The sequence below is a fragment of the Desulfatiglans sp. genome, assembly GCA_012513605.1.
In the GTDB taxonomy this organism is placed as follows: Bacteria; Desulfobacterota; DSM-4660; order Desulfatiglandales; family HGW-15; genus JAAZBV01.
The window spans coordinates 1-41,315 of sequence record JAAZBV010000058.1 but is presented as its reverse complement, the minus strand read 5'-3'; the positions used below and the strand labels follow the sequence as shown (position 1 = coordinate 41,315).

The window sequence follows — 41,315 nt, the reverse complement described above, 5'->3', positions numbered from 1 at the left end:
CTCTTTGTATCGTGCCATCTATCGCTCCGCTGGAAAGATCGTTGAAGGATGACTGCACTTTATCATATCCAGCGGTTCATTCAATAATTTTTCAATACCTTTAGTACTTTTTCGACAGCTTCAACGGTGGCGGCCTCTCAGTACCCGGAGGAACAGTTAATCTCATCCAATCAGATATGTATCTGAATCAGGCTACTGCGGCTGAAGGCAAGGGAGGAGCTATTCATGTCTACAATAATGGCAATATAACATTGACCGGCAATGTTTTTATTTATTATCTCAATCAGGCATATGACGGTGCGGGGATATATGCGGACAGTTCGACCATCACCAATGATGGATATTCTGTGACTTTTAGACAAAACATTGCCAGTAACAACGGAGGTGCTATTTATCTGACTAACAACAGTGTCCTCTCGCTGAATAATGCGAATGTGGGGCAAGTCGGTCCGACTCTAAAAAATCAGGCGGTTAACGGCGCTGGAATTTATGTAGCTAGCAGCACGGTGAATCTTACAAATACTACAATCCTCAATAATGAGGCATCATATGGCGGCGCAATCTTTTTGGCTTCCGGGGATATCAATTTTTTAGATAACACTATAATAATACAAAATTCTGCTGGTGTTGATGGCGGAGCCATCTATCAGGCAGGTGGGACTATTGATTTTACAGGATCATGGGGCATTGAAAATAACAGTGCAAGCGGTAATGGCGGTGCGCTTGCAATAACCGGCACAGGTATTACAAGCTTCAGTGCAGAAGGTGATACAAATTTGATTGCCAATAATGATGCCGATATTCACGGCGGTGCAGTATATCTGAATAATAACAGCACCTTGAAATTGCATGCAACAAAAGGTAATGACTTAAATGTTTTTGATAATCATGCCGGAGGAAATGGAGGCGCATTCTTTGCCAATAATGGCGGATATTTTGATAGTTATGGGCAGCTTTTCATAGATGGCAATAATGCAAATGGGAATGGCGGGGCTTATTATCTTTCAAATGGTTCACGCGTATGGTTTGATGATTATTATAATACCCTTCCAAAGGTTCTTTCAAATTGGGCTGCTAATGGCGGTGCAATATACGCAACGGATAGTCCGAGGGTTGAATGTGATGGCGCAGAATTTGGAGATACTCCTCTTGGTAACTATGCTACAAATGGGTCAGGCGGCGCAATATACCTGAACAACAGCACCCTGAATGCGGACAACTGTAATTTTTATAACAACAAGGCTACCCTAAATGGCGGGGCTATTGCAGCATCAGGCGCTTCTACTGTAAAGATATATGCAAACCTTTCATCATATTTTTCTGAAACAATAATAGCCACCAGTTTACATAAATCCAATGCCCATGTCCTTTCTTTTAATCCGCCTATTATTCCCATGTCTACCCATGTTAACCCGCACAACGGAGAGGCAAGCAGCCTCTATAGCAATATAGCTGACAGCGATAATAATAATTCTGGTTATGGCGGCGCAATATATAATGACAGCAGCACACTTGAAGTAAAACAGACATATCTGCACCATAACAGCGCATACATTGGCGGGGCCATCTATCAGACAGGATCGGGCGCATCGGCAGATGTTTCAAATTGTCTGATTCATCACAATATAGTAGCTTGGGAACTTGGGGCCGGCATTCGAAGATCCAATGGGGCCTTTACAATAACCCATACAACAATGACCGATAATGTTGGCGGGTCAGGATTTTCCGGGGAGGCCACTCTGGCAACAAATAATATTGCCTGGGGCAATAATGGGATGCCAGGTTTCACAATCGCGCCTGCGAGTTACAGCTGCAATATTGATGATGGTGGAAATGCCGGTGTTAATTCGAACCCTCTTTTTGTATCTCCCGGTGATGATGGGAATTACCATCTTCAGGCAGGCTCTCCAGCCATCAATGCATGTGACACCGGTGCAGAAATAGACCTGAAAAACAGGCCGCGCCCTAATAGTACAAAGTATGATATGGGTGCTTATGAATATTATCTGGAGTATAATGTAGGTACAGTCGCCAACCCTGTACAAGGCGGCACAGTCTCTGGCGCCGGTACCTACGCTTATAATTCGCCTGTTACAGTAGAGGCAACCGCCTCCACAGGATATATCTTTGTACACTGGACTAATGGAAGCACGGTTGTCTCCAACAGTCCTTCCTATTCATTTTCAGCTACAGCCGATGTCAATCTACAGGCTAACTTCAGTCAGGAGCAGAGCCAGTATTTTATTGCCGCCTCCGCTCGTAACACAAATCATGGGACCATTACAGGAGAAGGGACTTACAGTCATAATGAAAGTGTAACCCTTACTGCTACTCCAGAATCCGGGTTCACCTTTTCTCACTGGATAGAAACCTGGGATGGATTTCAGGGCAGCTTTATTGTTTCCACAGAAGAAACCTATACCTTCACAGCAAACAGGGTGCGAAAACTTACAGCGGTCTTCAAGCCTAAAGTATTACCCGGGGTTCTGATGCTTCTTCTGGAAGACGATTAGTATGATGATAATTACTAAGAGACAGTATTAGGGAATGATTATTTATTTTGCCAGGGGTGGATCTAAATAATCATTTCCCTTTTCATACATCAACTAAATAGATATTGGGTTGTGCCAACCCTAATGGGTCTTTTTATCAGCCAGACGCTCTCCCTGATAATCATTAGTTATCTGACAGGTATCCTTAAGATGTAAATTTCCATACGGAGGAGATAATGACTTCAACAAGTGTAATGTTAGGAGCATCCCATATTTTTATAGCACTGGTAATAGCCATGATCAGTATCCCGCTGATCAGAGGTGAAATGCCTATGAACAGGTGGTATGGCATCAGGTTTAAAAAATCATTCGAGTCGGATGAAAACTGGTACAGGATAAACAAATACGGCGGCAAGCAGCTTATAATATGGTCAGCAGTTCTTGCTTTGCTGGGGATTGTCACCATCTTTCTACCCATTGACCAAAAAAGTATTTTATTTTTCCCAGGACTACTTGCGCCATTAATAATTCTTGTACCGGCAGTCACGTCTTACATGTATGCGCGTAAACTTTAATATAAAAACTTTTTACAGGGAGATGAAAATGACAAAGAGATCATAGCTTTTAACAGTTTTATCGGCGGTTCATAGTCCCGGCTAAATAATTCCTGTGTCTTTTGACCCCGCTCTTTGGGCGGGGTCAGAGACATTAGTCTCTGCCTGGGAATTGATTTATTTTCAATGCCGGAATTTCTTGATTTGTATCTCTTTCATTATAGAATAATGCCTGTCATTGGCAGTTAAGATCGGTTGGGATGTACTCTTACCTTCCTTTTCTAAGTTCCCTTACATAATCATTCACATTACCGATAGTCTCATTATCTTTTTATATCTTTTTAGTCCAAATTTGGTGTGTCACACCTGTGCTAACAGGACATGTTTCCATTTCAACCAACTCTGTAGTTGAAAGCAAAAGAAAGAATTAATATCTATTAGCAGAACTATAAAAGTAATGCTGGCTGACCGGAATTACTTTTATGTGAATTAGCGATGATTATTTTTTCAGATACTGTATCAGGGATTGACATATTGAGCTGTAATATATTATTAATTCAATACTTTTTGGATAAAAATTAACCTTAATAAAGGGTCTGAAATGATAATAAAATGTCGTGAATGCAACCATGAGATAGAGGGCATTGTTTGCCCCGGATGCGGTGAATCAACGCCGGAGGAAGGCATCTACTGTATCAACTGCGGGTATAAACTCAAGGATGAGGCTGCCGGGATATCAGATGAGGATGATGACAACCTGGATTTGGATGACAGGATACTCTGCCCTGACGGCGCATGTACCGGGATCATAATAGACGGAAAGTGCTGTGAATGCGGCAAACCCGCAGAACCCTAGGCATAAAGACCCTGTGCCTTGAGCCCTGTGCCTGATCATAAATCTGTCAGGCGTGGTATTAGTATGTAACAAAAATATAGAGGTTTACCCATGTATGAACTTAAGATAATTACCCAATTCGGTGCGGCCCACCAGTTGAGGAACTATAATGGCAAATGCGAATTCCTTCACGGGCACAACTGGAAGATAGAGGTGTTTGTGAAGGGTGAAAAGCTTGATGACTGCGGCATGCTTGTCGATTTCAAGATACTGAAAGAGCATACAAATGAAATCATTGAGATGCTTGACCATAAATTTTTAAATGAGATCGAGTGTTTTACAGAGATAAACCCCTCATCAGAGAATATTGCAAAATATATCTATGATGAACTGTCAGAAAAAATAAACGATAATCGGATCAGGATAAGCAGGGTAACTGCCTGGGAATCTGACAATGCATGTGCGACCTATTCCGCACAATAAAAAAATATATTGGAAGATTATACTTTTTAGAAATTTAACAGCTAGAGGCCAGTGAAAACTGGCTCAAGGCACAGGGCGCCGGGAAAGACAAAGATCCTATACCCTGCGCCCTGCGTCTTGAGCCCTGCACCTTATTTTTTCATTTTTTTGGATTTTTATGTCTATAATAGCCTTTATACCATCACGGTACAGTTCAAGCAGGTTTCCCGGTAAACCCCTGGCCATGATTGCCGGCAAACCCATGATCCAGCATGCATGCGGCTGTGCCCTTAAATGCCCTGATATCTCTGATGTTTATGTGGTGACAGACGATGAAAGAATAATGGATTGCGTAAAGGGGTTTGGTGGTAAGGCGGTCATGACAGGAAAAGAGCATCCATCCGGCACTGACAGGATCGCCGAGGCTGTGGAGATTCTGGGGCTCAAGGATGATGATATTGTTGTAAACATCCAGGGAGACCAGCCCCTGTTCAGCTCTTCCATAATCTCACAGATGGTAAAACCCCTTGTTGATGATAAAACAATACCAATGGGCACGGTGATGTACAGGATAACCGACCCTAACGAGATCGATAACAGCAATATTGTAAAGGTTGTTACCGATAACAATGGTTTTGCCATATATTTTTCACGCTGTGCAATCCCCTTTTACCGTGAAAAAAGCGCTAATCAGGATTATTACAAACACCTGGGCTTTTATGCCTACAGAAAAGGTTTTATCCTTGAGTTCAAAAGGCTTCCGGTAGCACGGTTTGAAAACGCTGAAAAACTTGAACCTCTCAGGGCCATTGAAAACGGTTTCAGGATAAAGATGGTTGAAACGGGTTATGACTCCATTGAGGTTGATACACCTGACGATATCAAAAAGGTGGAAAAACTTCTTGAAAGTTTAAAAGATTAACATGACAGAAAAGATATGGAGATTACTGCCATCTTCTGAAAACAGCCAGAAACTATCCTGTGAAACAGGCATCTCAGCAGTAAAGGCCAGGCTTTTAATAAACCGCGGTATAATCAACGCCAAGGAAATCGACTCATTTCTCTCCCCTAAATTATCTGGGCTTATTGACCCGATGCTTTTAAAGGATATGGAAGAGGGCACAGCCCTCATCATCTCTGCAATAGAAAGGCAGGTTAAAATCGCCATATTCGGGGACTATGATGCTGACGGCCTTACTGCCACCGCGGTGCTGGTAAATTTTTTCACTGAGCTTGGCATCCCAGTGCTCTACTATATCCCTGACCGTATTGAGGAGGGTTACAGCCTTAACGCAAAGGCCATAGAGATGCTTCATGGTGAAAATGTCAGGCTTATTATTACAGTGGATTGCGGTGTATCCAATAAAAAGGAGATAGAATATGCAAAATCACTGGGAATGGATGTAGTGGTAACAGACCACCATCAGATACCTGATGATTTTGAACCTTTGTGCCCAGTGATCAACCCTAACCGGGCCGATTCAACCTTTTCATTCAGGTCACTTGCCGGTGTAGGGGTTGCCTTTTTTCTGGCAGTCGGCATAAGGCAAAGCATAAGGAAAAAGGGGTGGTTCAGGCAGGCATCAGAGCCTGATCTGAGGCACTACCTTGACCTTGTTGCACTTGGGACAATAGCCGATATGGTGCCCCTTACCGGGCAGAACAGGATAATAGTTACAGCAGGGATAGAGGCCATCAGGTCATCAAGATGGCTCGGCATAGAGGCGATGAAAAAGATATGCGGTCTTGAAAACCAGCAAATGTCAGCAGCGGATATGGCATTCAAACTTGCCCCAAGGTTTAACGCGCCCGGACGCATAGGAGATAACAAAGCCGCCATCCTCTCCCTAGTTACAGACAACTACTCTATCGCACTGAATACCGCAAGGGAACTGAACAGCATGAACAGTGAACGTCAGAAGATAGAAGGCGCTATAGTAGAGGACATAGAGACAAACATTATCCCTTCCATGGATATAGACGGAAAAAGGACTCTCCTCTTTTCAAAGCAGGGGTGGCACAAGGGGGTGCTTGGAATCGTGGCATCAAAGATACTTGAAAAGTACCACAAGCCAACGATCGTTTTGACTGTAAAAAATGGCATAGCCTCCGGCTCAGGCAGAAGCATAGACGGCTTCAACCTACATGAGTCTTTGACCACTCTAAAGCATCTTCTTAAAAAATTCGGGGGACACTACCATGCTGCCGGCTGCACCCTTGAGAGCCATAATATTGAAACCTTTGCACAGGAACTTGAAGAGCTTGCTGTAAAAACCATCAAAGATGAAGACCTTGTCCCGGCTATTATTGTTGATGACCGCCTCATGCTAAATCAACTGACAATAGATAGTGTAAATGATATACGCACCCTTGAACCGTTCGGTTCGGGTAACCCTGAACCGGTATTCTATTCGGGTAATATTGAGGTTATTGATTCAAGGGTTGTTGGCGAGAATCACCTCAAGCTCAGGGTAAGACAGGGAGATATAATTCATGAGGTTATAGGCTTCAACCTTGCAGTCGCCCATGTAAATATTCAGGGGAGCTTGGTCAACATGGTCTATACCCCTGAGATAAACAGATGGAACGGTTCTGAAAGGGTACAGCTCAGGCTGCTGGATATTGAACCGGCAAACAAATCAACCAGATTAAGAACAGATATATTAAAAAACTAATTTTTTGGAGCATATAATGGGTAACAGACAGAAGACAGCAATAACGCCTACCAGGGAGGAAAACTATCCCGAATGGTATCAGCAGGTAATCAAGGCAGCAGACATGGCGCAGAATTCCCCTGTGCGTGGGTGTATGGTAATAAAGCCCTGGGGGTGGACCATATGGGAGAATATTCAGAAGCACCTTGACAGGATGTTCAAAGAGACAGGCCATGTCAACGCCTATTTCCCGCTCTTTATCCCATTAAGCTATCTCCAAAAGGAGGCAGACCATGTTGAGGGTTTTGCAAAGGAGTGCGCGGTTGTTACCCACCACAGGCTTGAGGCAGGGCCTGACGGTAGACTCAGACCTGCTGGAGAGCTTGAAGAGCCGCTTATCATAAGACCTACATCAGAAACCATAATAGGTGAGATGTATGCAAAATGGGTGCAGTCATACCGTGACCTTCCCATACTCATAAACCAGTGGGCAAACGTGGTAAGGTGGGAGATGAGGCCCAGGATATTTTTGCGAACAGCTGAATTCTTATGGCAGGAGGGGCACACAGCCCATGCAACAGCAGAAGAGGCCAGGATAGAGACCATGAAGATGCTTGATGTGTATGAAGACTTTGCCCATAACTACATGGCCATTCCTGCCTTAAAAGGAGAAAAGAGCGAGGCTGAGAGGTTTCCCGGGGCGGTTGCCACCTACAGCATAGAGGCAATGATGCAGGATAGGAAGGCACTCCAGGCTGGCACTTCCCATTTTCTGGGCCAGAACTTTGCAAAGTCATCCCAGATTAAATTTTTATCCGAACAGGGCAAAGAAGAGTATGCATGGACAACCTCATGGGGCGTATCGACAAGGCTCATAGGCGGGCTTATCATGACCCATAGCGATGATAACGGCCTGATTGTCCCCCCGAGGCTTGCACCTCTTCACGTGGTTATATTGCCTGTCCTGCACAAGGATGAAAACAGGGGGAAGGTAATGGAGTATTGCGAAGCCCTGTTAAAGGCCATTAAGGCAAAATATTATGATGGTGAACCGATCCGTGCAGAGCTGGATAAAAGGGATATGCAGGGAGGCGAAAAGGCATGGTCATGGGTAAAAAAGGGTGTGCCGGTTACAGTTGAAATAGGCCCCAAAGAGGTGGAAAGCGGCAGCGTGTATACAGGTAGAAGGGATCAGGATAGAAAAGAGAGAAAGGGTATGGACAGGGAAGAATTCCTGAACAGGATAGCGGAGACCCTTGTGGATATTCAGAAAAGCATGCTTGATAAGGCGGTGTCTTACCGTGATGAAAACAGTGTAAAGATAGACAGTAAAGACGATTTTATATCCTTTTTTACGCCTAAAAACACTGATCAGCCTGAGATCCACGGCGGATTTGCTTATGCCCACTGGTGCGGCGAAAAGGCCCTTGAGGAGGAGATCGCAAAGGAGTATGGCGTTTCCATAAGGAATATACCCTTTGATGTTTCGGGTGAAGAGGGAACATGTATTTTTACCGGTAAAAAGAGCACGCAGAGGGTATTGTTTGCGAAATCCTATTAGGTGTCAAAACGATTGTAGGGGCACGGCGCACCGTGCCCTTTAGTCGTACCTGGCGCAATGCCACCACGGGCACGCTGCGGCGTGCCCCTTCTATGGGACCACTTGTCAAGCCAATTTAGTATTAAAAATAATTTTAACCATACCTCTAGCCTTAGGCCATGTGAACGGTATCTCTTAAATTTTCAAACACTGACTTTATTACTTCGTTGGCCCGGTTCTTTTAATGTATAAATCTCTTATGAGATTATAACAACCTTCTATCTGTGTCGATAAATCGATCACCCAATACTACATACGCCCTCTGGCTTTGTTAAACCGGTGATGAAGGAGCCCCATCTACGAAAACGGTATTTATTTATACCAAGGGGCACGTCGGGCTCCTCCACCAACTACCAGCTTAAATCAGTTGTTCCATTTTATTGTTTATTATTGAGCCTCCCTTAAGCTACAACAGCTCCCTCAGGTATTACTCCATGTTCAATATATCTCCATATATCAATTAGAAGCTTCCTCGCTAACGCCACTATCCCGATTCGCTTCATTCGTTTTCCTCCACTTGCAAATCTCTCATTAAACCATCTAGTCAGCTTGCTTTCCTTTTGGTATCTTAACCACCCCATGAGATCTCAACAATTATTGCCCTGACTCGCCGGTTTCCAGCTTTACTGATTCCTTGTTTCCTTTTACTATCTCCACTGAAATATGGGGTAGGACTAATGCCTGAAAAATAGCATCATGGAGGAGGCAGTTTATGCCATCTAGGTGTTGGAAGTTCACGATTCAGGACATCCTTGAAGCCATTGATGCTGTTAATGACTATACAGAAGGTATGTCCTTTTACTGACTTTGCTAATGACAGGCGGACCATTGATGCGGTAGTTCGTAGATTCACAATAATAGGTGAAGCGGCAAACATGGTACCGGAAGAAATATCTCATTGTCATCCCCAGATTCCGTGGGCTGATATGCGGGCCATGTGAAATTTCGTCGTTCATGAGTATTTTGGTGTAAGTGAAGAAATCCTCTGGGATACGATTCAAAATGATCTGCCCGGTATTGTGCAACCCCTGAATCAACTCCTGGTAATAGAACGTGATTAGATTGCCTCAGTGAACAGCATTTGGAAACAGATACAAGGCGCATGGCGCAAGGCACAAGGAGAGACCCTGAACCCTGCGCCCTGAGCCCTGCACCTTTTTTTTATTCTATCACCCCACCACCAAGCACAACATCATCAACATAAAACACAGCAGACTGGCCCGGTGTTATGGCAAGCTGGGGCTCATCAAAGACTACTATCGCCTTACCATCGCCAATACCTGAAACCACAGCAGGGGCTGCCCTGTGCTGCACCCTGATCTTTACATCTGTCTTTACAGGGTCATCAAGTGTATCTACTGAGATCAGGTTAATATCCTTTACTGTCATCTCCTTTGACATGATATCAGACTGATCACTTACAATGATGCGGTTATTTTTTACATCAATATAAGATACATAAAGGGGGTTAGGCGCAGCTATGCCTAATCCCTTTCGCTGCCCAATGGTATAGTAGATGATACCCCTGTGCCTTCCCAGCACCTTCCCTTCTTTATCTACAATATCACCGCCTCTTATATCCTCTTTATTGAAAAATGGGGTGTAGTCACCACCTGAGATAAAGTCCTGGCTTTCAGGCCTCTCAGATGTATGGAGATCTAAAGACCTTGCGATCTCGCGCACCTCATTTTTTGTGTATTCACCAAGCGGGAACAGGGTTCGGCTCAACTGGTGTTGGGACAGGGAGTATAGAAAATAGGTCTGATCCTTTGATGTATCTACAGGTTTTTTAAGGAGGTATCGCCCGTTTTTTTCAACTATCCTTGCATAGTGCCCTGTCGCAAACCTGTCAAACCCGATGCCAGATTCCAATGCCTTATCTAGCAGAAATCCAAATTTAAGCTTACGGTTACACACTATGCATGGGTTTGGGGTCCTGCCCGCAAGATACTCATACCTGAAATATTCTATAACATTTTCAGTAAACTCCTGCCTCAGATCAATAACATGAAACGGGATTTGAAGGGTGTCGCAGATTGCCCTGGCTGAGGCCAGGTCATTCTCTTTGTTAGGGCCATAACAGGCATTTTTTCCTGCTGTATCTATCTTTATACCCTCATCATATATCTGCATGGAAAGGCCGCATAATTCAAAACCTTCCCTTTTAAGAAGCGCGGCTGTTACGGAGGAATCCACACCACCGCTTACGCCGATTGCCACTTTTGTTTTATTATTACCCATCTAACATATAATCCTTTATATATATTCTCCGTTCATTCCTATAATCTATTCAGGATAGGTTTTCCATAGATTATTTTAAAAATATCGAGATATTATGCATGTATAAGAGAAAAGCTAATATTAAAAAATAAAAAGATTCTTGACATTTAAACAGTCGTTTGAAATAACTGTATGAAATTTTAATTAGCGAAAATTACCATATGCATAATATATGGCAGTTAAATTTTATTTTTATGAGGAGGAGATGTAGATGTCGGATCAATTCAGACTAGATGGAAGGGTCGCACTGATCAACGGTGGGGCAGGCGGTATCGGCGGCGGTTTGTGCCTGGGGTTGAGCAAGGCAGGCGCAAAAATTGTTATTGCTGATATGCTAGATGAGAAGATACTGCAGGAAAAGGCTGCTGAATTGAAAGCAGAGACAGGCAATGATGCAATCGGACATTATGTCAATGTCACTGACGAAGAAAGCGTGGCAAAGATGATCAATGCGGTTGTGGAAAAGTTTGGCACCATTGACATATGCGTAAATTCAATGGGCATTAATCTCAAAAGGCCGGCACTTGAATTCCCTATGGAAGACTGGGACAAGATGTTTAATGTAAATGTAAAAGGAACCATGATCTGCTGTAAACATGTGGGCAGCCTTATGAAGGAGAATAAAAAGGGAAGCATCATCAATCTCTCCTCTGTACGAGGCATCCGCGGTTACACAGGCGGTAATTCTGCCTATTGCGGCACAAAGGGCGCTGTTGAGCTGATTACAAAAACCCTTGCTATTGAACTGGCCCCATTTAATGTTCGAGTTAATGCCATTGGCCCTTCTTTGGTTATTACACCGGGCACCATTCATATACAGAAGGATCCTGAGCTTGCAGAGAAATACAAGGCGCTCATTCCCCTTGGAAGGCTTGCACAGGTGGAAGACATGGTAGGGCCGGTGGTCTTTCTTGCTTCAGATGCGGCAGGGTTTGTCACAGGGCAGACAATTTTTATAGATGGTGGCGCGACAGCCTCTTAACAGGTGGTCGCTCAGAATTAACTTTATTTTAAGAGAGGTAAATATGTCTTTTGTTACTGACCCCTATTCAGGGTTCCAATTGTATGAATTGAGTCATGTATGGGGACACGGCGTGCCTTCATATCCAGGGCAGGAAGATGTCAAGATGGTGCGCGCTGTCAAACATGCCCAGCATGGCGTACTTGCATGGAGAATAAATACTGTAATGCATACCGGCACTCACATGAACGCCCCTATCCATATGATACAGCGCGGCGCGGATCTTTCAGAGGTCCCGGAAGATAGGCTTTTCGGAAACGGTGTTGTCTTAAGCATACCCAAAGGCAGTTATGAGACAATAACCGCAGAGGATCTTAAGGCTGCAAAGCCTGAGGTTAAAAAGGATGATATAGTCGTTATTGTAACCGGGTGGCACCATAGATATTCAGACGCACTGGAATATTATGGAGAATCCCCGGGCCTGACCAAGGATGCAGCCCTTTTTCTTGTTGATAAGGGAGTAAAGATGGTTATGGTTGATACCCAGCAGATAGATCACCCCCTTGCCACATCACTTGGGCCGCATCGAGGAGGACCTGCCATGAGACGGCTTGCTGGTGAATATCAGAAGGCAACAGGTAAGGACCCCAAAAAAGAACATGGCGAATGGAATGTGGCACACAAAATACTTCTTGGCGCCAATATCCCTACTGTTGAGCAGATCGGCGGAGATGTGGATGAGTTACTTGGCAAAAGGGTAACACTCACTGCAATGCCCTGGAAATTCAAATACGGTGACGCATGCCCTGTAAGGGTCGTAGCCATGACTGATCCAAGCGGCAGTTTCCAGATTCCATCTGGTAAAGAATAATCTTAAAGGAAAGGAAGGATATTATGAGCCTTGAAATATATAATTTGAGTCATCCGTTCCATCAATTCATGCCTGAATGGCCATCGACACCGAGTGTCAATGTGTCGGTAAATAAATTCCACGCCAAGGACGGGCTGTATGAAGTGAGATGGGAAGGTATAATGCATCGCTGCACCCATATGGATGCGCCTATTCATGTTACTGAAAACACACCAAGCATTAATGATTACCCCCTGTGGCGGCTCTGTGGCACCGGTGTTGCAGTCTCTATACCCAAAGGCAAGTGGGGTGTTATCACACCGGAAGATCTTGAGAATGCACGCCCGAAGATACAGGAGGGTGATATTGTAATGATCAATACCGGCTTCCATCACAAATGGGCTGATACTGACGAATACTTTGCATATGGCTGCGGTATCTATCGCGAAGGAGCCCAGTGGCTTGTTGATAAAAAGATAAAACTTGTCGGATACGGCCACCAGGCAAACGACCATCCAATTGCCACAAAGCTTGTGGATCACGGCCTTGGCCCAACACAGCCCCATCTTATAGAAGAATGGAAAAAGGAATATGGCAGGGATCCCAAGGTTGATTTTCCTGACTGGGAGGCCGGCCACAAGACACTGATGGTCAAGGGCGGTATTCCGGGCATAGAAAATATTGGGGGCGACCTTGACAAGGTAACAGGCAAGAGATGCTTCTTTATGGCATTCCCCTGGCGCTGGCCCGGCGGTGATGGCTCTATTGTAAGAGTGCTCGCTATTGTTGACCCGGATCAGAAGTTCCGCTTTGAGACAGGTAAATAGATTTAAATAAATAAAAAAGTGGGGCTGCTTTTAAAAAAGCAGCCCCACTTTTTTTATCTCAATATGAATCTAATACTACTTTATATAAACGGGTTTTGACTCATAATGGGTGTGCAGCAGATGGTGCGCCTTTTTACTGCCTGGTTCACCAATAAACTCCTGATACAGCTTCTTTATCATGGGGTTATCATGTGAACATCTTATCTGCTGATTTGCATCATCCTTATAAATACCCGCTGCCCTCTCGGTCCTCAAATAGTCTGTAACTCCATAAGGCTGGCCACCACCGCCCACGCATCCTCCGGGGCAGGCCATGACCTCTATAAAATGATACGGGGGCTCTTCGCCTTTTTGTTTTGCCTCTTTTACCTTATTAAGCACATATTCCACATTTCCGAGGCCATGGGCAACCGCCACCTTTACCTTCGTGCCCTTGATATCAATAACGCCCTCTTTTACCCCCTTGAGACCCCGGACAGCCTCAACATTGACATCCTTGAGGTTCTCTCCTGTAACATAATAGTATGCGGTTCGTATGGCCGCCTCCATAACGCCGCCGGTAGCCGCAAATATTGTGCCTGCACCTGAATAGTCTCCCATTATATGATCCGGATCATCACCCGGCAGATTCTTGAAATCTATACCTGACTGTTTAATCATCCTGGACAGCTCCCTGGTGGTGAGTACTATGTCAGTATCCTGGATGCCTGATGCTGACATGTCCACAGTCCTTGTAATCTCATATTTTTTTGCAGTGCAGGGCATTATTGAGACCATGAAAATCTTTTTGGGGTCAATGCCCTCTTTTTCTGCAAAGTATGTCTTGGTGAGTGCCCCCATCATCTGCTGGGGTGATTTGCAGGTTGAAAAATTATCGATCATGTCAGACTGATATTTTTCCATAAAGTCTACCCATGCCGGGCAGCATGATGTGATAAGTGGCAGAGTGCCTCCTTTTGTAAACCTGCTTACAAATTCGGTGGCCTCTTCTATTATTGTTACGTCTGCGCTGAAATTTGTATCAAATACCGCTTTAAAGCCCAGCTTTTTCAACACAGCATAAAGCTTTTTGGTAAGCAATTCGCCAGGCTCATATCCGAATGCCTCACCTATTGCCACCCTTACGGCCGGGGCGATCTGCACAATACAGTATTTTTCCCTGTCATGCAGGGCATGCCATACATCATATGTATTGTCATACTCAACTATCGCGCCTGTGGGGCAGTGTGCAGAACACTGACCGCATCTCACGCATGGAGAATCTGCAAGTAATATATCACCAGCCGGGGCTATCCTGGTGGAGATGCCTCGCCCGACAAAGTTAAGAGCCCAGACATTCTGTATATTCTGGCATACGTCCACACATCTGCCGCACAGGATACATTTGTTGGGAACAAGGACAATATTACCTGTTGAAAAATCCTTTGGAAGTGAATTTGTATAGCTATGAAATGGTATGCCCCTGATTACAAAGTGAGCGGCAAGTTTTTGCAGTTCACAATTTGTATTTCTCCCGCAATGGAGGCAGTCATCCGGATGGTTCGAGAGGATCAGTTCAAGCACAGTCTTCCTGATCTGAATTATCTCCGAATCATGGGTGGTAACCTCCATCCCTTCACTTATATCAGTACAGCATGACCTTAATAGCTTGTTACTGCCCTTTACCTTGACTATGCATATCCCGCAGCCGGCAGTAGCGTGAAGGTCGGGATGCTTGCACAGGGTGGGTATATTTACGTGAATCTTCCGTGCAGCATCAAGGATTGTTGTCCCTGCGGGCACCTCTATCGGTATATCATTTATTTTAGCCTTGATCATTTTTGTGTCGGTCATAGCTTATCCCCTGTCTATTGCATCAAATTTACATCTGTTGTAACATTCACCGCACTTGATACAGACGGCGTTGTCAATTGCAAACCCTGATTCCCTGTCACCGCTGATTGCCGATACAGGACAGGCCCTTTTACACAAACTGCATCTGGAGCATTTTTCAGGATTAATGGTATAGGTTAATAGCTCAAGGCATTTACCCGCCCTGCATTTTTTGTTTATAATATGTTCTTCATACTCATCATAAAAATATCTTAATGCGGACTGTATGGGGTTGCTTGTAGTCTGTCCAAGGCCGCACAGTGATGCCTTCTGCATGGCATTGCCTATGCGTTTCATCTTGTCTATATCGTCAAGAGTGCCATTTCCCTTTGCTATGTCCTGTAAGTAGGTGAGGAGCTGCCTTCCTCCAAGCCTGCACGGGGCGCATTTCCCGCATGATTCATCAACTGAAAACTGGAGATAGAACTTGTTTACATCCACCATACAGTCATCTTCATCCATGACGATCATACCGCCAGACCCCATCATGGAGCCAAGGGATATCAGGTTTTCATAATCTATTGGTGTATCAAGGAATTTTTCAGGGATAACCCCACCGGACGGCCCTCCGGTCTGCACCGCCTTGAATTTTCTGTTATTTCCTATGCCGCCGCTTACGGTGAAGATGATATCCCTTAAGGTTGTGCCCATAGGCACTTCAACCAGTCCTGAATTCTTAACCTTGCCGGTTACAGCAAAGACCTTCGTGCCCTTGGATTTATCAGTGCCTATACTGTTAAACCAGGCGCTTCCCTTGATAATAATAACCGGAATATTCGCCAGGGTTTCAACATTGTTAATTACTGTCGGCTTCCCCCATAGGCCCTTTACTGCCGGGAAAGGCGGCCTTGGCTTTGGCATGCCCCTCTCTCCCTGAAGGGAAGCAAGAAGGGCGGTCTCTTCTCCGCACACAAATGCGCCTGCCCCGTAGCGGATCTCTATTTCAAAACTAAAATTGCTTCCCATGATATTTTTACCCATGAGACCCATTTCAGTAGCCTGGCTGATGGCTATCTCAAGCCTTTTTATAGCTAGAGGGTATTCGGCGCGTATATAAATATAACCTTTGCTGGCCCCAACCGCATAGCCTGCGATCGCCATTGCCTCGATTATGGAATGGGGGTCACCCTCAAGTGTGCTCCTGTCCATGTAAGCCCCTGGGTCACCCTCATCAGCATTGCAGACAACATACTTGACATCCCCGTCCGCCTGCTGGGTAAAGGCCCATTTATTGCCAGTCGGGAACCCTGCCCCGCCGCGGCCCCTGAGACCCGATTTCTTTATCTCAGTTATTACTTCAACAGGCGTCATATCAAATAAGACCTTTTCAAGGGCAGAATAACCTTCTCTCGCAATATACTCATTTATATTTTCCGGGTCTATAACCCCGCAATTTCTCAGTACTATCCTGCACTGAATATTCTTTGCTGCTGCCTCAAGATTTTTGACCGGTTTATTATTGATTATGAAATCTTCAACTATTTTTTTTGCATCATCGGTCCCTTTGCATTTAAAATAGATGTTATCAGGTATGATCTTTACAAGGGTGCTGTCAGGATCAGCCTTGCCGTTCATTACCGCGTCAACCACCTGAACGGAGTTGGAGGGATCCTTTTCACCCAGCTCCTTCATAAAGGCATCAAACAGCATTTCATTCTTGTCCACGCCTGCATCTGACTCCCGGTATATTAGAATATATCTATTGAATGACATTTATCCCTATTCTCCTTCCTTTAAAATATCCTTAAAGGTCTTGTCCTGTATACAGTTACTGACAAGTATCTGCCTCATTACATGTTTCTGCACGATATCACGGGCTACTTCAGGGGTAACCCATCCATAAATGATATCTGCCATACCCGGGACCTTTATCTCTACTGTAGGTTCTGATGCGCAAAGCCCCATGCACCCGGTCCTGCGAATAACCACCCCTGTAAGGCTTTTTGCCTTTATCTCCTTCTGAAAGGCATCAAAAGTTTTGGCGGCACCGGCAGCTATGCCGCATGACCCCAGGCCGACTATGATTTCGGTTTGCTGTTCATTTACTGCCTTCAGCTTTTCTCTCAGGCTTTTGAATTGTTCTCTGTTGAGTTTTGACATGATTCCCTCCGGGAGAGTTATTTTTTATATTGTGCAATGATCTTTGCCAGGTCTTCTTTTTTGAGTTTGCCGAATATCTCGCCGTTTATGTTCATGACAGGCGAAAGACCGCAGCAGCCTATGCAGCGTACTGCCTCTATTGAAAAGAGTTCATCGGGCGTTGTCTGATTCACTCCTATGCCCAGGATATGTTCAAGCTCCTGCAGGATATCCTCCCCTCCATTCAGGTAACATGCAGTACCGATGCAAACCTGTATCAGGTATTTCCCTGGTTTTTTGAGCTTGAACAGGTGATAAAAGGTAAGTACCCCGTATATCTTTGCGAGCGGTATATCAAGGAGCTCTGTGAGCTGTAATGCTGCGCTTCTGGGGACATATCCATACTCCTCTTGTACCTTGTGAAGCGTCATAATTAGATTGCCCGGTTTATCCTTCCATTTATCGATATATTCCAGCACTGCCGGTGATAGGGTAAAGGATGTATTAGATTGTTCTTTCATTGATGCCCTCCGTCTATATCTTGTTGATTCTAATAGAATTTTTTATGCCCGGACATTATCGAAGTTCGGAATCTGTAAATCTTAATTGAGAGGCGCATATACTGTCAATTTAATTGTGTGAAAAAGATATAACATATTGATATTGTTGAACAATCAGGGTTGAGCTAATTTTTCAAGCATGGCATTGAAAAGATGAAGTTCTTCTATTGTTAAATTTTTATATTGGGATAGATGGAATTCAAACAGGGGTTTTTGTATTGTAGCAACCATCTCTGCCCCTTTTGGGGTAAGCTGAACCATTACAATCCTGCGATCTGCACCGCTTTTACGCATCACCAGCCCTGCGCCTTCAAGCTCGGCAACCATCCTTGTTATATTGGGCTGAAGGCATATGGTTTTTTCAGTCAGCTCCTGGACAGACAGCGCCTGGTCTTTAGAGAGAAGTATGGTCTCCATGAGGTCAAACTGCGCCACGGTTATCCCGGTATTTTTAAAGAGCCTGTTTGTACCCACATGCATGATGTTATATGCGCGCTTGAGATTTTTAGATGTTACATTTTCTATCGGTATATCCATTTTTTGAGCTTCACTCATTTAAGCCTCTGAAAAATAACCGGTAAATCATTACTTTGTCCATATCTGGTATGTATAATCAATATTGGACCTGAAATCCTGCGAGAATACCATCCTGAATCCTTTTGGAATATCAGGGAAGAATACATTCCCCTTTACCTCACAGTGGATAACAGATAGATGTATAACATCCACCCTTGATATCATCTCAGCATAGATCTGGCCACCACCTGAGACTACTACAAGGTCTGTAACAGTTGAGAGGTATTTCAGTGCGTTATCTATGGTTTTAAAGAAACATAAATCCTCACCTGTCTTCTCTTCATACGAGCCGGAAATAACCGCATATTTCCTGTTGGGGAGCCTGCCCATCGCCTCATAAGTCTTTCTCCCCACAAGTATCCAGTGGTTGTATGTCATGGCTTTAAAGAGGAGCTGCTCTCCCTCTGCCTTCCAGGGGATTTCAGCGTTGTTACCTATTACATTATTTGCTGACCTTGCTGCCATAAGTGAAATTATCATATTACCACCCCGTTTTCATGCCTGTAAAATGGTTGGTTGGGCCGTGGCCATTACCGATTCTGAAACTGTCCCTGATAGCCGCTGTTATAAATGCCTTTGCCTGCTCTATGGCCTTGATTACAGGATAGCCCTTTGCAAGTCCGGCAGCAATAGCGGCGGAGAAGGTGCAGCCTGTGCCGTGACAGTTTTTAGTGTCAAAACGTTTCTCTGATAAGAGGGAATATTCTTTACCGTTAAAGACCACATCAGTTGCCATATGATCTTTACTACCCAAATGTCCGCCCTTGATAACAACAAACCCGCACCCCATGTCTTTTATCATTGCGCCTGCCTTTTTCATGTCATCAATGTTCTCAATCCTTATGTTCAGCATGGCCTCTGCCTCATGGATATTTGGGGTAACCACAGAAGCTATGGGGATCAACTCTTTTATGACCGTATTGCAGGCCTCCTTTGAGAGCAGGGCATCACCGCTTTTTGCAATCATAACAGGATCAACCACGATATTCTTTGTTTTATATTCCCTTAATGTGTCCGCTACAGCCTTTACTATCTCAGGGCTTGCAAGCATGCCCGTCTTTACAGCATCAGCTCCAATATCATCCAGCACACTTTTTATCTGTTGTTTTACAAACTCAGGGTCAACCTCTGAGATGCCCTGAACGCCCATGGTATTCTGTGCGGTGAGTGCGGTTATGGCTGATGTGCCGAACACACCAAAGGCAGTAAAGGTCTTGATATCTGCCTGTATGCCTGCCCCTCCGCCACTGTCAGAACCGGCGATTGTAAGGGCCTTTTTCATTCTGCACCCAGAAAGTGTTTCATAAGGGTGTAGCCAGGAGTCATGAGCAGGTTACCATTAATGGCATTCTTTTCAGTAAAGCCCTTAACATGCTTTACAGCATCAAGCTCCTTTCTGGTAGCCCAGGCAAATGGGGCTGGTTCTGATGTATGGGTCTTTTTTATGATCGGGGTGTAATGGTCACTCACAACCATGATCCTGTAATCGTTAAATTTTTTAAGGCCATCAATGGCAACGCCCACCACATCCTTATCAAAGCGTTCGATAGCCTCTATCTTTTCCATGTAATTACCATTGTGACCTGCCTCATCAGGTGCCTCCACATGGACAAAGACAAAATCCATATTGTTCAGACCATCTAATGCACCTTGTGCCTTACCCCTGTAGTTGGTGTTCAGGTAACCTGTTGCACCCTCAACATGAATGGGTGCAAACCCTGCGTATCGCCCTATGCCTTTGATAAGGTCTACTGCGGAAATGACCCCACCATTTAGGCCATATAGTTCTTTAAAGGTTGGGATAACCGGCGCCTTTCCCTGCCCCCATAGCCAGATAGAGTTTGCCTCTTTTAACCCCGCCTTTTTTCTGCCAATGTTTACTGGGTGCGATTCAAGTGATGTCCATGAACTCCTTATAAGTTTAACAACAGGGTCATTGCTTTTAAGATATTCTGCCATGTTCTGGTCAAGCACATCATGGGGTGGTATTGTGTGTGCCTTTTCAGGGCCATTATTCCATACAAGCAGGTGCCTGTATGCAACCCCGGGATAGATGCTTATCTCTTTTGACTCTATAATATGTTTAAGGTCATTCACTATTTCAGTGGATTCCGCTGTGGTGATATCACCTGAGCTATGACTCACCATGATTATCTCATCATCTGACCTCTTATCGAGGGTGACAAGATTCATCCTGAATGCCACATCATCTTTACCGAGTGTAACACCCATGCTCGCCGCCTCAAGGGGAGACCTCCCTGTATGATATAAAGAGGGGTCATAACCCATGAGTGAAAGGTTTGCCACATCGCTTCCCGGTTCCATGCCATCAGGGATTGTCCTTACGCAACCTATGCGGCATGAGGCAATGAGGTCCATGTTTGGGGTATGGGCCACCTCAAGGGGGGTCTTGCCGCCCAGCGCATCAATAGGGTAGTCGGCCATACCGTCGCCAACTAAAACAAGGTACTTGGTTTTGTTATCAATCATTTTGCTTTCTATTGCTTTCATTCATTTTTAATAAATTATGAGATAGGTTTTCGGTTTGCGGTCTTCGGTGTTCGGCTGAAAAGCTTAAAATCCTTTACCGAAAACCTCAGGCCGTACACCGTAAACCGTATTTTCACCCCATCACCCTGATCATCATTGTCCTGCCTTTAAGTATGTCCAGTTTGTCAAGCATTGAAAGCGCCTCTGTTGCATCCTGTTCATATGCCTCATGGGTAAGCATGACGATCGGGACAGCGCCATCAGCATCTCTTCCCTTCTGGATAACAGATGATATGCTTATGTTCCTTTCGCCTAAGATGCCTGATATCTTAGAGAGCACACCGGGTTTATCAACAGCCATGAACCTGAGATAATATGCGGTTTTAAGGTTCTTTATGGACTGTATCTTTATTGCCTGGCCAGTCGAGTCTGCAAAGCCTAAGGGTGAAGATGTTTTATCAGCTCCGCTCTTTATCTTTCTGGCTATGGCCATTACATCTGATACAACCGCGCTTCCGGTTGGCCTCCTGCCAGCACCCTGTCCATAATAGAGGGTGGGGCCTACATAGTCTCCCTCAATAAAGACCGCATTAAATGCCTCATTCACGTTGGCAAGCATATGGTTCTTGGGCAGCATTGCAGGGTGAACCCTTGCCTCAATCTCATTACCAAGGTTCTGTGCAATGGTGAGAAGCTTTATACAGTAACCGAACTGATCCGCAAACAGTATATCCTCAGGGGTGAGTTTATCTATGCCCTCTTTGTATATGTTATTAAAGGGCGCGGGCACACCATAGGCAAGGGAGATGAGTATGACAAGCTTGTGGGCCGCATCAGTACCGTTTACATCAAGTGTTGGCGGGTCTTCTGCGTATCCGAGTTTTATGGCGCCGTTTACCGCATCCTCATAGGGTAAACCATCTTTTGACATGCGGGTAAGGATATAATTGCTTGTGCCGTTCAATATGCCGATTATCTTAAGTGTGTTGTTTGCAGCAAGCCCGTCCCTTAATGCACCTATAACCGGCATGCCTCCGCCTACTGCCGCCTCATAGGCAAGGGTTACACCCTTATTTGCGGCTATTTCATACAGTTCACTCCCGTGTTCAGCCAGAAGCGCCTTGTTGGCTGTAACAACATGCTTGCCGTTTTTTAGGGCAGTGGATATAAAGCTCTTTGCGGTTGTCATGCCACCTATCAATTCAACTACAATATCTATCTCAGGGTCATTCAGTAACCCGTTTGAGTCATTTGAGAGCACTCCATCAGGCAGGGTAATGCCTCGGTCTGATGTGAGATCAAGGTCTGCAACCCTCTTTAATACTATATCAAGCCCGACCCTCTTTCTGATGATCTCCCTGTTTTTAAGGAGGATCTCTGCGGTCCCGGCGCCTACAGTCCCGAACCCTATAATGCCAACATTCACCTGTTTCATTTTATGTCTCCATATAAATTATAAGCAGAGGTTATAAAACCTGTTTTATACCCCTGATAGCCTGTTTTGTCCTCAGTTAATATTTGAGCAAATAAACTACCCTATCATCAAAAAAAAATCAAAAACATATTGATTCAATATCAATAAAAACCGGGAGTTATAGATGCGTTATTCTGTATTTAATGCAATTTTAAAATAACACAAACAACCCAAGGCAAATTTCCAACAAACCGCGAACCACACGAAACACACGAAATTTTTTTATATATCTTTTTTTATATTTGGTATGTTTTGCCTGCCCTGCCATAGCACAAATAGCGAAGATGGACTTGAAAGAGCGTTTTGTACCGCTGGTAATATTTTAGATATGCAATCCTTATCTACCTATGAAATGGTTTTCTAAACCAGTTATTGGTTTATAACAACAAGTGCCTGTCTCGATATTTTCCTGTAAATTACTCAACCCATTGTATTTGATAACATATTTGTTCTGGCACAGATAATGCTCATACAGGCGGTATAGTTCAACTGGTAAGTTCATGTTTTATTTTATTGATGAATATAGTTTTGACTGATGGTTAAAATAATAAACAACATATTAAATGAGGTCTCCAATGAAAAATTCTCTATTCTCCATGCTCGTCACAATTATGATGTTATTTACGTGTGCAAATTCTTCTTTCTCCCAGGAGGGTAATCCAAATAGCGGAAAGGTTGATCTTAAACAACCTGCTGCTTCTACAGAAACCAAAACAGAAAACCCCAACCCTGCCAGTATAGCGATCCTTGGTGTTTTTCATTTTGCAGGTTCCTCGGGTGATGCTGCATCCATGAAGGTTGATGGGATGTTAGGTGAAAGGAGGCAAAAGGAGATAGAAGAGGTGCTGGTTCGTCTTGAAAAATACAAACCCGATAAGATACTGGTAGAATATCCTTACACTGAAAATGAGCAGCTAAACGAAGCTTATCAGAGATACCTGAATGGTGATCTGAAGCTGACCGCAGATGAGACGCATCAACTCGGATTCAAACTTGCAGAACGTCTGGGGCATAAAAAGATATATGGGGTTGATCATGAACTTACCCTTCCTTCGGATAAATTGCAGGCATTTGCTGAGACTCATGGACAAAAAGAAAAACTGGAAAAGTTTATCGCGGATGTTCAGGCGTTTGCAGCAACGGAAAGTAAAAGCCTGGAAACCCTGACCATACTTGATTGTCTGACTAAAATGAACACTGATAAAAGTGATAGGTGGAATAGAGGCATGTACCTGGGAACCATACTTGAAATGGGGGATGAAGAATCAAACCCCGGCGTGGAATTTACAGAAACATGGTATAAAAGAAATCTCTATATCCTGGCTAATATAATGAAAACCGTTGAACCATGTGAACGTGTGCTTTTAGTAATGGGTAGCGGTCATAGGGCTATGCTTATACCGTTTATTAAAGATAAAAATGATTTAAGGTATGAGGAGATTCATGATTATCTGAAGGGAAGTAGATAATCTGATTATCCTTTTCAATTACATCTATTACTTTTATATAGTTCTTGCTCTGCTTTTTTAAAACAGAGCAAGAACTTCGAGACATGTCCAGTATCAACGACCCCTGTACTCACATTAGGGATATGTCATTTTCCAAATCCTGAGACAGGCAGACTGTATTCAAAAAATATAAACAGGATATTCAACAGGGCCACTTAAAAAAGCCGGGATTGGAATAAAACTGAATGAATGGGGAAGAAAGTCATTTGCAATGCAGGCTTTACAATCGATTGAAAAAGGAATGGTAAGCCATTTATTGAGGCATCAAGATCTGCGAATGATTGACCATTATGCAGAATATCAAACAGAATCTTTAAAAAGTGCGTTACATAAATTAAGGAACATAAATAATAATATGGGTTTAAAGAAATAAATAATTTAGTAAAAAGTTATTTTTCTGAAGATTAGGATTTTCTCTTTGAACATTCTTCTGAACAATTTTCACAAAAATAAATAGAAAATTTATCTTCTAAAGTAGTAAGTATACCTTTCTCAAAACCGTTTGATATTTTAAAATATTCAGAAGAATTGTACCAAATAGTATATGTCCCTATTAGAATACCTATAAAAGATAATGAGTAAAGAATGACCATTATATCTAATGAAAAACCATATTTAAGATAAATAGGAATATAAAAAATAATGGCGAAAAAGATACCAAAGATTTTAATAGTTCTTTGCAATATCCATTGCCATTCATTAGACTTCATAGTTTGATGATAAATTATTAAATACAAAGATATCTCAGATCTTTTTGTAGGATTCGTTGCTAAATTAAGATATCTCTCAAACCATTTTTCTGAATATTCCTTAAGCTCTGCTAATTCCCTAATTTTAGATTTCATATATTTTCTAATTTTAAATATAACTGCAAACAGAAGACTTATTAAACTAATTATTGATGCAATATCTCCAATTATACTTAAAGTCATATGAACACCTAATTAAATGTTATATTCGAAATATATGCGGGACTGTTAGCTTTGGAAAAATTTGCCACAAATATGACGCAAAATCAAGCATAAGTTATTGAAATAATGGCGGAGAGGGTGGGGAACCCACGTGTCCTGCTATTCACAAGACAAATCGATGCCGAGTCGACCCCGTTACGGCCACTTCGGTACCTCTCCGTTAGTTCTCCTCCTGACTTCTCCTTGACTTGAAGATATCGATTAGTAAATCACCGCACTCTTTTCCCCTTACCCCGGAGATTATTTTAATACGATGATTAAAGAGGATATCAATGGATGTTTTTTTAATTGCTCCACCAAAAAAATTCACTCTTTTTAAGAGGAAAGGTTTTTGAGAACGCTTGATAGCATTGCAACACTCTGTTCCATAAAAACATATGGCCGCATTCTTCACATACCACCTCAACTTGAAGTCACAGATTGTGACTTTAAGTCATCAAATCCCCTCATGGTTTTCTCGATATTTTGAAGAGGTATACCCGATTTTTATTTTCCTTTTTATATGATCCTCTTCAACCCGGGTATGAGGCGCAGCAGATAAGAGACAAGAAATGTTCCCGGTACAGAAAGTAGAGACACTATTACAAAAAGTGAAAGGGCATCAACTATCACAGGGGCAAAAGCATATTGCAGCGCGACCACAACCGGGATATGAAAAATATACATTTCATATACATTATCCGATAATATTTTCATTATCTTTCCTGTGCTATTGAAATATTTCCTGAAAAGGGCAAGCAGACCGATACATACGCCCACACATATTAATGCTTCGCTGAATTCAGCATAACCGAATGCCTTTTTTGGGCCAACAGTGAATAAAAGAATTATTACCATCAAATATATCCCTACCCCCGGTATCAGCCAGTAGATATAACCGGGCCTGGTTATGGAATCTAGAAAAGACCATCTGCAGGCAAGAACACCAATAATGAAGAGGGATAAATACTGGGGCATATGCGCAGGTTCCATCTGCATAAACCCGAGAAAACCTATCCATTTATCCATCGGGAATCCTCCTGCTGTCCGTATAATATTGGTTGTCAGACCGAGTAAAAGTACATAGGCAATAGTTGTATCGATCCTGATAACCCTTTTACCTGGGTTTGCCAGAGAAGGGGAAACCCTGGTAAGTAACCATCTTGTAGATACATACAGGATTGAATATATAAGAAGATGCTCTATAAACCACAGGTGGGCCAGGTTAATTTTATATTGAGGGGCGGCTGTACCGCCCGGAGATTGAAACCATATATTCGAATAAAATTCTTTAAAGTCGATTGAACTGACATAATGATTGTACTGAATATATACAAGCAGAGGTAACATTATTAATGGCCCGAAGAGTAATGGGATCCCAAAGCGGACCAGCTTATTAATCAGGAATTTTCGTGCACCATGATGGTCAAAGGATGGCGGAAATAGGTATCCTGAAATAAAAAAGAAAAGCCCCATGAAAAAAGATGCATTAAACCAGAAGAACAGGCCCATTATCTGCACCCTTTCTCCAGGGTATGAATAAAACCACGTGCCTCCTGTGGACCCGTATGCCTGCCCCACATGATGTAAAATAACCAGGATTATTAGAAATACTTTAAGATTATCCAGAAAATATAATCGATCTTGATTCGTCATTGGTTCGCTCCCTTATTTTTCATTACAGATATTCATTATTCTAATATTTCCAACAAACGAACCGGATTGTCATCAGCGGGCCTGTAAGTGCCATGAAAGGGAAAAGAGAGAAAATTCTTCTTTTATCACTCCCTTCCATGGCCTAAATAATCCCGTTCAGGAAGAAATTATTTGAATTCAAATCTTAAAGGTTATATCTGAAAACACGGGACGGAAAATTAAATGAGTAATGATATATTTAAATCAAAGTATAAAACTGCACTTATACTTTTCATTATTGCGAATATAGGCGGTGCACTAAATACGCTAGTCTATCTGACAACAATGCTGGCAGAAGGCGGAAGGCCGGATATTATCCCCATTATAGTATGGGAATTTACCGGGGCTTATTCTGCCATGCTCCTGTTCCCGGTGGTGCTTTATTTAATGCACCGACATCCTGTAACAAAAAAGAACTATTACATAATATTACCTGTGTATATTTTAACCGCTCTGATTCTTGGCGCTATGCACACCTGGATAATGTATGCATCGAGATCAATTATCCATGATCTGGCAGGATGGGGAAAATATTTTTATGGCTATCTGCCTTACAGATACATCATGGAGACCCTTAAGGTCTCGGTCGGATATGTTGGCCTGTGCATTCTTATCAGCTTTTATAAATCATACCTGGAAAAGCAGGAGCAAAAAATAAAGGCAGTAAAACTTGAAGAACAGCTTTCAAGGATAAGGCTGCAACTTTTAAAAAATCAGATCCACCCGCACTTTCTCTTTAATACACTTAACATGATATCATCTGTAATGTTCGAAGATGTACAGAAGGCTGATAAGATGATAGCAAATTTGAGTGATCTCTTACGCGCGACACTCCATACAAAAGGAGACGGTATTCATAGACTGAAGGAAGAAATCAAGATACTTGATTATTATCTGGAGATTATGAAGGAAAGATATAAAGACAAGCTTGATGTTGCTTATCAAATAAAAGATGAATGTCTGGAGTTCCCGGTACCCTCCTTTATCCTTCAACCTTTGATAGAAAATTCCATAAAACATGGAATGGAGAAATTATCATTATCGTATTTGAATATTATTATAGGCGCAGGGATCGTTAGTGAGAAATTAAAACTTTTCATAAAGGATAACGGACCCGGTATTCAAATCAAACCGGAAGATGTTTTTAAAAAAGGGATCGGTCTATCAAATACACAGGAGCGACTCGAAGGCCTGTATGGGAACAGATTTGAATTTAACTGGAAAAACCTTGAGAATGAAGGTTTTGTTGTAACGATTATGATTCCCGAAAAGATATGAACATGAGCAATATAAAAATTCTGATCATTGATGATGAACAACCGGCAAGGAAAAAACTGAGCTCTTTTATTAAGAACTCAGGCTGCAGGTGTGAAATACACGAGGCGACAAACGGAGTTGAAGCAGTGGAAAAAATAAATGGATTGAATCCACAGCTGGTATTTCTTGATATCCAAATGCCGGGGATGACAGGCTTTGAGGTGATTGAAAATATTGGATTGGAGCAGATGCCGTTTGTCGTTTTTGTTACTGCATATGATCATTATGCACTTGATGCCTTTGAGGTAAACGCTATTGATTATCTTTTAAAACCATTTGACATGGAACGGTTCCAGAAGGCCTTTGATAAGGCACTTGACAGAATTGAATCAAACAAACCGGTCGAGGTTGATTTCACAAAACTCCTTACTGAAATAAACCTCCCAAAGAGATTTAAGGAAAGATTCCTTGTAAATCAATCATCAAGGTATTTTTTCATCCAGACTGAGGATATCAGGTATATATCTTCCGAAGAAAAATATGTTTCTTTGCACACGGATTCGAGTACATTCCTGTTACGCGAAACAATGAACAATATGGAAGAAAGGCTTGACCCTGATAAATTTGTGCGGGTACACAGATCATACCTTGTTAACATATCATATATAAAAGAAATACAGCCCTGGAGCACGGTGACTATGTTATCGTAATGAAGAACAATGAAAAGATAAATTTAAGCAGGCGATATAAAAGCAGGCTAATGCCTTAGATTGCCAAATTGTTTTCTATTTTTTATTTCTTTGGGGGAGGCGTTTGAGGTATTTTACTGCCCTGTGCCCTGTAATGAACTATTACTTTAAGCATTATATTGATTCCAGATCAACATATGCTTCTTTATTTCCGCTTTCTCTATCCTTTTGTGCCTCGCGCAATTATTGAATGAATTCATCATCAAGATCCAAGCCAAGCAATTCTTCAGTTAATCAGTATGCAAAGCATCAAGTACAGCTTTTGGATTTTTTGAAGCTACCTGAAGCAATGCCTTTGCAGGGCCATCAGGTTCTCTCCTCCCCTGTTCCCAGTTTTGTAATGTCCGGACACTAACTCCGATCATCATCGCAAATTCATTTTGTGAGACATTAAGCTTTTTTCTTATATTTTTTACTGCTGGAGGGGTAACCTCAAATACGCGGCTTGGTTTCTTTTTCCCTGATTTTATTTCTCCAGCTTCGTGGATACTGGAGACCAGTTTTTCAAAATCTTCTTTTTTCATTCCAAATATCCTTCCACTAATTCTCGGAGAATCTTGATTTGCTCCCGTGTCAAGTCTTCCTGTTCATTCTTTTTATATGGGAAAAGCAGATAAATAGTATCAGGATAATCCCAATAATAAATAATTCTAAGAGCTCCTCTTTTCCCTTTTCCTTGTAGATTCCACCGAATTTTTCTTAGACCACCACTACCTTTTATCAAATCTCCTGAATCTGGTCTAAGTACCAACACTGCCTGAAGTTGCCTGTAACTATCGTCAGTGATCAGCTTAAGAATTTCTTTTGTAAAAATTGTCGTTTCTATAAATAACATTGAATGTTATACTCCATTGACGTATTTTGTCAATTCCGAATATAGATTGTACACTAAAACATTTCAATTCTTCTAAATTAATAATGTTAATTCTTGCAACTTTTGAGGGGACATAACTGATACTGCTTCTTTTATCTTCTTCTTAAGAATGTTCGGTATTTATGAAAACTAAACTGTGGTTTGAGTCCATCCACAAATAAATCCCGGATGGACTCAAATTGCTCTATTTCAGCTTTTGGTTAGTTGTACTCTATTTCACCTTGATCTGGGCAGCGTCTGTTACTGTGATTGAGGCGCCATCTGACGGGTTCTTGTGGATTTCGCCTGTAACGCAGATCTCTTTACCCACATAAAGGTCCTTATCCAGCTTGTCTTTCAGGGCATCATCAACCTCTATGCCTACAGCGCCCGGCTCCATAATCGCCTTGCCCATACCCAGGAGCGTTTGTCCCTGGTAGGGCATTGTATCTACAATCTTGCCGCATACCGTGGCCTTTTCACCGATATGCTTTGCCGCCTCTTCACAAGTGAGATCTGCAGCATATGAAGCAAGGGCTGTAATACATATAAATCCGAACACCATAATTGCACATAATACTTTTTTCATGATAATTCTTCCTCCTTAAATAAATGGTTTATCCAGAAATAAAAACATCATATACATTTGAACCCGGCTATTATGCCTTCCGGCTAAATATTGTCGGGCTCTAAAACACTTCGCTATTTTGATAAATACTTATGAGGAACAAAAAGACTGCGGTTATTATCTCTCTCAAGTTCTTAAAGTCAAGTAATAGTTTATGCTGGATAGATCGTCCGCTCCTACAGAACCAGTGACAGCCCTATTTCACCCTTCTTAACCGGTGGGTTTCATGAAGCCTGAGCCATAATTCCCTGACTATTACTGCTGAGGCACCTTCCGGGTTTAGTTTTTCACTATTCCCTACAAACATGCAGGACTGCATCAGGGGCTCATTACCATCATCGAGTCCGAATCGTTTTGTGACAAACTGTATCAGGTCTTTTGAGGGATGAGTTATATCCGCTTCAGAAAACCTTGATATGGTAAACATCTCTTTCTTTGTCATCATGGAGATGAGCGTATCCACTGCCTCTGTAACAGATGCAGGGTGCCTCCCTCTCTTTTCAGCAGAGAGGTGAAGAACCGATTTCATGATCGCTGCCACAGCATCATAGATAACAGGGCTTTCACTCGCCCTTGGCCCTGCCACATTAAGCACCTCTATCTTTCTCACATCGAGCCATGATTTGATAATCTCAATCGCCTCTTTCTTATCCTTTTTTTCAATATCTATATGGAGGCATGGCTTTAGATATTTTCTTGCAAGCTTCTTTGTAAGGAGAGAGCCGCCCTTAAGCGTGCCTGAACTGAATAGTAATGTGCCGTCAGAGTCTGTAACATTCTTCTCAGTCCTCAAGTCATAATTAATGGCATCTATCTCCTGCATGTTATAGCGTGGTGATAACCTGCCGTTTTCAGTCATCCTGCCTAACGGGACCCAACCGCCGTGCGGGACTCCCATCTCTATGGCCGCATCAAGTGCAGCCTGATCAGCCCCTGTCTGCCCGCCTGAAATTATCTTTTTAATACTCATAAACTATATGATCCCAATAATTGTGTAATCTGCTAGGTTATCTCATATTCCTTGATCTTTGCGATCAGTATCGGCCTGCTTATCTCAAGTATCTGTGCCGCCTTTGATTTGTTACCCCCTGTAAGTTTGAGGGCCTTTTCTATAAGATCCTGTTCAAGTGTCCTTGTTGCCTTTTTAATGGACAGGGTGTCCCCCGGCTCAATTACAGAGAGAATATTCCCTCCAGCGGTTATTGAAGGAGGTAATTCAGCAGGGGTTAAGAGTTTACCCTTTGAAAGGATAATGGCCCTTTCTATTACATTTTCAAGCTCCCTGATATTCCCTGACCAACTGTGCCCCATAAGCAGGGCCATTGCATCGGATGAAAGACCTTCGACACTCTTCCCCAGTTTGTTATTGAATATATCAACAAAGTGACTCACAAGAAGCGGGATGTCACTTCGGCGCTCCCTTAAGGGCGGAAGGTGGATGGACATGACATTTATCCTGTAAAACAGATCTTCCCTGAACCTTCCCTCCTTTACCTCATACTCAAGATCCTTTGATGTGGCAGCAATCACCCTTGAGTCTGTCTTTTCAGGTGTTGTCCCGCCAAGCGGTGTTACCTCCTCCTCCTGCAAAATACGCAGAAGCTTGGCCTGTAAAGAAAAGGGCATCTCACCTATCTCATCAAGAAATATAGTCCCCTTGTTTGCCTGCATAAAAAGGCCCGGCTTATCCCTTGATGCATCGGTAAATGCACCTTTTTTATAACCGAACAGCTCGCTCTCAAGGAGTGTTTCAGGTATACCGGCGCAGTTTATTGCTACCATGTTGAAAGAGGATCTCCTCCCCCTTGAATGTATCTCCTTTGCAATTAGTTCCTTGCCAGTGCCGCTTTCACCCGTGATAAGGACTGTTGTCTTGAAATCAGCCACCCTGTCAACCAGGTCAAATACACCTGCCATTGCCTCGCTTCCCGCAACAACACTGCCAAATGAATATTTTTGTTCGAGTTTTTTAAGCCTGCCCTGAAGAATGAGATTTTCTTCCTTAAGCTGATCCCTCTCCTTTGCCTTTTTTAAGGCAAGAAGCACCTCATCTGTCTTGAACGGTTTTGATATATAATCATAGGCCCCCTTTTTCATGGCCTCCAAAGCTGTTTCAATGGTCCCATATGCAGACATCATGATTATTGTGATCTCCGGATATTTTTCTCTAGCCGTTGCAAGAAAACTCATGCCATCCATCTTTGGCATCCTGATATCACAGAGTACAAAATCAAAATCATTCTGATCCATTACAGCTAATGCCTCTGCGCCGTTTCCTGCCGCCTCAGTGATATATCCACCTTTATTCAGCATGGTGGTAAGCATATGCCTCATATTTGTTTCATCATCAATTATCAGTACACGATTTCCTGATATGGTCATACTGGTTCTCCTGAAGATGTATACTGGTCACTGTTCAGGGGAAGGTCAATGCGAATAATCATACCCTTTCCCTCTTGGCTTTCCGCCCTTATTGTGCCGCCTAACGCCTCAATTATCCTGTAGCAGACAGAAAGCCCCAGCCCTGTGCCCTTTCCAGGGTCTTTTGTCGTAAAAAAAGGATCAAAAATATGATCAACTTTATCAGCCGATATGCCCGGACCATTATCGATAAATTCAAGTTCAAGCAGGCCATTTCTGTTTTTACTGATAACATGAATCTGTGCATCTTCCATCACATCTCCCTCTTCGGAAAGGGCATCAATGGAGTTTATCAGGATATTAAGAAAGACCTGCTGCAGCTGGTTTTTATCTGCAATCACATTATCATTTTCTGCGGTAAGCGCCAGTGAAATTGCTATTTTATTCATCCCTGTCTGGGGTTTGAGCATCTCAACAGTGTCTGTTATGAGTGAATGGATGCTCAGTCTTATCCTTTCCTCCTCAGATGTTCTTGAAAAATCGAGAAGCTGCCTGATAATATTGTTAACCCTTGATATCTCACCTTCAACCCTCGTTAAAAAATCCTTTTCTTCCTCTGGCGTGAGGCCTCCCTTCATTATCAGATCAATATAGCCCAGGATAATACCGATGGGGTTTCCTATCTCATGGGCTATGCCTGCTGCGAGCCTTCCAACAGAGGCCAGTTTTTCAGACTGCACTATCTCATTCTGGGCAGCCTTAAGCTCTTTATTAGCCTTTTCTAAAGATACAATATGAGACTTTAGTTCTCTTTTATTTTCGTCAAGCCTTTTCAGCATATTAGCGAGCGCCCTTGTCAAGTTTCCTATCTCGTTTGCCGGCGTTTCACCTGTTGATATCAAAAATTCGCTTCCTTCATATTCCATTGTCATCCTGAGTAGTTTGTGTATCGGGTTTACAACAATCCTTGACAGGAGATATATGCCCACAAGCGCAAGCACAAGGGTATCAATCGCTATGTATATGATTACCAGCCTTTCAGACCTTCTTAATGTCTCGTAAACAGGCACAAGTGAGGATAGAGCTGATATGCCGCCAATAACGCGCCCTTTGTATTTTAATGGGGTTGACAGATAGAGTTCCTTTTTTCTGGGCCAGAGCACACCCCATGTCACACCCTTATTATTGACAGACTGGCTAAGGGTATTCATGGCCGTCATTGCCAGGGTCAGGCCATATTGCTTTGCCTCATGATCAAGGCCAATGCTGAACACCGATTCGCCAGAGATATTTACAATGGCAATCCCCATGTATTCACCTGCGTCCAGCATCTCCTGGATAAGGGAAGCAAAATCAGTGTCAAAATAGATATTTTTAAACTCTTGCTCGCTATCTTTTATTGTATTAGCGGTAATATATTCTATGCCTTTTAAAAGGAGTCTCCCTGTTTTCTCCTTTTCTATGATCAGGTCTTTTTCATACAGGTTTAATATAACCACATTAATAAGCAGCATTGCAGCGACAATAAGGAATATAAGTTGTGTCAGTATGCCGGCCCTGAGCCCGAATATATGAGTTTTCAATTATATACCCTGAAAGAATTAAAATAATTATTCATAAACCGGGGGAGAGAATACTTATATACCAGTTAATTATCTCTTTTCCGAAAAAGACATAGAGCACTGCTCCCAGGGCCAGAAAAGGGCCAAAGGGTATCTTTGTCCTGATGCCTTTTTTTGACATCATAAGCGCCGCACCCCCTATAATGCTCCCTGTAAGGGATGATACCAGGATGACAAAAGGGATGGCCTTCCACCCTAAAAATGCCCCGATCATGGCTAAGAGCTTGACATCTCCCCCTCCCATCCCCTCCTTTTTCGTGATGAGTTCAAAAAGAATGGCCACGAGATAAAGTATTCCGCCTCCAGCAAGGATGCCTATCAGGGAGTCCATCCAGGGGATGTGACTAATAACCAGGGAAAAGAAGAGGCCGGCTATTATACCGGGGATTGAGATGACATCAGGTATTATCTGGTGTTCAAGGTCTATAAACCCGATACATATCAGCGCCGAAATAAAGATAAGGTATATAAAAAATTCTGGGAAATTTGAATTCAGGATGTTGTATTTTACAAGAAGTGCCATGCTTATGAGGCCTGTTGCAAGTTCAACCGCAGGGTATATGAGGGATATGTGTGTCCCGCATTTCCTGCACCTTCCCCATAGCATCAGGTAGCTCAGCACAGGTATGTTGTCATAGAATCTTATCCTGTATCCACAGGATGGGCAGGCTGATGGCGGTGTTACGATGGATCTCTTAAGGGGCAGCCTGTATATGCAAACATTAAGGAAACTGCCTATGGTCAGGCCAAACACAAATGCGAATATAAGTTGTAAATTAAAAGGGAGCATAGACCACTGTCTGTTAAAATTAATTATTGAAAGGAGAGAAGACCATTTCTTATAAGATTTGTCAATAATGAGAGTTCACTTATTGATTTGACATAGAATACCTTTTTTTATAAAAAGCCCCTCTATGATCATATCAATTAATCCTGACAACCCGCAGCAGCGGCTCATTAACATGGTATGCGAGGCCCTTGATAAGGGAGGGCTTATAGCCTACCCGACAGATACCTTTTACGGCATGGGCTGTGACCTTTATAACAAAAAGGGTATTCAGAGGATATACCAGCTCAAGAACAGGCCCCTGAAACAGCCCTTCTCCATCATCTGCGACAGCCTTAAGGGGATAAGCCAGTATGCAAAGGTCTCTGATTTTGCCTATAAGACAATGAAAAGGTTATTGCCAGGGCCATATACATTCATCCTTGAAGGGACCAAGCTTGTGCCCCAGATAATGCTTACAAAAAGGAAGACTGTTGGGATCAGGGTTCCGGCAAACAACATATGCCTTGCGATTGTAGAGACCCTTGGGCGGCCTATTATAACCACAAGCGCTATCCATGAAGACCCCTACACAATAAAAGAGGCTTATGAATCTTCACTTGAGATGATTATAGACGGGGGGGCGCTTAAACCTGAGCCCTCAAGCGTGATATCCTTGATTGATGACTACCCCGAGGTGATACGCGAAGGGAAGGGGGATGTCAGTTCATTCCGCTAGAAAATCCATTCCACCTGTATTCTATGGTAGAGACTGAGATATTCCTGAGCGCCTTTGATATGGATTCTGCTGCCTCACCCCTTAAGAGATCAATAATGGATAATCTCTTTTTTGCAGGATAAACAAGGTTTACATCGCCATCTATCTCTGCATATTCCTTTGCCAGGGCCACTGCATCTTCAAAGTTGCCAAGCCTATCAACCAGCCCCCACTCCTTTGCCATTGCTCCTGTAAATACCCTGCCGTCAGCTATCTCCCTCACCTTTTCAGGGGTAAGGTTCCTGCCCTCTGCAACATCATTTACAAACTGGGTCTGAATATCAGTGATAACAGCATCAAGTATTTCCCGCTCCTTATCAGTGAGTTCTCTGTGGGGATTCCCTATGTCCTTGAATTCACCGCTTTTGATTACCTCAATTTTAAACCCGATTTTTTCAGCAAGCTCCCTGTACTGGTAATACTGCATTATAACCCCGATACTGCCTGTGATGGTGCCAGGGTTGGCAACAATGCTGTTACCGGCAGCGGCTATATAATAGCCACCTGATGCAGCCGTGCCCCCCATTGAGACTATTACCTTTTTTGTCTCCCTTGTCCTCATGACCTCACGGTAGACCTCCTGGGATGCGCCAACACCCCCTCCCGGTGAATCTATACGCAGTATGATGGCCTTGATTGATTTGTCCTTTGCAAAGGTGGTGATCTGTTTTAGCAGCTCTGTTGAATCATCAATGGCGCCGATTATCGGGATGACGCCAATCTTGTTGGTAAAGGCTATCCCTGATGAGCTGCCCATGGAGCTGCTGATCGCCTTCATGATAAGACCTAATCCAATTACCAAACATAACAGAATCAATATGGTGGTTAAAACAGGGTGTTTTTTCATGACAAATATCTTCTGGAAGGGTTATTAAGTTAAAATGCCTGCCCGTTATTACGGGCAGGCGCTCATTTTCGAGGTATAACTTTTACCTCATGCTCTATCGTGTCACCCGGGGATGACTAAACCATTATTAATCCTGGTTCTTGTTTTCAAGGTCAAGCATGCCTGCCTTGAGCAGTTCACCAAGGTTTGAGGTGGCTTCCTTTCCATTGTTGAGATAGCTTCTGTACATATCCTTCTCTTCGGCCTCCTCAAGTTTACGGATTGAAAGGGCTATCTTCTTGTCATCCTTTGCTATATTGATGACCTTTGCCTGGATAACATCATCTACCTTGAATCTGCTTAATGCGTTTCCGCTCTTATCCTTTGTCAGCTCTGACACATGTATAAGGCCTTCGATCCCCTCTTCAAGCTCAACAAAAACGCCAAAGTCGGTTATGTTGGTAACAGTGCCGGTAACCCTCGTGCCGGGTTTGTACCTTTCAGGTATCTCATCCCACGGGTCAACTGCAAGCTGCTTGATGCCAAGTGAAAATCTCTCGTTTTCCTCGTCGATATTAAGGACAACCGCCTGAACCTCTTCACCCTTCTTATATACCTCTGAGGGGTGTTTGATCCTCTTTGTCCATGAGATGTCAGAGATATGAACAAGGCCGTCTATACCTTCATCAATGCCTATAAAGATGCCGAAGTCAGTGATATTCTTGATTCGGCCCTCAATGGTAGTGCCTATGGGGTATTTCTCACCTATCACCTTCCAGGGGTTTGGCTCTACCTGTTTCAGGCCAAGAGATATTCTCTTATTTTCAGTGTCTATATTGAGCACGACCGCCTCTACCTCATCGCCCACCTTCAGTATCTGTGAAGGATGCCTGATCTTTCGTGTCCATGACATCTCGGATACGTGGATAAGCCCCTCAATGCCCTCCTTTATCTCGACAAATGCGCCGTAATCAGCAAGGCTTACTACCTTTCCTTTTACCTTTGTGTTGATCGGGTAATCTGCATTGGCATTTATCCATGGATCAGGGTTAAGCTGTTTAAGGCCCAGAGAGACCCTCTCTTTTTCTTCATCATACTTGAGTATCTTTACGGTGATCTCATCACCAACCTGATACAGTTCTGATGGGTGGCCTACTCTGCCCCATGATATATCTGTAATATGGAGGAGACCGTCTATCCCGCCCAGGTCAATAAAGAAACCGTAATCTGTTATATTCTTTACTGTGCCAGTAAGGACAGCACCTTCCCTGATATCATGCATGGTTTGATCACGTTTTACCTTGCGGTCTTTCTCAAGGAGCGCCCTTCTGGAGAGGACTATATTTGCCCTTCTCTTGTTGTATTTGAGTATCTTGAATTCGTGTTTTGTGCCTATAAGAGAATCAAAATTTCTTACAGGTTTGAGGTCAATCTGTGAACCGGGCAGAAATGCCTGAAGACCTATATCAACGGCCATACCACCCTTGAGCCTTGCGACTATTTCACCTTCAACAGTGCGGTCCTCTTCATAGATATTCTTGATCTCATCCCATATCTTTATCTTTGCTGCCTTTTCTTTTGAGAGGATTATCCTGCCGTCATCATCCTCGCGTTTTTCAAGGAGTACATCTATCTTGTCGCCCACCTTAGCAGTCATGTTGCCGTCTGCATCAATGAATTCATTGATACGGATCTGGCCTTCTGACTTGTATCCTACATCAACCAGGACATATTCTTTGCCGATCATAACGATCTCGCCGGTAACAAGCTCTCCCTCCTGAATACTCTTGAGGCTCTTCTCATAGAGCTCCATAAAGCTGTCTTCGCCTGAGCTGCCATCATCCTCTTCGCTGCCTGAATAATCTGAATAAAGGCTGTCATCACTCATGTCACCGGAATTTTCACTCTCTTTTTTGAAATTATCATCCAAATTAGTCTGATTGTTAATTTCTTCCTGATTGCCATCTAAAATTTTGTCTGTTGGTTTGTTCATTAAACAAAGTACCCCCTGAATAGTTTTTCCTTTAAAAAGGATTTTAATAAGCCTGCTTTTTTACCAAATTTTTTTAAAATTATCAACAGTATAATATATTATTATTCCTGTATGCGATTATATGCCGGCGCTTTTTATATGAGAAAGAATAATCTCTATAACCCTGTCTATCTCCATTCCGGAGGTATCTATCAAAATCGCCTCATCTGCCGGTTTTAAAGGGGCAAGTTTTCTTGACTGATCCTGTTCATCCCTTTTTCTGATATCCGCCTCGACCTTATTAATGTCTATAACTTCATTCCTGGCCTTTCTCTCATCATAGCGCCTTTGTGCGCGTACCTCCGGGGAGGCAGTAACAAAAAATTTAAAATCCGCATCAGGGAATACCACTGTGCCCATATCCCTCCCCTCTGCAACAATGCCCCCCTTTTCACCGATTTTGCGCTGTAGTGCAGTCATGGCCTTTCTCACCTCTGGGACCGCAGAGACAGAGGATGACAGCATGTCCATCTCAGGCATTCTGATTTGCACTGAAACGTCCTCATTATCAATATAAATAGTTGAATTATCACCATTCACCTTAAAATGAATATTTATCCTTTCGCACATCCTGTAAAGTGCATTACCGTCTGAAAATGGGATATTCTCCCTCTTTGCCTGGAGTGCGACCGCCCGGTACATAGCGCCTGTATCAAGGTATACAAGGTTAAGTCTTTTTGCCAGGGTGCGGCTTACGGTGCTCTTTCCAGCACCTGCCGGGCCATCGATTGTTATTACCGGCTGTTTCATATTATTGTCCTATTTCAATTAGTTACAGGCTGCTGATGACCTTTTTCAGGGTGTTTATAAACCGCTCATTTTCCTCTGGAAGTCCAACATTAACCCTTATATATTCTTTGAGTCCATAGCTCTCCATGGAGCGGATTATGACGCCCTCCCTGAGCATAAGCTGGTAGATGCTTTTAGCGCCTGAAGGTACCTTTATCAGGAAAAAGTTGGTCTCAGTGGGTATGCACGAAAGCCCTATATCCTCCAGATTTTTATATAACCATTTCAGCCCTTCCCTTGTAAGATCAAGTGTTTTTTTGACAAAATCGGTGTCATCAAGGGCAGCTACTGCCGCGGCTTGGGCAAGAAGGTTTAAATTGAATGGCTGCCTTACCCTGTTTATATAATCCACAATCTCCGGTGATGAGAAGCCGTAACCTATCCTTAATCCCGCAAGCCCGTAGAGCTTTGAGAATGTCCTTAATATGATGAGCCTGTCACGTTTATCCAGAAAATCTGTGCCACGCGCCACCCTGTCTGATGAAAATTCAATATATGCTTCATCAATAACTACCACAATATCCTCTGGCACCCACTCTAAAAAACCACTGACCTCCTCTTTTGAGAGCCATGTGCCTGTGGGGTTGTTGGGGTTATTGATAAAGATCAGCTTTGTTTTGGGGGTTACAGCCCTTTTAATTGCATCAATGTCAATCCGGAAATCCTTAAGGTCTATTGACACAAGTTCTCCACCAGCGCCATTAACCACCTTCTCATACACAAGAAAGGTCGGGATTGCCTGTATAACCTCTTCACCGGGGGTAATAAATGTACGGATAGCAAGTTCTATCAACTCGTTTGATCCGTTCCCGGTTAATATCCTTTCCATGGGGAGGTTAAATATCTTTGAGAGTTTTTCCTTCAGGTAATAGCTGCTCCCGTCCGGATACCTGTTAAGCCGGTTCAGGTTATCCATGATCGCCTTTACTGCCATAGGCGATGGCCCGATAGGGTTTTCATTTGAGGCAAGTTTGATGGAGCCTGTGATGCCCAGTTCCCTTTCAAGCTCTTCTATGGGCTTTCCAGGTGGATAGGGGATAAGCCGATCTATCTTTTCTGTTGTGAGTCTTTTCATATTTTTTCCTCATATAACGTATACAGGCTGGTCTAACATAAGCCTTATGGGTTTTGCCGTATGCATTTTAAAAATATCCAATTTTTATATCAAAGGGGCCGGGAATAGCAAGTATTTTGCCATATTTTATAAAAAGCTGGGTTAGGAATCCATTTTCACCACGGAGGGCACGGAGTAAGGCTTCTCATTAGATTATCAAAAAGTATTTTTTGTTTTTCGTAGGGGCAGACCTGCGTGTCTGCCCGCTTTTCTATCGCCTGCCTTATTGTCTTTTTATTCAAAGTTCAACGTTCAACGTTCATTTTTCCCCCTGCGCCCTGCGCCTTTCTTTCTTATCTCTTTTCATTCGATGTTCAGCGTTGGATGTTCGATGTTCGACGTTCATTTTTTCCCCTGTGCCCTGCGCCTTTTTTTGCTTTTCATTCGATGTTCAGCGTTGGATGTTCGATGTTCGACGTTCATTTTTTTCCCTGCGCCCTGCGCCTTTCTTTTATAAACACCTATTGACATCATTCTATTTTTTTAAAGCTCTCAAGACATGCTATTTGGGGAAGGCATATTTTTGAATATCGTCAAATAAATCATAATGTTACAGTTATGCTAATCGGTATTTGGTGAATTTGGCAATATTGCCAAATTCACCAAATGATGTAATTCCAACAGGTTACAGGTTTTATAATCCACACTCGTGCGGGGAGTGACAGAATAAATAGTGTCAATTACTCACAATTGCTAAGCCTTATACATCAAAGGGGCATCGGCTATTCATGTGCATACTAAAAATCCAGGGGGCTTTTAGCCTCCTTTTTTGTCTGGCTCTTAATGGTATGAGTGTAAATCATGGTTGTCCTGACATCACT

At 43.0% G+C, this 41,315-nt stretch carries 39 protein-coding genes, 1 tRNA gene and 1 pseudogene; 16 read left to right on the top strand and 25 right to left on the bottom strand.

Annotated elements, in window-relative coordinates; genetic code table 11:
• Positions 1-176 precede the first annotated feature (176 nt).
• From GX654_07535 to GX654_07505, 7 genes are all read left to right on the top strand, one after another.
• Positions 177-2,513, top strand: a complete 2,337-nt coding sequence (locus tag GX654_07535; protein ID NLD36702.1) for a hypothetical protein — start codon at positions 177-179, stop codon at positions 2,511-2,513.
• 215 nt (positions 2,514-2,728) lie between these two features.
• On the top strand, positions 2,729-3,067 hold the full coding sequence (locus GX654_07530; protein ID NLD36701.1) for an SdpI family protein: 339 nt from the start codon (positions 2,729-2,731) through the stop codon (positions 3,065-3,067).
• A 580-nt stretch (positions 3,068-3,647) separates the two neighbouring features.
• Positions 3,648-3,902: a hypothetical protein gene (locus GX654_07525; protein NLD36700.1), complete on the top strand. Its 255-nt coding sequence runs from the start codon at positions 3,648-3,650 to the stop codon at positions 3,900-3,902.
• A 90-nt stretch (positions 3,903-3,992) separates the two neighbouring features.
• Positions 3,993-4,364: a 6-carboxytetrahydropterin synthase QueD gene (queD, locus tag GX654_07520; GenBank protein NLD36699.1), complete on the top strand. Its 372-nt coding sequence runs from the start codon at positions 3,993-3,995 to the stop codon at positions 4,362-4,364.
• A 157-nt stretch (positions 4,365-4,521) separates the two neighbouring features.
• A complete protein-coding gene (kdsB, locus tag GX654_07515; protein ID NLD36698.1) occupies positions 4,522-5,265 on the top strand; it encodes a 3-deoxy-manno-octulosonate cytidylyltransferase in 744 nt (247 codons plus the stop codon).
• 1 nt (position 5,266) lies between these two features.
• A complete protein-coding gene (gene recJ, locus GX654_07510) occupies positions 5,267-7,018 on the top strand; it encodes a single-stranded-DNA-specific exonuclease RecJ (protein NLD36697.1) in 1,752 nt (583 codons plus the stop codon).
• Between the two features lie 16 nt (positions 7,019-7,034).
• Positions 7,035-8,558: a proline--tRNA ligase gene (locus tag GX654_07505; protein NLD36696.1), complete on the top strand. Its 1,524-nt coding sequence runs from the start codon at positions 7,035-7,037 to the stop codon at positions 8,556-8,558.
• Positions 8,559-9,165: 607 nt separating this feature from the next.
• Here the strand turns inward: GX654_07505 and GX654_07500 are convergent.
• On the bottom strand, positions 9,166-9,276 hold the full coding sequence (locus GX654_07500; protein NLD36695.1) for an IS110 family transposase: 111 nt from the start codon (positions 9,274-9,276) through the stop codon (positions 9,166-9,168).
• Between the two features lie 94 nt (positions 9,277-9,370).
• On the opposite strand from GX654_07500, the gene GX654_07495 reads away from it, so the two are divergent.
• Both GX654_07495 and GX654_07490 read left to right on the top strand, forming a co-directional pair.
• On the top strand, positions 9,371-9,538 hold the full coding sequence (locus GX654_07495) for a DUF86 domain-containing protein (GenBank protein NLD36694.1): 168 nt from the start codon (positions 9,371-9,373) through the stop codon (positions 9,536-9,538).
• 6 nt (positions 9,539-9,544) lie between these two features.
• Positions 9,545-9,658 (top strand): annotated as a pseudogene (locus GX654_07490) (DUF86 domain-containing protein).
• A gap of 100 nt (positions 9,659-9,758) precedes the next feature.
• On the opposite strand, the gene mnmA reads toward GX654_07490, so the two are convergent.
• Positions 9,759-10,838: a tRNA 2-thiouridine(34) synthase MnmA gene (gene mnmA, locus GX654_07485; GenBank protein ID NLD36693.1), complete on the bottom strand. Its 1,080-nt coding sequence runs from the start codon at positions 10,836-10,838 to the stop codon at positions 9,759-9,761.
• A 250-nt stretch (positions 10,839-11,088) separates the two neighbouring features.
• Between mnmA and GX654_07480 the strand changes: the two genes are divergently transcribed.
• Genes GX654_07480 through GX654_07470 form a run of 3 tightly spaced genes read left to right on the top strand, consistent with a single transcriptional unit; the run spans position 11,089 to position 13,515 of the window.
• Positions 11,089-11,859 carry an SDR family oxidoreductase gene (locus GX654_07480; GenBank protein ID NLD36692.1) on the top strand — a complete coding sequence of 257 codons (771 nt, stop codon included), beginning with the start codon at positions 11,089-11,091 and terminating at the stop codon, positions 11,857-11,859.
• A 43-nt stretch (positions 11,860-11,902) separates the two neighbouring features.
• Positions 11,903-12,709, top strand: coding sequence for a cyclase family protein (locus GX654_07475; GenBank protein NLD36691.1), 807 nt, complete (start codon positions 11,903-11,905; stop codon positions 12,707-12,709).
• Between the two features lie 23 nt (positions 12,710-12,732).
• Entirely contained in the window at positions 12,733-13,515 is a 783-nt protein-coding gene (locus GX654_07470; GenBank protein ID NLD36690.1) for a cyclase family protein, read from the top strand.
• Positions 13,516-13,590: 75 nt separating this feature from the next.
• On the opposite strand, the gene GX654_07465 is transcribed toward GX654_07470, so the two are convergent.
• The 9 genes from GX654_07465 to GX654_07425 form a co-directional block, all read right to left on the bottom strand.
• Entirely contained in the window at positions 13,591-15,333 is a 1,743-nt protein-coding gene (locus GX654_07465) for a 2Fe-2S iron-sulfur cluster binding domain-containing protein (protein NLD36689.1), read from the bottom strand.
• An 18-nt stretch (positions 15,334-15,351) separates the two neighbouring features.
• Positions 15,352-17,100, bottom strand: coding sequence for a 4Fe-4S binding protein (locus GX654_07460; GenBank protein NLD36688.1), 1,749 nt, complete (start codon positions 17,098-17,100; stop codon positions 15,352-15,354).
• Positions 17,101-17,106: 6 nt separating this feature from the next.
• Positions 17,107-17,487, bottom strand: a complete 381-nt coding sequence (locus GX654_07455) for a (2Fe-2S) ferredoxin domain-containing protein (protein NLD36687.1) — start codon at positions 17,485-17,487, stop codon at positions 17,107-17,109.
• A gap of 17 nt (positions 17,488-17,504) precedes the next feature.
• Positions 17,505-17,987: an NAD(P)H-dependent oxidoreductase subunit E gene (locus GX654_07450; protein NLD36686.1), complete on the bottom strand. Its 483-nt coding sequence runs from the start codon at positions 17,985-17,987 to the stop codon at positions 17,505-17,507.
• Positions 17,988-18,140: 153 nt separating this feature from the next.
• Positions 18,141-18,581, bottom strand: coding sequence for a MarR family transcriptional regulator (locus tag GX654_07445; GenBank protein ID NLD36685.1), 441 nt, complete (start codon positions 18,579-18,581; stop codon positions 18,141-18,143).
• A 30-nt stretch (positions 18,582-18,611) separates the two neighbouring features.
• Complete coding sequence (locus GX654_07440) at positions 18,612-19,082, bottom strand: dihydrofolate reductase (GenBank protein NLD36684.1); 471 nt, start codon at positions 19,080-19,082, stop codon at positions 18,612-18,614.
• 1 nt (position 19,083) lies between these two features.
• Complete coding sequence (thiD, locus tag GX654_07435) at positions 19,084-19,884, bottom strand: bifunctional hydroxymethylpyrimidine kinase/phosphomethylpyrimidine kinase (GenBank protein NLD36683.1); 801 nt, start codon at positions 19,882-19,884, stop codon at positions 19,084-19,086.
• On the bottom strand, positions 19,881-21,092 hold the full coding sequence (locus GX654_07430) for a cofactor-independent phosphoglycerate mutase (protein NLD36682.1): 1,212 nt from the start codon (positions 21,090-21,092) through the stop codon (positions 19,881-19,883). Before GX654_07430 ends, thiD begins: the two co-directional genes overlap by 4 nt.
• Before the next feature lie 133 nt (positions 21,093-21,225).
• Positions 21,226-22,527: a homoserine dehydrogenase gene (locus GX654_07425; protein ID NLD36681.1), complete on the bottom strand. Its 1,302-nt coding sequence runs from the start codon at positions 22,525-22,527 to the stop codon at positions 21,226-21,228.
• A gap of 614 nt (positions 22,528-23,141) precedes the next feature.
• Between GX654_07425 and GX654_07420 the strand changes: the two genes are divergently transcribed.
• The gene (locus GX654_07420; GenBank protein ID NLD36680.1) at positions 23,142-24,035 is read left to right on the top strand and encodes a hypothetical protein; all 894 of its coding nucleotides are present in this window, start codon (positions 23,142-23,144) and stop codon (positions 24,033-24,035) included.
• Between the two features lie 443 nt (positions 24,036-24,478).
• On the opposite strand, the gene GX654_07415 is transcribed toward GX654_07420, so the two are convergent.
• The 3 genes from GX654_07415 to GX654_07405 form a co-directional block, all read right to left on the bottom strand.
• Positions 24,479-25,006: a hypothetical protein gene (locus tag GX654_07415; protein NLD36679.1), complete on the bottom strand. Its 528-nt coding sequence runs from the start codon at positions 25,004-25,006 to the stop codon at positions 24,479-24,481.
• 106 nt (positions 25,007-25,112) lie between these two features.
• A tRNA-Pro gene (locus tag GX654_07410) sits at positions 25,113-25,204 on the bottom strand.
• A gap of 339 nt (positions 25,205-25,543) precedes the next feature.
• On the bottom strand, positions 25,544-26,680 hold the full coding sequence (locus GX654_07405; GenBank protein NLD36678.1) for an acyltransferase: 1,137 nt from the start codon (positions 26,678-26,680) through the stop codon (positions 25,544-25,546).
• Positions 26,681-26,902: 222 nt separating this feature from the next.
• Between GX654_07405 and GX654_07400 the strand changes: the two genes are divergently transcribed.
• Positions 26,903-27,997: a histidine kinase gene (locus GX654_07400; GenBank protein NLD36677.1), complete on the top strand. Its 1,095-nt coding sequence runs from the start codon at positions 26,903-26,905 to the stop codon at positions 27,995-27,997.
• A gap of 2 nt (positions 27,998-27,999) precedes the next feature.
• Positions 28,000-28,686: a response regulator transcription factor gene (locus tag GX654_07395; GenBank protein ID NLD36676.1), complete on the top strand. Its 687-nt coding sequence runs from the start codon at positions 28,000-28,002 to the stop codon at positions 28,684-28,686.
• Between the two features lie 269 nt (positions 28,687-28,955).
• On the opposite strand, the gene GX654_07390 is transcribed toward GX654_07395, so the two are convergent.
• From GX654_07390 to GX654_07360, 7 genes are all read right to left on the bottom strand, one after another.
• Positions 28,956-29,249, bottom strand: a complete 294-nt coding sequence (locus GX654_07390; GenBank protein NLD36675.1) for a helix-turn-helix domain-containing protein — start codon at positions 29,247-29,249, stop codon at positions 28,956-28,958.
• The gene (locus GX654_07385; GenBank protein NLD36674.1) at positions 29,246-29,560 is read right to left on the bottom strand and encodes a type II toxin-antitoxin system RelE/ParE family toxin; all 315 of its coding nucleotides are present in this window, start codon (positions 29,558-29,560) and stop codon (positions 29,246-29,248) included. Before GX654_07385 ends, GX654_07390 begins: the two co-directional genes overlap by 4 nt.
• Before the next feature lie 250 nt (positions 29,561-29,810).
• Positions 29,811-30,167: a hypothetical protein gene (locus GX654_07380; protein ID NLD36673.1), complete on the bottom strand. Its 357-nt coding sequence runs from the start codon at positions 30,165-30,167 to the stop codon at positions 29,811-29,813.
• A 235-nt stretch (positions 30,168-30,402) separates the two neighbouring features.
• The gene (locus GX654_07375; protein NLD36672.1) at positions 30,403-31,176 is read right to left on the bottom strand and encodes a hypothetical protein; all 774 of its coding nucleotides are present in this window, start codon (positions 31,174-31,176) and stop codon (positions 30,403-30,405) included.
• A 32-nt stretch (positions 31,177-31,208) separates the two neighbouring features.
• Positions 31,209-32,588: a sigma-54-dependent Fis family transcriptional regulator gene (locus tag GX654_07370; protein ID NLD36671.1), complete on the bottom strand. Its 1,380-nt coding sequence runs from the start codon at positions 32,586-32,588 to the stop codon at positions 31,209-31,211.
• Entirely contained in the window at positions 32,585-34,150 is a 1,566-nt protein-coding gene (locus tag GX654_07365; GenBank protein ID NLD36670.1) for a hypothetical protein, read from the bottom strand. The genes GX654_07370 and GX654_07365 overlap by 4 nt, the downstream gene beginning before the upstream one ends.
• A gap of 31 nt (positions 34,151-34,181) precedes the next feature.
• Positions 34,182-34,979 (bottom strand): prepilin peptidase, encoded by a 798-nt coding sequence (locus GX654_07360; protein NLD36669.1) that lies wholly within the window; start codon positions 34,977-34,979, stop codon positions 34,182-34,184.
• Between the two features lie 124 nt (positions 34,980-35,103).
• On the opposite strand from GX654_07360, the gene GX654_07355 reads away from it, so the two are divergent.
• Entirely contained in the window at positions 35,104-35,694 is a 591-nt protein-coding gene (locus GX654_07355; GenBank protein NLD36668.1) for a threonylcarbamoyl-AMP synthase, read from the top strand.
• On the opposite strand, the gene sppA is transcribed toward GX654_07355, so the two are convergent.
• The 4 genes from sppA to GX654_07335 form a co-directional block, all read right to left on the bottom strand.
• Entirely contained in the window at positions 35,678-36,580 is a 903-nt protein-coding gene (sppA, locus tag GX654_07350; protein ID NLD36667.1) for a signal peptide peptidase SppA, read from the bottom strand. The two genes, GX654_07355 and sppA, sit on opposite strands and share 17 nt — an antisense overlap.
• A gap of 127 nt (positions 36,581-36,707) precedes the next feature.
• The gene (locus GX654_07345; protein NLD36666.1) at positions 36,708-38,447 is read right to left on the bottom strand and encodes a 30S ribosomal protein S1; all 1,740 of its coding nucleotides are present in this window, start codon (positions 38,445-38,447) and stop codon (positions 36,708-36,710) included.
• A 222-nt stretch (positions 38,448-38,669) separates the two neighbouring features.
• A complete protein-coding gene (locus GX654_07340) occupies positions 38,670-39,341 on the bottom strand; it encodes a (d)CMP kinase (GenBank protein ID NLD36665.1) in 672 nt (223 codons plus the stop codon).
• Between the two features lie 22 nt (positions 39,342-39,363).
• Positions 39,364-40,455 (bottom strand): histidinol-phosphate transaminase, encoded by a 1,092-nt coding sequence (locus GX654_07335; GenBank protein ID NLD36664.1) that lies wholly within the window; start codon positions 40,453-40,455, stop codon positions 39,364-39,366.
• Positions 40,456-41,315 lie beyond the last annotated feature (860 nt).

Bases quoted from the DNA above. Each gene is read 5' to 3' on its own strand.
- GX654_07535 (NLD36702.1), top strand. From the start codon at position 177: ATGTATCTGAATCAGGCTACTGCGGCTGAAGGCAAGGGAGGAGCTATT.
- GX654_07530 (NLD36701.1), top strand. From the start codon at position 2,729: ATGACTTCAACAAGTGTAATGTTAGGAGCATCCCATATTTTTATAGCA.
- GX654_07525 (NLD36700.1), top strand. From the start codon at position 3,648: ATGATAATAAAATGTCGTGAATGCAACCATGAGATAGAGGGCATTGTT.
- queD (NLD36699.1), top strand. From the start codon at position 3,993: ATGTATGAACTTAAGATAATTACCCAATTCGGTGCGGCCCACCAGTTG.
- kdsB (NLD36698.1), top strand. From the start codon at position 4,522: ATGTCTATAATAGCCTTTATACCATCACGGTACAGTTCAAGCAGGTTT.
- recJ (NLD36697.1), top strand. From the start codon at position 5,267: ATGACAGAAAAGATATGGAGATTACTGCCATCTTCTGAAAACAGCCAG.
- GX654_07505 (NLD36696.1), top strand. From the start codon at position 7,035: ATGGGTAACAGACAGAAGACAGCAATAACGCCTACCAGGGAGGAAAAC.
- GX654_07495 (NLD36694.1), top strand. From the start codon at position 9,371: ATGACTATACAGAAGGTATGTCCTTTTACTGACTTTGCTAATGACAGG.
- mnmA (NLD36693.1), bottom strand. From the start codon at position 10,838: ATGGGTAATAATAAAACAAAAGTGGCAATCGGCGTAAGCGGTGGTGTG.
- GX654_07480 (NLD36692.1), top strand. From the start codon at position 11,089: ATGTCGGATCAATTCAGACTAGATGGAAGGGTCGCACTGATCAACGGT.
- GX654_07475 (NLD36691.1), top strand. From the start codon at position 11,903: ATGTCTTTTGTTACTGACCCCTATTCAGGGTTCCAATTGTATGAATTG.
- GX654_07470 (NLD36690.1), top strand. From the start codon at position 12,733: ATGAGCCTTGAAATATATAATTTGAGTCATCCGTTCCATCAATTCATG.
- GX654_07465 (NLD36689.1), bottom strand. From the start codon at position 15,333: ATGATCAAGGCTAAAATAAATGATATACCGATAGAGGTGCCCGCAGGG.
- GX654_07460 (NLD36688.1), bottom strand. From the start codon at position 17,100: ATGTCATTCAATAGATATATTCTAATATACCGGGAGTCAGATGCAGGC.
- GX654_07455 (NLD36687.1), bottom strand. From the start codon at position 17,487: ATGTCAAAACTCAACAGAGAACAATTCAAAAGCCTGAGAGAAAAGCTG.
- GX654_07450 (NLD36686.1), bottom strand. From the start codon at position 17,987: ATGAAAGAACAATCTAATACATCCTTTACCCTATCACCGGCAGTGCTG.
- GX654_07445 (NLD36685.1), bottom strand. From the start codon at position 18,581: ATGAGTGAAGCTCAAAAAATGGATATACCGATAGAAAATGTAACATCT.
- GX654_07440 (NLD36684.1), bottom strand. From the start codon at position 19,082: ATGATAATTTCACTTATGGCAGCAAGGTCAGCAAATAATGTAATAGGT.
- thiD (NLD36683.1), bottom strand. From the start codon at position 19,884: ATGAAAAAGGCCCTTACAATCGCCGGTTCTGACAGTGGCGGAGGGGCA.
- GX654_07430 (NLD36682.1), bottom strand. From the start codon at position 21,092: ATGATTGATAACAAAACCAAGTACCTTGTTTTAGTTGGCGACGGTATG.
- GX654_07425 (NLD36681.1), bottom strand. From the start codon at position 22,527: ATGAAACAGGTGAATGTTGGCATTATAGGGTTCGGGACTGTAGGCGCC.
- GX654_07420 (NLD36680.1), top strand. From the start codon at position 23,142: ATGAAAAATTCTCTATTCTCCATGCTCGTCACAATTATGATGTTATTT.
- GX654_07415 (NLD36679.1), bottom strand. From the start codon at position 25,006: ATGACTTTAAGTATAATTGGAGATATTGCATCAATAATTAGTTTAATA.
- GX654_07405 (NLD36678.1), bottom strand. From the start codon at position 26,680: ATGACGAATCAAGATCGATTATATTTTCTGGATAATCTTAAAGTATTT.
- GX654_07400 (NLD36677.1), top strand. From the start codon at position 26,903: ATGAGTAATGATATATTTAAATCAAAGTATAAAACTGCACTTATACTT.
- GX654_07395 (NLD36676.1), top strand. From the start codon at position 28,000: ATGAGCAATATAAAAATTCTGATCATTGATGATGAACAACCGGCAAGG.
- GX654_07390 (NLD36675.1), bottom strand. From the start codon at position 29,249: ATGAAAAAAGAAGATTTTGAAAAACTGGTCTCCAGTATCCACGAAGCT.
- GX654_07385 (NLD36674.1), bottom strand. From the start codon at position 29,560: ATGTTATTTATAGAAACGACAATTTTTACAAAAGAAATTCTTAAGCTG.
- GX654_07380 (NLD36673.1), bottom strand. From the start codon at position 30,167: ATGAAAAAAGTATTATGTGCAATTATGGTGTTCGGATTTATATGTATT.
- GX654_07375 (NLD36672.1), bottom strand. From the start codon at position 31,176: ATGAGTATTAAAAAGATAATTTCAGGCGGGCAGACAGGGGCTGATCAG.
- GX654_07370 (NLD36671.1), bottom strand. From the start codon at position 32,588: ATGACCATATCAGGAAATCGTGTACTGATAATTGATGATGAAACAAAT.
- GX654_07360 (NLD36669.1), bottom strand. From the start codon at position 34,979: ATGCTCCCTTTTAATTTACAACTTATATTCGCATTTGTGTTTGGCCTG.
- GX654_07355 (NLD36668.1), top strand. From the start codon at position 35,104: ATGATCATATCAATTAATCCTGACAACCCGCAGCAGCGGCTCATTAAC.
- sppA (NLD36667.1), bottom strand. From the start codon at position 36,580: ATGAAAAAACACCCTGTTTTAACCACCATATTGATTCTGTTATGTTTG.
- GX654_07345 (NLD36666.1), bottom strand. From the start codon at position 38,447: ATGAGTGATGACAGCCTTTATTCAGATTATTCAGGCAGCGAAGAGGAT.
- GX654_07340 (NLD36665.1), bottom strand. From the start codon at position 39,341: ATGAAACAGCCGGTAATAACAATCGATGGCCCGGCAGGTGCTGGAAAG.
- GX654_07335 (NLD36664.1), bottom strand. From the start codon at position 40,455: ATGAAAAGACTCACAACAGAAAAGATAGATCGGCTTATCCCCTATCCA.